This is a genomic window from Pseudomonas sp. Pse35 (genome assembly GCF_024519715.1).
In the GTDB taxonomy this organism is placed as follows: Bacteria; Pseudomonadota; Gammaproteobacteria; order Pseudomonadales; family Pseudomonadaceae; genus Aquipseudomonas; species Aquipseudomonas paracarnis.
In genome coordinates, this window is sequence record NZ_JALJRP010000032.1 from 1 (window position 1) to 56034 (window position 56034).

Here is a 56034-nt window from a genome sequence, read left to right on the forward strand (position 1 = left end):
TTTTGCTTACTTTTGTCTGGGCCGGCATTCCGGCTTTTCAAAAGTGAGCCGCTGTCAGAGCGGAACCATCGGTGGCCGTTACCTAAATAATGGATATGTACTCGGTCAAATCCAATATCCCGGTCGGCTGGCAGGCCGCCTTCGCAGGCAAGCCAGCTCCCACATTTGGATCACCGTGCCTCAGTTAGATCAGCGTCGGCTGTCAAGCCGTCACGGGAGCAAGCTCCCTCGCCACAGGTCCAGCGTCACTCCAAAATTGTGTAGATACCCATGGCCATCGCAGACAAGCCAGCTCCCATAGTTCTAGCCTTTCAGGGCCTTGAGCTTGGCCAACACCCCTTCCGCTGTCTGCTCACCCATCAACTGCTCACGCACCTTGCCCTTGTCGTCGATGATGTAGGTCACCGGCAAGGCCTCACTGCGCGGAATCTCGAAGATCCCGTCCGGGTTCTGGGCCAGTACCGTGAACTTGATCCCCAGCTTGTCGCTGGCGGCCTTCAGTTCCTCACCCTGCACATTGTCGAAGTTGACGCCGAACACCCCGACATTCTGGCCTTTCAACTGTTCTGCCAGGGCATTGAGCTCGGGGATTTCCGTGCGGCACGGGCCACACCATTCGGCCCAGTAGTTGACCACCAGCCACTGTTTGTCCAGGCGTTCGGCCGCCACTTTCTGGCCGTATTGGTCAACGCCGTAATCGTTACCGCAGCCGCTGAGCAGCAGGGTTGTGATGATCGCCAATGCACCGATCAGTCGCCTTGTCATGGGGTATTCCTTCGCAAAAATGAACGTTGGCTGCGGCCTATCGCCTCTTACGGTTTAAGGACAGGCGCCAGCGCAGGTAGAATACCCGCCACCTTACGCAAGATGCGACCCGCACATGACCGATCTGACGCTTTATCACAACCCGCGCTGCTCGAAATCCCGCGGTGCGCTGGAACTGCTGGAAGCCCACGGCCTCACCCCGACCGTCGTGCGCTACCTGGAAACCCCGCTGGATGCCGCGCAAATCGAGGCCCTGCTGAAAAAACTGGGGATCAGCGCACGCCAACTGCTGCGCACCGGCGAAGACGAATACAAAACCCTGAACCTGGCCGACGCCAGCCTCAGCGACACCCAACTGATCGCCGCCATCGCAGCCCATCCCAAGCTGATGGAACGCCCGATCCTGGAAACCGCCGACAAAGCCATCATTGGCCGCCCGCCCGAGAACGTGCTGGAGATCCTGCCGTGACTACGCCCTATGTGCTGGTGTTGTATTACAGCCGCAGCGGCTCGGTGAGCGAGATGGCCCGACAGATTGCCCGCGGTATCGAGCAAGGCGGCATGGAAGCGCGGTTGCGCACCGTGCCGGCGATTTCCACCGAGTGCGAAGCGGTGGCGCCGAGCATTCCCGACGAGGGCGCGCTGTATGCCAGCCTGGACGACCTGAAGCACTGCTCGGGCCTGGCTCTGGGAAGCCCGACCCGGTTCGGCAACATGGCCGCGCCGCTCAAGTACTTCCTCGATGGCACCAGCAACCTGTGGCTCACCGGCGCTCTGGTCGGCAAGCCGGCCGGCGTGTTCACCTCCACCGCCAGCCTGCATGGCGGCCAGGAAACCACGCTGATGTCGATGCTGCTGCCGCTGCTGCACCACGGCATGCTGATCACCGGCCTGCCCTACAGCGAGCAGGCGCTGCTCGACACCCAGGGCGGCGGCACGCCGTATGGCGCCAGCCACCATTCCGGGCCAGACGGCAAGCGTATGCTCGATCAACATGAAATCACCTTGTGCCGGGCCTTGGGCCTGCGCCTGGCCAAGACCGCCACGCTGTTGGAGAACGGCCGTGGCCAGGAAGCCTAAGGTCCTGCCGCCACGGGAGTGGCTGGAGCCACGGGTCAAGGTGGCACGCGCGCTAAGCCTGCTGGCGTTCTTGGGCCTGGTGGGCTTGTTGTGCGTGTACTACCTGTTGGTCGCCGACCTGCATGGGGCGCGCCCGTGGGTCATCCTGCTGATCGAGCTGGTGCCGCTGCTGATACTTGCGCCAGGCATGCTGATGGGCAGCGCACGCGGGCATTCGTGGATGTGCTTTGCGGTGAACCTGTATTTCATCAAGGGCGCACTGGCGGCGTATGACCCGAACCGCCAGTGGTTTGGTGCGCTGGAGATGCTGGCGAGCCTGGCGGTGTTTTGCACGGCGTTGCTGTATGTGCGTTGGCGGCATCAATTGAACCGGCGGCTGGCCGATTGACTGATCGTTCCCACGCTCCGCGTGGGAATGCTGCCCAGGACGCTCTGCGTCCCGGGCCTAGTGCAAGGGTGACGCGGAGCGTCACAGGATGCATTCCCACGCGGAGCGTGGGAACGATCAGTATCAATGGTTGACGGTATAGGCCAACATCATCGACAGCTGACACATCGGCCGCCCACTCTCGGCATGCCACTGGTTGAAGGCACCCTGTACTGTCGCCAAATCGCGCAGGCTGGTCGGCGCCTTGTCGACGATCTTCTGCGCATTCAACGCTGCCACCACGTCATCGCTCGGTACAAAGGTGTCCTTGCCGACCATGCGCAGGAAGCGAGGCGCCGACAGGCCGCCCAACTGGTGGCCGTGCTTGCTCAGGTACTTCCAGAGCCCGACGATATCGGTCACCGGCCAATCAGCGATAAACGCGCCGAAGCTGCCTTTCTCCTGCTCGATATCCAGGATCATCTGCGCGTTGCGCGGCACACTCTTGAGCTTGCCCAGGTGGCGGATGATGCGGGTGTCCTGCATCAGCCGTTCCAGGTGTTCGGCACCCATCAGCACGACTTTTTCCGGGTCGAAGCCAAAGAACACCTGCTCGAACGCCGGCCATTTGGCATCGACCACGCTGTGCTTCAAACCGGCGCGGAACACTCGCAGCGCCAAGGTCGACAGGTAACGGTCATCCGTTATCTTGCGCAATTGCGCCGGGGTCTTGGGCACCGGCAGATGGGCTTCCAGCTTGGCCGCCGAACCGAAGCGGTTCAGACAATATTCGTGCAGCCACTTGTAATCGCGCATGCCCTCTCCTGTCAGTCGAATTGAAAACGGCGCCCGCAAGCGCCGTGTACTAGAGCCTCGGGAAGACTCAGAGGTTCACTACATTGACGAAACGCGATGCGGCGGTCTCATCGATTTTCAAGCTGGTGAAGTCGAACAGGTTGCGGTCGGCCAATTGCGACGGGATCACGTTTTGCAGGCTGCGGAAGATACTTTCGGTACGCCCAGGGGTCTTGCGCTCCCAGTCCACCAGCATCTCCTTGACCACCTGGCGCTGCAGGTTTTCCTGGGAGCCGCACAGGTTGCACGGGATGATCGGGAATTGCTTGAAATCGGAGTAAGCCTGGATGTCCTTCTCGTTGCAATACGCCAGCGGGCGGATCACTACGTTGCGCCCATCATCGGCACGCAGCTTGGGCGGCATGGCCTTGAGCGAGCCGTTGAAGAACATATTGAGGAAGAAGGTTTCGACGATGTCATCGCGGTGATGACCCAGGGCCATCTTGGTCGCGCCGATCTCATCGGCAAAGGTATAGAGCGTGCCACGGCGCAGGCGCGAACACAGCGAGCAGGTGGTCTTGCCTTCCGGGATCAATTCCTTGACCACCGAGTAGGTGTCTTTCTCGACGATGTGGTACTCGACGCCCAGTTCTTTCAGATAGGCCGGCAGCACATGCTCAGGGAAACCGGGTTGCTTCTGGTCCATGTTGACCGCCACGATCTCGAACTTTATTGGCGCGACCTTTTGCAGGTGCAGCAACACGTCGAGCATGGTGTAGCTGTCTTTGCCGCCGGAGAGGCAGACCATGACCTTGTCGCCTTCCTCGATCATGTTGAAATCGGCGACCGCTTCACCGGCCAGGCGACGCAGGCGTTTTTGCAGTTTGTTCTGGTTGACTGTAAGAGTGCCCATGGCGCTTGGATCCGCAAAGGTGTGTGACGAAAAGCGCAGCATTTTACCGGTAAGACTGGCGCAGATCCAATGTGGAAGCTGGCTTGCCTGCGATAGCGGTGTGCCAGTCAACATCTCTGTTCCTGACAGGCCGCCATCGCAGGCAAGCCAGCTCCCACACTGGATCCCATGAATCCTGACAGACCACACCGCGATTAGCCCCCCTGTTTACAGCGCAATTTGCTCTAAAGGCCCTACGGTTATTCCGGTCATCCCTTTCTATACTGCGACTTGAGGTCGCACATCTATCCAGACCTTTCAGGCCATTTGGCCCGTGGGCGCTCCGATGGGGGGCGATGGTAATAACGACAGGAGTGACTGGCATGATCCATCACGTCGTGGGGCTGTTTACCCATCCCGACCAGGAATGGCGGGAAATCCGTGGCGATAAAGAAGAAAGCATCAGCCACATGTACCTCACTCATACCCTGATTCTCGCGGCGATCCCCGCCATTTCCGCCTTTATTGGCACCACTCAGGTCGGCTGGGTCATCGGCAACCGCGCCCCGGTGATGCTGACCCAGGAAAGCGCGCTGTGGATGACCCTCATGTCCTACGCGGCCATGCTGTGCGGCGTGGCGGTGATGGGCGCGTTCATTCACTGGATGGCCCGCACCTACGACGCCAGCCCAAGCATGGCCCGCTGCGTGGCGTTTGCCACTTATACCGCCACACCCTTGTTTATCGGCGGGCTGGCGGCGCTCTACCCGCATATGTGGCTGGGCATGGTCGTGGGCACGGCGGCGATCTGCTACACGGTGTATCTGCTGTATGTGGGGCTGCCAACCTTCATGAGTATCGACCCGGATGAAGGCTTCCTGTTTTCCAGCTCGGTATTGGCCGTCGGCCTGGTGGTGCTGGTAGCGATCATGGCCTTTACCGTGATCGTCTGGGGCCTGGGCGTCGGGCCGATCTACACCAGTTGAACGAAAAACCCCGCAGGCAAGGCCACCGCAAGGTGGCTTTGTGCGTTATGCATGACCATTCGGCGCCTGACAGATTCGGAAACACCCAGCTTTGCGGCATACTGGGCGTCTCTGGAGATATGTACAGCATGCCCGAGCAACTCAATACCCGCGTCGAAGATTGTTTCCTGCAAGCCGAATCCTTTTTCAAACGAAGCTTCAAACGCCCCCAGGTCAGCCTCAAGCTGCGGGGCCAGAAAGCCGGTGTCGCGCATTTGCACGAGAACCTGCTGCGCTTCAACCCTCAGTTGTACCGTGAAAACAGCCAACACTTTCTCAAGCAAACCGTGGCCCACGAAGTGGCGCACCTGATTGCCCACCAGTTGTTTGGCGAGCGTATCCAGCCCCATGGCGAGGAATGGCAGTTGATCATGCGCGGGGTTTACGAACTGCCGCCCGACCGTTGCCACACCTACGAGGTCAAGCGCCGACAGGTGACTCGCTATATTTACCGCTGCCCGTGTGCGGACAGTGATTTTCCGTTTTCACCGCAGCGCCATGGGCTGGTGAACCAGGGGCGGCGGTATTTGTGTCGGCGGTGTCGGCAGACGCTGGTGTTCACCGGGGAAACTCGGGTGGAATGAGGGCCTCTTCGCAGGCAAGCCAGCTCCCACATTTGGATCTGTGAACACAATCCCAAATGTGGGAGCTGGCTTGCCTGCGAAAGCGTCGGCTCAGTCAACCTACAACCTTGGCCTGCCGCAATTGCTCTATCCGCTCAATACCGAACCCCAACTCCGCCAGCACCTCATCACTGTGCGCCCCCACCGCCACTCCAATATGCCTGGGCGCCGGCAACCCCTCGGAGAATTTCAGCGGGCAGGCCAATTGCGCTTGTGTCGAGCCATCACCCCGGGGCACCTGGCTGACCAGCTCCCGCGCCTTCAACTGGGGATGCTCCAGCGCTTCGCTCAAACTCAATACCGGCTCAACACAGGCATCCACTCCGGCAAACAACTCACACAACTGGTCAAAACTGCGCTTCTCGAACTCCACCTGCAACGCCTGTTTGAGCACGCCCTGCCGTTCGGGCGTCACGCTGTGTGCCGCCAGTTCCGGGCGCCCCAAGGCCGCGCACAACTGCTGCATAAACCCCGGCTCCAGACTGCCCACCGACATCCAGCGCCCATCGCGTGTGCGGTAGTAGTCATAGAAACTCCCGCCATTGAGCACATGGTTCTCCCACCCAGGCTCGACCCCGCAAGCCAGGTAACCGGCCCCAGCCATGGCGTTCAGGCTGAACGAGCAATCGGTCATGCTCACATCCAGGTATTGCCCCACCCCGCTTTGCTGCCTGGCAATTACCGCCGCCAGCAAGCCCACCACGGCATGCAGCGAACCGCCTGCCACATCAGCCAGTTGTACGCCTAGGGGCAACGGGCCGGTGTCCTGGCGCCCGGTATGGCTGGCGACGCCGGCCAACGCCAGGTAGTTGATATCGTGCCCGGCGCGGTCCTTATAGGGGCCGGTCTGGCCGTAGCCGGTGATCGACACATAGATCAGCCGCGGGTTGATCGCCTTCAGCGCCTCATAGCCCAGGCCCAGGCGCGCCATGACACCGGGGCGGAACTGCTCGAGCAGGATGTCATGGCCCTTGACCAGCTCACGCACAATCTCCAGCGCCTCGGCCTGCTTGAGGTCCAGGGCCAGGCTGCGCTTGTTGCGGTTCAGATACGCATGGCTGGCCGAAGTACCCCGGTCATGGGGCGGCAATACCCGCAACAGGTCCATACGCGTGGGCGATTCGATACGCAGCACCTCGGCGCCCATGTCCGCCAGCATCAGGGAGGCAAACGGGCCGGGCAGCAAGGTGGAAAAATCCAACACTTTAAGGGACGCCAAGGGACCTGACATGGGGACTCCAGTTGGGTTGCGAATACCCACAGACTAGGCAGCCTGGCGCCTGCCGGCAATCGTCAGAACGATCAACCACAGTGACCGTTTTGATCACGGCGGGCTTTTTCGCGGCGGCGGCTTTATCATTGGCCGACGTTTGTTGGCAGAGTCTTCCATGAAGTTCGCGATTGCACTGTATAGCGCCGCCCACGCGCCCTCCTCGCGCCGCGCCCTGTTGTTCGCACAGGCGGCGCTGGCTGGCGGGCATGAGATCGTGCGGCTGTTTTTCTACCAGGACGGCGTGTACAGCGCGTCCAATAACATCGTCGCCCCCCAGGATGAGCAAGACCTTGCGCGCCAATGGCGCGAATTTGTCAGCCAGCACCGGCTCGACGGCGTGGTGTGCATCGCCGCCGCGCTGCGCCGCGGGGTGCTTAATGCCGAAGAAGCTGCGCGTTACCAACGCAGCGCGATCAACCTGGAAGCACCCTGGGCGTTGTCGGGCCTGGGCCAATTGCATGACGCGATCCAGGACGCCGACCGCCTGATCTGTTTTGGAGGGCCGTGACATGTCCAGATCCTTGTTGGTGATCAGCCGCCAGGCCCCGTGGTCCGGGCCGAGTGCGCGGGAAGCACTGGATATCGTGCTAGCCGGTGGCGCGTTCGATCTGCCCATTGGCCTGTTGTTCCTGGATGACGGTGTGTTCCAACTGGCGCCGAACCAAGCGGCCAAGGCCGTGCAACAGAAAGACCTGAGTGCCAACCTGCAGGCCCTGGGCCTGTTCGGCATTGATGACGTGTTCGCGTGCAGCCATAGTCTTTCCGCACGCGGGTTGCCGCCACCCGCCAACGCACAGGTGCTCGACAGCCAAGCCATTTCCCAACTGATTGACCGTTACGACCAGGTGATTACCCTCTGATGTCGACTCTACATGTGGTGTCTCATTCCCCGTTTACCGACAGCCGCCTCGATAGCTGCCTGCGCATCTGTGGCGCCGAGGACGCAATCCTGCTGTGCGGCGACGGAGCCTACGGCCTGCACACGCCCGCCCTGCAAACCAAAGGCGTAAAGGTGTTTGTGCTGGCCGAAGACATGCAGGCGCGCAACCTGCCGCTGCCCGACTGGGCTGACAGCGTCGATTACCCAGGCTTCGTGCAACTGTCGATCGACTACGACAAGGTCAACACCTGGCTATGAACACCTTGACCGTCGGCGCACACACCCTGGAACTGGATAAGGACGGCTATCTCGTCGACCTCAACGACTGGTCCGATGAAGTGGCGAATGCCCTGGCCGCTGCCGAAGCCTTGGAGCTGACCCCGGCACACTGGGAAATCCTCACCCTGCTGCGCCAGTTCTACACCGAGTTCCAGCTGTCCCCCGCCACGCGCCCGCTGATCAAGTACACCGCCTTGAAGCTGGGCCCGGAAAAGGGCAACAGCCTGCACCTCAACAAACTGTTCAACGGCACTCCCGCCAAACTCGCCGCCAAGCTGGCGGGCCTGCCCAGGCCGACGAATTGCTTATGACCGACTTTGCCCCCCTGACTCTCGTAACACCCCAAGAGCACCCCTTTGCGCAGTTCGTGCGCATCCTCGGCAAAGGCAAGCGTGGCGCGCGCAACCTCACCCGCGAGGAAGCGCGGGAAGCCATGGGCATGCTGCTCGAGGAAAAGGTCGAGGACACCCAGCTCGGCGCCTTCCTGATGCTGCTGCGCCACAAGGAAGAAAGCCCGGAAGAACTCGCCGGTTTCACCGAAGCCGTACGTGAGCGCCTGCACGCGCCAGCGCTGAACGTCGATATCGACTGGCCGACCTACGCCGGTAAAAAGCGCCACCTGCCGTGGTTCCTGCTGGCAGCTAAATGCCTGGCACAGAACGGCGTGCGCATCCTGATGCACGGCGGCGGCGCCCACACTGCGGGGCGCTTGTACACCGAGCAATTGCTGGACGGCTTGCAGATCCCGCTGTGCCGCGATTGGCAACAGGTCGAGAGCGCCTTTGCCCACGGCAACCTGGCATTTATCCCGTTGGGTGATTGGGCGCCACAGCTGCAACGCATGATCGATCTGCGCAACACCTTGGGCCTGCGTTCGCCTATCCATTCGCTGGCGCGCCTGCTCAACCCGCTGAATGCGCGCTGTGGCCTGCAAAGCATTTTCCACCCCGGTTACCAGGGCGTGCATCGTGATGCCAGTGGCTTGCTGGGTGACAACGTGATTGTGGTCAAGGGCGACGGCGGCGAGATCGAGATCAACCCCGACACCCTCAGTCACCTGTATGGCACCACCGACGGCCAGAGCTGGGACGAAGAGTGGCCCGCCCTTTCCGTCCAGCGCCACGTCAAGCCAGCAACGCTTGAGCCCGAGCACCTAAAAGCACTGTGGCGCGGCGACGTTGAGGACAGCTACCCGCAACTGGCGTTGATCGCCACCATGGCGTTGGCCCTGCGCGGCCTTGGTCACCCGCGGCAGCAGGCGTTCGAGTTGGCCCAGCAGTACTGGGACGCACGGGATAAATCGATTTAATCGATCATTCACGCCGGTTCTTTGCGCTTTTAGTTCGAACTCATCCCTTTAGACTGGGCTCCAACGCTTATCAGCCAAGGAGCCAGTCATGGGTTTATTGATCGAAGGACAGTGGAAAGACCAGTGGTACGAAAGTAGCGCCGATGGCGCTTTCCAACGGGAACAGGCACAACGCCGCAACTGGGTGACCGCCGATGGCGCGCCAGGCCCGAGTGGTGAAGGCGGCTTCAAGGCCGAGGCCGGTCGCTATCACCTCTATGTATCCCTCGCCTGCCCGTGGGCGCACCGCACCTTGATCCTGCGCAAGCTCAAGGGCCTGGAAAGCCTGATCGACGTCTCGGTGGTCAGTTGGCTGATGCTGGAAAACGGCTGGACCTTCGACAAGGCCCACGGCTCCAGCGGCGACAAACTGGACGGTTTCAACTTCATGCACCAACGCTACACCGCCGATACCGCCGACTATACCGGGCGCGTAACCGTGCCGGTGCTGTGGGACAAAAAGCTCAAGCGCATCGTCAGCAATGAATCGGCGGAGATCATCCGCATGTTCAACAGTGCGTTCAATGCGCTGACCGGCAATACCCTGGATTTCTACCCCCAAGCCCTGCATTCGACCATCGACAGCCTCAACGAACGCATCTACCCCGCCGTGAACAACGGCGTGTACCGCGCAGGTTTCGCCACCTCACAACAGGCGTATGAAAGTGCGTTTGATGATGTGTTTGCCGAGCTGGATCATTTGGAACAGCACCTGGGCAGCCATCGCTATCTGGCCGGCGAGTACCTGACCGAAGCCGATGTGCGGCTGTTCACTACGCTGATTCGTTTTGATGCGGTGTACTACAGCCACTTCAAATGCAACCTGCGGCGAATTGCCGACTATGCAAATTTGTCGAACTGGCTGCGGGAGATGTATCAGTGGCCAGGCGTGGCCGAGACGGTGGATTTCGAGCATATCAAGGGGCATTACTATGCCAGCCATCGCACGATCAACCCGACGGGGATTGTGCCGAAGGGGCCGTTGCAGGGGTTTGACAGCAGCCATGATCGGGCGCGGTTGCCGGGTAAAGGTGTCTTTGGCTGATAACTCCTGTGGCGAGGGAGCTTGCTCCCGCTGGGCTGCGTAGCGGCCCCAAAATTATGGGAGCGCTTCGCACTCCAACGGGAGCAAGCTCCCTCGCCACAAGAGCCGGTTCAGACTTGGGATTGAGCGCCCTCGAACCACTTGAGCTTCTCACGCAGTACCACCACCTCACCCACGATCACCAATGTCGGCGCATGCACTTCATGCTCCGCCACCATGCGCGGCAGGTCGGCCAGGGTGCCGGTGAACACGCGCTGGTTGGACGTGGTGCCCTGCTGGATCAGCGCCGCTGGAGTGTCCGACGCGCGTCCGTGCTTGATCAACTGCTCGCAAATGATCGGCAAGCCAATCAAGCCCATGTAGAACACCAGGGTCTGTGAGGGGCCGACCAGGTCTTGCCAAGGCAAGTCCGAGGTACCGTTCTTCAAGTGCCCGGTAATAAAACGTACAGATTGGGCATAGTCGCGATGAGTCAGCGGAATCCCGGCATAGGCCGCGCAACCACTGGCTGCCGTAATACCCGGCACTACCTGGAACGGGATGCCGTGGGCCGCCAACTCTTCGATCTCTTCGCCACCACGACCAAAGATGAACGGGTCCCCCCCCTTGAGGCGCAGCACGCGCTTGCCTTGCTTGGCCAGGTCTACCAGTTGCTGGTTGATCTGGTCCTGGGGCACCGCGTGATCGGCGCGACGCTTGCCGACGTACACGCGCTCGGCATCACGACGGCACAGTTCCAAAATCGCCGGTGCAACCAAACGGTCGTACAGCACCACGTCGGCTTGCTGCATCAGGCGCAATGCGCGGAAGGTCAGCAAATCCGGGTCGCCTGGGCCCGCCCCCACCAGGTACACCTCACCGGGCGCGTAAGGCGGCGCGCCATTGACCTTTTCGATCAACAGGCGCTCGGCCTCCTCGCCCTGCCCGGCCAACTGGCGGTCGGCAATCGGGCCCTGGAACACTTCTTCCCAGAACGCCCGGCGTTGCTGCACATCCGGGTACAAACCTTTGACCTGAGCCCGAAAACGCGCGGCCAGCCCAGCCAATTGACCGTAGGTCGAGGGAATCCAGGTTTCCAGCTTGGCGCGGATCAGCCGTGCCAGTACCGGCGCATCACCGCCGCTGGAGACGGCAATCACCAAGGGTGAACGGTCGACAATCGCCGGGAAGATCACGCTGCACAACGCTGGCGCGTCCACCACATTGACCGGCACGCAGCGACGCTTGGCATCACTGGATACTTGCGCATTCAGTGGCTCATCGTCGGTGGCCGCGATAATCAGGGTGCAACCGTCCAGGTCGGCCTCCTGATAACCGCGCAACATCAGTTCCCCGCCACTGCCCAGCACCAGCTCACGCAGCTGGCTTTCGATCTGGGGAGCAACCACCCGCAACACCGCGCCGGCGTCGGCCAGCAGCCGGGATTTGCGCAAGGCAATCTCCCCACCACCGACGACCAACACACGGCTGCCGCGCAGGTTATGAAACAGCGGCAGAAATTCCATTTAGCGGATGACCTCAACGCCCGCCATGTAAGGCTTGAGCACCTCAGGTACACGGATCGAACCGTCCGCCTGCTGGTAGTTTTCCAGCACGGCCACCAGGGTACGGCCTACGGCCAGGCCCGAACCGTTGAGGGTGTGCACCAGCTCCGGCTTGCCGGTTTCCGGGTTGCGGAAACGCGCCTGCATGCGACGGGCCTGGAAGTCACCGCAGTTGGAGCACGACGAAATCTCGCGGTATTTGTCCTGGCTCGGCACCCACACTTCCAGGTCGTAGGTTTTCACGGCGCTGAAGCCCATGTCGCCCGTGCACAGGGCCAGTACGCGGTAAGGCAGCTCCAGCAACTGCAGCACACGCTCGGCGTTGGCAGTCAGGCCTTCCAGGGCTTCCATGGAGGTCGACGGCTCTACTACCTGGACCATTTCAACCTTGTCGAACTGATGCTGGCGGATCATGCCACGGGTGTCGCGACCCGACGCGCCGGCTTCGCTACGGAAGCACGGGCTGTGAGCAACCAGCTTCAACGGCAGTTGCTTGGCGTCGAGGATTTCGCCGGCGACGATATTGGTCAGCGACACTTCGGCGGTCGGGATCAGGTACAGGTCGGCTTCGCCGTCGCGGCTGATCTTGAACAGGTCTTCTTCGAATTTCGGCAGTTGGCTGGTGCCCATCAACGCCGGCGCCTGAACCAGGTACGGGGTGTAGGCCTCTTCATAACCGTGTTCGCCGGTGTGCAGGTTGATCATGAACTGCGCCAGTGCACGGTGCATGCGCGCAATCGGGCCGCGCAGCAAGGCAAAGCGTGCGCCGGACATTTTTGCCGCGGTTTCAAAATCCAGGCCACCGGTCAATTCGCCCAGGGCGACGTGGTCCTTGATCTCGAAATCGAAGGCTTTCGGCGTGCCCCAGCGGCGCACTTCGACGTTGCCGTCTTCATCTTCGCCGACCGGCACAGATTCGTGGGGCAGGTTCGGAATGCCCAGCAGGATCGAATCCAATTGGGTCTGAATGCCTTCCAGCTCGATTTTGCCATCGGACAGCTCAGTGCCCATGCGCTCGACATCCGCCATCAACGGCGCGATGTCTTCACCGCGCTGCTTGGCCTGGCCGATGGACTTGGAGCGCGCATTACGTTCAGCCTGCAGTGCTTCGGTGCGGGTCTGGACGGTCTTGCGCTGTTCTTCCAGCGCTTCGATGCGCGCAACATCCAAGGCAAAGCCACGGGATGCCAGGCGGTCCGCTACGTCCTGAAGGTTGCTACGTAACAGTTTGGAATCGAGCATGTCGGTCTCTCGTTATCAAAGTTTGGTCAAGGACAGGCCAGCCCAGGTGGCGAGCAGCCCGCCGAATACGCTGATGGCCGCATAGCCAATCGCCAGCGGCACTTGCCCGCTTTCCAGCAGGCGCACGGTATCCAGTGAAAAGGATGAAAAAGTCGTCAGGCCGCCAAGAAAGCCAACCATCAGGCCGGCACGTACCTCGACAGGCACTTCCGGGCGTAACAAAAACAGGCCGTATAACACGCCGATCAACAGGCAGCCCACGATATTAACGGCGAGCGTCGCCGTATAGAAGTGTTTCGGCCAATTGGCGTTGATCCAATTGCCGGTGGCGAAGCGCAGCAGTGTACCGGCGATACCTCCCGCCGAGACGGCGATCACCAAAGGAATCATGTTTTTCTCCGCTGCCTGGGGCTCAGACGGTCGAGGGTGGCCAGGTGGTTGAGCTTCTCACCGATCTTCAGCTCCAGGCCACGGGGCACTGGCTGGTAGAACGGCTGCGGCTCCAGCTCATCGGGGAAGTAGTCTTCGCCGGCCGCGTAGGCGTCCGGCTCATCGTGGGCATAACGGTATTCGTCGCCATACCCCAGCTGCTTCATCAGCTTGGTCGGCGCGTTGCGCAGGTGCAGCGGCACTTCGAGGGAACCATGCTCGGCGGCCGCACGCAGGGCCGACTTGAAGCCCATGTACACCGCGTTGCTTTTGGGCGCGCAGGCCAGGTAAGTGATGGCCTGGGCGACCGCCAACTCGCCTTCCGGACTGCCGAGGCGCTCCTGCACCTCCCAGGCGGCCAGGCACAGGCTCAGGGCGCGCGGGTCGGCATTGCCGATGTCTTCGCTGGCCATGCGCACCACACGACGCGCCAGGTACAGCGGGTCGCAACCGCCATCGATCATGCGCGCAAACCAATACAGCGCGCCATCAGGGTTGGAACCGCGTACGGATTTGTGCAGCGCGGAAATCTGGTCGTAGAAGGCTTCGCCGCCCTTGTCGAAACGCCGGCGTGTGTCACCGAGCAAGCTTTGCAACAGGTCAACGCCAATCTCGCCGCCGTCTTCGGCCAGGTCGGAAGCATTCTCCAGCAGGTTGAGAAAGCGGCGCCCGTCGCCATCGGCGGCGGTCAGCAAAATCTTGAAACCTTCATCGCTGAGGCTCAGCTGGCGCTTGCCCAGCCCCTTGTCTTCGCTCAAGGCACGGTGCAGCAGCTTTCGCATCGCCGCTTCATCCAGGCTCTTGAGCACATAGACCCGCGCCCGTGACAACAAGGCGTTGTTCAATTCAAAGGAAGGGTTTTCGGTGGTGGCGCCGATAAAGATCAGCGTACCGTCCTCGACATAAGGCAGGAACGCATCCTGCTGCGACTTGTTGAAGCGATGCACTTCGTCGACGAACAGGATAGTGCGTTTACCGTATTGCCCGGCCTGCTGCTTGGCGACTTCCACCGCCTGGCGGATCTCCTTGACCCCGGCGAGCACCGCCGAGACCGTTTCAAAGTGCGCATCCGAGACTTTCGCCAGCAACCGCGCCAGGGTGGTCTTGCCCACGCCCGGCGGCCCCCAGAAAATCATCGAATGCAGCGCACCCTGCTCCAGGGCTTCGCGCAAGGGCTTGCCCCGAGCGAGCAGGTGTTCCTGACCGACGTACTCATCCAGGTTGGTCGAACGCAAGCGCGCGGCCAACGGCTGGGCAATCGGGTCACTTCGAAACAGATCCATGGGCAGCGTTTGAAACCTCTGGGCAGTTTATTCCTGGATCACATCGGCACCCTTGGGGATGTCGAACTTGAACTTGGACGCGGGCACCGGCTGGTTGGCCTTGACCCCGGAGAACAGGATATCGGTGCGCTGGCCGACGCTGTCGACCAGGCGCATGTTGTTGATCACGCCGTTGCCGAACGACAGGGACAGCGTGTCAAACAACGTGTCCTTGGATTTTGGCTTGAGGGTGAACTCGATGACGTTGCTGGTCTGCTTGGAGGTGATGTCGAAGCTGTCGTTGATTTTCGACACATCACCCGACAGCAGCAGTGCCGGGGTCTGGTTCAGGCGCGGATCGAGCTTCTTGATGGTCGCCTGTTCCAGGTCCGGGTCCCACAGCGTGACTTTCTGGCCGTCGGAAACAATGGTCTGCTCCGCCTTGCCTTCGGTATGCCAATAGAACAGCCCTGGGCGCTGCACGGCCATTTCACCGGCGGTTTCCTGCAACTGGGTGCCGCCGGCATCCAGGGTCAGCTGGGAGAAGCGCGCGGTGAGGGTCTGGGATTTGTCCAACAGGTTCTTCAGGCTGGCGACGGAAGCCGGGTCAGCGTGAGCTGAAACAGCGGTCAGGGCCAAGGCTGGCAACAACAGCATGCGGATAAAGCGCATGGGAGTCCTCATTGAGTAGTCAGGGCACGCCGCGTGTTGCCACGCGGCGCGGAATCAGTCGCGCATCTGCCCGGGGGCGATGACTTCACGCGAGCCATTGGTGTTCATTGCGGTCACGACGCCGGCCATTTCCATGGCTTCGATCATGCGGGCGGCGCGGTTGTAGCCGATTTTAAGCTTGCGCTGCACCGCCGAAATCGAGGCACGGCGGCTTTCCAGTACGAAGGCCACGGCTTCGTCATACAAAGCGTCGGTCTCGGCATCGTCATCACCGCCACCGCCGCCATTTTCAAAGCCGCTGCCGGCTTCTTCGACGCCGTTGAGGATGTCGTCGTTGTACTCGGGCGCGCCGCGCAGTTTCCAGGCTTCGACCACACGGTGGACTTCGTCATCGGAAACAAAGGCGCCGTGAACGCGAATCGGCAGGCTGGTGCCCGGCGGCATGTAGAGCATGTCACCGTGGCCCAGCAGTTGCTCGGCGCCACCCTGGTCGATGATGGTGCGCGAGTCGATCTTGCTGGAGACCTGGAACGCCATGCGCGTCGGAATGTTGGCCTTGATGAGGCCGGTGATCACGTCCACCGACGGCCGCTGTGTCGCGAGGATCAAGTGGATACCCGCCGCCCGTGCCTTCTGGGCGATACGGGCGATCAGCTCTTCAACCTTCTTGCCGACGATCATCATCATGTCGGCAAATTCATCGACCACCACCACGATGGTCGGCAGCTTGGTCAGCAGTGGTGCTTCATCGTGAATGCTTTCGCGCTTGTACAGCGGGTCGGTCAGCGGTGTGCCGGCGTCCTGGGCTTCCTTGACCTTGGCATTGAAGCCCGACAGGTTCCGCACGCCCATCTTCGCCATCAGCTTGTAGCGGCGCTCCATCTCGGCAACGCTCCAGCGCAGGGCGTTGGCGGCGTCCTTCATGTCGGTGACCACCGGGCACAGCAGGTGCGGGATGCCTTCGTAGATCGACAGTTCCAGCATCTTCGGGTCGATCATGATCAGCTTGGCGTCATCCGGCCCGGACTTGAACAGGATCGACAGGATCATGGCGTTCACACCCACCGACTTACCGGAACCAGTGGTACCGGCTACCAGCAAGTGCGGCATTTTCGCCAGGTCGGTAATCACCGGCTTGCCGCCGATGTCATGGCCGAGCGCCAGGGTGACCGGCGATTTGAAGTTGTCGTATTCCGGCGTCGACAGCACTTCGGAGAAGCGCACGATCTGGCGGTCTTCGTTGGGAATCTCGATACCCACGGTGGTCTTGCCCGGGATCACTTCCACCACGCGCACGCTGGTCACGGCCAGGGAACGTGCCAAGTCTTTGGCCAGGTTGGAAATGCGGCTGACTTTTACCCCGGCGGCCGGTTGGATTTCGTAACGGGTGATCACCGGGCCCGGATGGATCGAGTCCACCGACACTTCGACGCCGAATTCCTTGAGCTTGATTTCCAGCAGGTGGCCGACGGCCGCCAGGGATTCGGGGGAATAGTTGAGTTGTTTCTTTTCGGCCGGGTCCAGAATCGAGATCGGCGGCAAGGTGCCTTCGACGGCGCTGTCGATGAACAGCGGTGCCTGCTTCTCTTTTTGCACGCGATGGCTGGGCTCCGGCGCCTTGGGCGGTGCCGGGGCGATCACGGGCGGCACCTGCTTTTCACGGTCCGACATGTGCTTGCTCAGGGCCTGCTCGCGCTCGATCAAGCGCTCCTTGACCTTGGCTTGCTCGCGCCGATCCGGCGTGCTTGGGGCCACCACCTCGTTGACACGGGTGTCCACCTCACGCAGCTGCGCAACCATTTGCTTGCGCTCGACACGGGCGGCCCACCAGCGGTTGGCGGCGCCCTGGAACAATTCGAACAGGTCGAGGGTGATCTTGCCGGTCACATCCATCACCTTGAACCATGACAGGTCGGTGAATACCGTGAGGCCGAACAGGAACAGCGCGATGAACATCAGGGTGCTGCCCTGGATATTCAGGGTCCTGCGCGCCAGGTCGCCAAGGCTTTCACCCAGGGCCCCGCCCGCGCCCGCCGGCAGACCGGTCGGGGCATGGAAGTGGATATGCGCCAGCGCAGCGCCCGACAGCACCAGGAACACCAGGCCGATCAGGCGCCAGGAGAACAGCCAGCCGCTCCACTGCCACGGCTCGTGACGCTGGCGGAAGATCTGCCAGGTCTTGATCGCCAGCAACAGCGGGAAAATGTAGGCAAAGTAACCCAGGATCATGAAGAGGATATCGGCGCTGTAGGAACCTACAGGGCCGCCGAAATTCTGCACGTCATCGATCTTGCTGTTATGGCTCCAGCCCGGATCGTCCTTGCCATAGGTCAGCAAGGCCATCATCAGGAACAGGCACAGCGCACCGATGGCAATCAGTGCGCCTTCCTTGAGTCGGTAATGCAGGTGCTGGCGCCAGGCCGGTACGACTGCTGCTTTAGGTGCTGCGGCGGATTTCTTCAAAACGGGTCTATTCCTGCGCCTTTAGCGCGTCCATCTGTTGAATGACTACACACGACTGCTCTATCCGGAGCAGTTGAAAAATGAACGAATGTTGCTGAATCTACTTTTAACACCCGGTGACGGATAGGTGAAATGGCGATAACGCCACAATGGCCGCATTGTACGGGTTTGCGTGCGCGATGCCACACACTTGCCCTTCACCTGACTGCACGGACAATTTGAGCATGCATTGCCTTTGCTGACAAAGGCTTATGAGCTATATTTAGCAATCCAGGCAAGCTTGGCAAATGGCCGGCATGCGCCAGACCCGATTACGACCACACCCTGTGTACAGAGTTGCAGAAACACCCGTTCATGCTAATCCTCGTCAATCGCCTATTCGGGCTGGCCCCATGGCGCAGGGTCGTCAATAATCAACGCTTGCGGTGCAGGTGCATGACCTGCCACTCCCCTCCCCTTCCCTAAGCCTGGATGCCATGCTGACCTGGTTACAACGCGACACCCTGACGTTCCCTCCCTTGGCCAAGGCCATGCGCGAACCCAACGGCCTGCTCGCCGCCGGTGGCGACCTGTCGGCCGAACGACTGATCCAGGCCTACCGCCATGGCTGCTTCCCCTGGTTCTCCGAAGGCCAGCCTATCCTCTGGTGGTCGCCAGACCCGCGTACGGTGATTTTCCCCGACGAGCTGCATGTTTCCCGCAGCCTGGGCAAATTATTGCGCCAGCAGCGCTATACCGTGACCTTCGACCAGGATTTCGCCGCCGTCATCCATGCCTGCGCCGCGCCCCGTGCCTACGCCGATGGCACCTGGATCACCGAAGGTATCCAGAAGGCTTATCTGGAGCTGCACCAACGCGGCTATGCGCATTCCGTCGAGGTCTGGGACCAGGGCGAACTGGTAGGTGGCCTTTATGGCCTGGCGATGGGCCAGTTGTTTTTTGGCGAGTCTATGTTCAGCCGCGCCGACAACGCCTCCAAATTCGGCTTCGCCACGTTGACCCGGCAACTGCAAGCCTGGGGATTTGTGCTGATCGATTGCCAGATGCCCAACGATCACCTGCACAGCCTGGGCGCCCGCGGCATACCCCGCAGCGTCTTCGCTGACTTCCTGCATAAACATCTGGACCAACCCAACGCTGGGCCGTGGGTTTCCTAGGCGACTTTCGCGCACGTGGCTTACACTTATTTCAAAGCTTATCCCGAGGGTTGATCATGACCGAGCTGGCGCGCTTGAAGTTCTATGCCACTCAAGCCCACTCATGCAGCTATCTGCCCGACGAGCAGGCCACCACGCTGTTCCTCGATCCCAGCCAGCCCATGGACGTGCATGTGTATGCCGACCTGTCCGAGATGGGCTTCCGGCGCAGCGGCGATCACCTGTATCGCCCCCATTGCCAGAACTGCAACGCGTGCGTGCCTGCGCGTATCCCGGTTGCGCAGTTTTCGCCCGACCGTAATCAGAAACGCATTCTCAAGCGCAACGCTGACCTGACAGTACACGCCACCAAACCCCAATACAGCGAAGAATATTTCGATCTCTACCAACGCTATATCGAGCAGCGTCATGCCGACGGCGATATGTATCCGCCCAGCCGCGACCAGTTTTCCACATTCCTGGTGCGTGACTTGCCTTTTTCGCGTTTCTACGAGTTCCGCCTCGACGGCCGCCTGCTGGCCGTAGCGGTGACCGACCTACTGCCCAACGGCCTCTCGGCGGTGTACACCTTCTATGAACCGACCGAAGAACGCCGCAGCCTCGGGCGCTTCGCCATCCTCTGGCAAATAGGCGAAGCGCTGCACCTGGAGCTGGAAGCGGTGTACCTCGGATACTGGATCAAGAACTGCAAAAAGATGAACTACAAGACCCAATATCGACCCATTGAGCTGCTGATTAATCAAAGATGGGTCACGCTTAACTAGAACCCCTTGGCTTGAACACCCTTTTTCGGGCACAATGCACGCCGCTTTTGCCTGGCGCAGTTGCACCGGGCCATTCACTGGATACCGAGGGCTTTACTGCATGTCGAAAGAAGACAGCTTCGAAATGGAAGGCACTGTCGTCGACACCCTGCCCAACACCATGTTTCGTGTGGAGTTGGAAAATGGGCACGTCGTAACCGCGCATATCTCCGGCAAGATGCGCAAGAACTACATTCGTATTCTTACCGGTGACAAAGTGCGCGTCGAGCTGACGCCCTATGACTTGAGCAAAGGGCGCATCACTTACCGCGCTCGCTAAGCAAGTCAATACAAAACGCCCGGTTATGCCGGGCGTTTTTGTGTGCGCAGGATTTAACAGTCGCCACTTGACCCTGTGGGAGCTGGCTTGCCTGCGATAGCGGTGGGCCAGTTAACGATGTGCGACTGAAGGACCGCCATCGCAGGCAAGCCAGCTCCCACAGTTGACGGTCACTGTCTCGTAAATCGTATTTCAGACAGCAAAAAGGCGCCTTTCGGCGCCTCTTGCAATGTTGCAGCTAACGATCAGGCCATTTCAGCCGTGGTCTCGAACTCGAAGGTCAGCTCGCCGTCCTTCAGGTCGATGTGTACCACGCCACCATGGTCGGAGAGTTCGCCGAACAGGATCTCTTCGGCCAGCGGCCGCTTGATCTTGTCCTGGATCAGACGCGCCATTGGGCGTGCGCCCATTGCCGCATCGTATCCGCCCTCTGCGATCCAACTGCGGGCCGCTTCCGTCACATCCAGCTGCACGCGCTTGTCTTCCAACTGCGCTTGAAGCTCGGTGAGGAACTTGTCCACCACGCTTTTGATGACCTCATGGCTGAGGCGACCAAACTGGATAATGGTGTCCAGGCGGTTGCGGAACTCCGGCGTGAAGCTCTTCTTGATCACTTCCATGGCATCGGAGGAGTGATCCTGATGCGTAAAGCCGATCGAAGCTCGCGCCGCGGTTTCGGCACCGGCGTTGGTGGTCATGATCACGATCACGTTGCGGAAGTCTGCCTTGCGCCCGTTGTTGTCGGTCAGGGTCCCGTGGTCCATGACCTGCAACAGCAGGTTGAAGACTTCCGGGTGAGCCTTTTCGATTTCATCGAGCAGCAATACGCAATGTGGCTGCTTGGTGATCGCCTCGGTCAACAGGCCGCCCTGGTCGAAACCGACATAGCCCGGAGGCGCACCGATCAAGCGCGATACAGTGTGGCGCTCCATGTACTCGGACATGTCGAAACGGACCAGTTCGATGCCCATGGCCTTGGCCAACTGGCGAGCCGCCTCGGTCTTGCCGACGCCGGTCGGGCCTGCGAACAGGAACGAACCGACTGGCTTGTCCGGCGACTTGAGGCCCGCACGCGACAACTTGATCGCCGTGGACAGCGAGTCGATGGCCGCATCCTGGCCAAACACAGTGAGCTTGAGGTCGCGCTCCAGGTTACGCAGCAACTCCTTGTCGGAACTGGTGACGTGTTTTGGTGGAATCCGCGCGATCTTGGCCACGATGTCCTCGACCTGAGGCACGTCGATGCGCTTCACGCGCTTCTCGACCGGCTGCAGGCGCTGGTAGGCACCCGCTTCGTCGATCACATCGATTGCCTTGTCAGGCATATGCCGGTCATTGATGTAGCGCGACGCCAGCTCAGCCGCCGCACGCAAGGCCTCATCGGTGTATTCGATGCCATGGTGCGCTTCAAAACGCCCCTTGAGCCCGCGCAGGATACCGATGGTGTCTTCAACCGACGGCTCGGACACGTCGACTTTCTGGAAGCGACGCGCCAGGGCACGGTCTTTTTCGAAGATGCCGCGGAATTCCTGGAACGTGGTCGAACCAATACAACGGATATCACCCGAGGACAGCAGTGGCTTGAGCAGGTTGGAAGCGTCCATCACCCCACCGGAAGCTGCACCGGCGCCAATGATGGTATGGATCTCGTCGATGAACAGGATGGCCTGCGGACGCTTTTTCAACTCACCGAGCAACGCCTTGAAGCGTTTCTCGAAATCGCCACGGTACTTGGTCCCGGCGAGCAACGCGCCCAGGTCAAGGGAATAGACGACACTGCTGGCCAGCAGGTCTGGCACCTGGTTGTCGACAATGCGCTTGGCCAGGCCTTCGGCAATCGCGGTCTTACCCACGCCCGCCTCGCCCACCAGCAACGGGTTGTTCTTGCGACGACGCGCAAGGATCTGCGCTACACGCTCAACCTCATGCTCACGCCCCACCAGCGGATCGATCCGCCCCTGGCGCGCCATTTCATTGAGGTTGCTGGCATAGGCATCCAGCGGATTGCTCGAAGAAGAAGACTCACCGCCCTCCTCGTCCTGCATATCCTGCTCACCCTCGGAATGATCGCCGTGCCCAGGCACTTTAGAGATACCGTGGGCGATGTAATTGACTACATCAATACGGGCAACGCTCTGCTGCTTGAGCAGGAACACGGCCTGGCTTTCCTGTTCGCTGAAAATTGCCACAAGCACGTTCGCGCCCGTGACTTCACGCTTACCGGAGCTCTGTACGTGGAACACAGCACGCTGCAATACCCGCTGGAACCCCAGGGTTGGCTGGGTTTCGCGGTCCTCGTCATGCACGGGGATCAGTGGCGTGGTGGAGTCGATAAACTCCTGCAGGTCGTGCTTGAGCTTGTCGAGGTTGGCGCCGCACGCACGTAGAACGGTGGCGGCAGCTTCGTTATCCAAAAGTGCCAGCAGCAGGTGTTCGACGGTCATGAATTCATGACGCTTCGAACGAGCCTCCTTGAAGGCAAGATTGAGGGTGACTTCGAGCTCGCGGTTTAACATAGCTTCACCTCATACCCAAGTGGTCGGCGTTAACCGTCCTTCTCGATTTCACAGAGTAGCGGATGCTGGCTTTCCCTGGCGTACTGGTTGACCTGCATGGCCTTTGTCTCGGCGATGTCGCGGGTAAACACTCCACATACTGCCCGTCCTTCTGTGTGAACGGCCAGCATTACCTTGGTCGCCAACTCGCGGTTCAGGTTAAAAAACACCTCGAGCACTTCGACGACGAAATCCATCGGTGTGTAGTCATCATTGAACAAAACCACCTTGTACATCGGCGGCGCCTGTAAAGCAGGCTTGGCCTCCTGGACAGCAATGCCTGCAGAACCGTCGTCGTCATGTTCCTGATCCGGGCGATCCTGATTGAATGTTAGTCGAATCTGGCTGTTTGCATGCATGGGAAAGAAAGGTTCGTCAGTGGTTCAATTACAGTGGTGGGGGCGACCTGTCAGAATTTCAACTCTGACTCTTGGGTCACCTTGACTATCGGCGAAACGGTGTTACAACAAATAGAGCCCACAGTGGGTAAAAAAGGTCCGCGCAGTCAACCTTATTTATTCGGGTTAGGACGGATAGACAGGATGATACTCCAGTGATGGAGTCTGGTGCAGAGGGATAAGGGAATGGCTAGTGGTAAGGTCAAGTGGTTCAACAATGCCAAGGGTTACGGCTTCATTAATGAAGACGGCAAGCAAGAAGACCTTTTTGCGCATTTCTCAGCGATCCAGGCGGATGGGTACAAAACGCTGAAGGCGGGTCAACCGGTATCCTTTGACATTACCCAGGGCCCAAAGGGCTTGCACGCGGTGAATATCAAAGGCATCACCACCACGCCTGCTGTAGAAAACGGCGCGGCGCACGGTCACAAATCAAGACAAGAAAAGCAAGCAGGCCTGACCAGCTTCTGAACAAAGCACTGAAAGCAAACCGGCCGCCCCGAATCATCAGGGCGGCCGGTTTTATCTACCTGTTTACATATGCTTGATCAACGCGTCACCAAAGCCCGACGACGACACCAACGTAGCGCCATCCATCAGACGCTCGAAGTCATAGGTCACGGTCTTGGCCGAAATCGCGCCATTGGTGCCCTTGATGATCAGATCCGCCGCCTCGACCCAACCCATATGCCGCAGCATCATTTCTGCCGACAGGATCAATGAACCAGGGTTGACCTGATCCTTGCCCGCATATTTAGGCGCAGTGCCGTGGGTGGCTTCAAACATTGCCACGGTGTCCGACAGGTTGGCTCCCGGCGCAATACCAATACCGCCCACTTCCGCCGCCAGGGCGTCGGACAGGTAATCGCCATTGAGATTGAGGGTCGCGATCACGTCATATTCGGCCGGGCGCAGCAGGATCTGCTGGAGCATGGCGTCGGCAATAGCATCTTTGACCACCACATTCTTGCCGGTCTTGGGGTTCTTGAACTGCATCCACGGCCCGCCATCGAGCAAGGTCGCACCGAACTCTTCCGCCGCCACCTCATAGGCCCACTCCTTGAAGGCACCCTCGGTGAACTTCATGATGTTGCCTTTGTGCACGATGGTCAGCGAGTCGCGGTCGTTATCCACCACATATTGCAGGGCCTTGCGCGCCAGGCGCTTGGTACCCTCTTTGGAGACCGGCTTGACGCCAATCCCGCAATCCTGGTCGAAACGGATCTTGGTAACGCCCATTTCTTCCTTGAGGAACTTGATCACCTTGATCGCTTCCGGCGAACCGGCCTTCCACTCGATGCCCGCGTAAATATCCTCGGAGTTCTCACGGAAGATGGTCATGTCCACGTCGCCTGGCTTTTTCACCGGGCTGGGCACGCCTTCGAACCAGCGCACCGGGCGCAGGCACACATACAGGTCGAGCTGCTGGCGCAGCGCCACGTTCAGCGAACGGATACCGCCACCGACCGGCGTTGTCAGCGGGCCCTTGATGGACACCACGTAATCCTTGACCGCATCCAGGGTTTCCTGGGGCAGCCAGGTGTCCTGGTCGTAGACTTGAGTGGCCTTTTCACCAGCGTACACCTCCATCCAGGAGATTTTGCGCTTGCCGCCGTAAGCCTTTTCAACAGCGGCATCGACCACCTTGATCATCACCGGGCTGATGTCGACGCCAATACCGTCTCCTTCGATGTAGGGGATGATCGGTTGGTCAGGAACATTGAGAGAATGGTCTGCATTGACGGTGATTTTGTCGCCGACTGCCGGAACCTGAATCTTCTTGTATCCCATGCTGAACTCCATCTATGGATTGAACATCTGGCTGCGTTCGAGCCTACTCCAGATAAATGGCGACTGAAACCTCACGCCATGCTCATTTGCATCGAAAACAGCACATTTGGTGGCCTACAAGCCTGAAAGCAAAGGGAAAAGCGCCAATCTTGAGCACATCTCACCACCCCACGCACCTGCGACCTTTAGACCAATGGACGAGCCCCCTTTTGTATGAAGGCTCAGCGTAAGCATAGCGACCTATGTATAATGCCGCCGCTGACCAAAGAGTCACGACGGCGGACCGCTCTAGAACGTAGCCTTTCGCCAGAAAGCCGGACTATTACCATAGCCCACCCGCTTGACGCTCGACTGATGCAAACCAACATCACCGCGAAGAAACTTCGACATTTCGCTCATGGATGACTTTGAACGAACGCGCTCTACCCGGCGCATCTCGAGTTTCTGCGCACGCTTTCAGCAAAGAAGAGAGTTAATCCGAATATGCCCACCCGCTCGAAGATCATCTACACCTTCACCGACGAAGCCCCAGCCCTCGCCACCTATTCACTGCTGCCTATCGTAGAGGCCTTCACCGCTTCCGCTGATATTGCCGTGGAAACCCGCGACATTTCCCTCGCCGGGCGCATCCTCGCAAGCTTCCCCGAGCAACTGGGCACCAAGGCCATCCCGGACCACCTCGCCGAACTGGGCGACCTGGCCGTTACGCCTGAAGCCAATATCATCAAGCTTCCCAACATCAGCGCCTCGACCCCGCAGCTGCAAGCCGCGATCAAGGAACTGCAGGCCCAGGGCTACGCCCTGCCGGACTACCCTGAAACCGTAACCACCGACGCGGAAAAAGAAACCCGTGCACGTTACGACAAGGTCAAGGGCAGCGCCGTGAACCCGGTACTGCGCGAAGGCAACTCCGACCGTCGCGCACCGCTGTCGGTCAAGAACTATGCACGCAAGCACCCGCACAAGATGGGCGCCTGGGCTGCCGACTCCAAGTCGCACATTGCCCACATGAACAACGGCGACTTCTACGGCAGCGAAAAAGCCGTGCAGATCGAAACCGCTGACGCGGTCAAAATTGCGCTGGTCGCAAAGGACGGCACCACCACCGTCCTGAAGGAAAAGACCAGCGTTCAGGCCGGCGAAATCATCGACACCGCCGTGCTGAGCAAGAAAGCCCTGCGCAGCTTCATCGCCGCTGAAATCGAAGACGCCAAGAAGCAAGGCGTGCTGTTGTCGGTTCACTTGAAAGCCACCATGATGAAGGTCTCCGACCCGATCATGTTCGGCCAGATCGCTGCCGAGTTCTATAAAGACGCCCTGGCCAAGCACGCGACCGTGCTGGAACAGATCGGCTTCAACCTGAACAACGGCATCGGCGACTTGTACGCTCGCATCAAGGCCCTGCCGGCCGACCAGCAAGCGCAGATCGAAGCCGACATCCAGGCGGTCTACGCCGTTCGCCCTGCCCTGGCGATGGTCAACTCCGACAAAGGCATCACCAACCTGCACGTGCCAAGCGACGTCATCGTCGACGCCTCGATGCCAGCGATGATCCGTGACTCCGGCAAGATGTGGGGCACCGACGGCCAGTTGCACGACACCAAGGCTGTGATCCCGGATCGCTGCTACGCCACCATCTACCAGGCGGTCATCGAAGACTGCAAGGCCAATGGCGCCTTCGACCCAACCACCATGGGCAGCGTGCCAAACGTTGGCCTGATGGCTAAGAAAGCCGAAGAGTACGGCTCCCACGACAAGACCTTCCAGATCAAGGCTGACGGCGTTGTCCGCGTCACCGACAGCCAGGGCAACCTGCTGATGGAACAGAACGTCGAAGCTGGCGACATCTTCCGCATGTGCCAGACCAAAGACGCTCCGATCCAGGACTGGGTCAAGCTCGCCGTCAACCGTGCCCGCGCCAGCAACACCCCGGCCATCTTCTGGCTGGACCCCCAGCGCGCCCACGATGGCGTAGTCGTCGAGAAAGTTCAGGCTTACCTGAAAGACCACAACACCGAAGGCCTGGACATCCGCATCATGGCCCCGGTCGATGCGATGAAGTTCACCCTGGAGCGCACCCGCAAGGGCCTGGACACCATCTCGGTGACCGGCAACGTACTGCGCGACTACCTGACCGACCTGTTCCCGATCATGGAACTGGGCACCAGCGCCAAGATGCTGTCGATCGTGCCGCTGATGAATGGCGGTGGCCTGTTCGAAACCGGCGCTGGCGGTTCGGCTCCAAAGCACGTGCAGCAACTGCTGGAAGAAAACTTCCTGCGCTGGGATTCCCTGGGCGAGTTCCTGGCCCTGGCCGCGTCCCTTGAGCATTTGGGTGTGACGTACAACAACCCGAAAGCCCTGGTACTGTCCAAGACCCTGGACCAGGCCACCGGCCAGTTCCTGGACAACAACAAGTCGCCATCGCGCAAGGTCGGCAACATCGACAACCGCGGCAGCCACTTCTACCTGGCGCTGTACTGGGCACAAGCCCTGGCCGCCCAGACCGAAGACACGGCACTGCAAGCGCAGTTTGGCGAACTGGCCAAAACCCTGGCCGAGAACGAAGCAACCATCGTTGCCGAACTCAACGCCGTACAGGGCAAGCCAGTGGACATCGGCGGCTACTACGCGCCGAACCCTGAGCTGACCAGCAAAGCCATGCGCCCGAGCAACACCCTCAATGCGGCGATTGCCAAGTTGAAGTAAGGTTGTAAGGATGCGAAGAAGCCCCGGCCCAGTGCCGGGGTTTCTGTTTCGGACTGCCACCGATTTAACTGAAGAAACCCAATAGAATGTGGGAGCTGGCTTGCCTGCGATAGCGGTGGGTCAGCTACTGAATAGCTTGCTGGTAGACCGTCATCGCAGGCAAGCCAGCTCCCACATTGCCCGCAATCCTGCCCGAAGACCGCGGGGCATCCCAAGAGACTTCCCATGACCTGGCAACCTCACATCACCGTCGCCACCATCGTCGAAGACAACGGCCGCTTCCTGATGGTCGAAGAACTCAAGGGCGGCCGCGCCGTGCTCAACCAGCCCGCCGGCCATCTGGACCCGAATGAAACCCTGACCGAAGCCGCCGTGCGCGAAACCCTGGAAGAAACCGGCTGGGACGTGGAAGCCACCGGCATCGTCGGCATCTACCTGTATACCGCCCCGAGCAATGGCGTGACCTACCAACGGGTCTGTTTTATCGCCAAGGCACTGAAACACCACCCGGATTATCAACTTGACGAAGGCATCCTGCGCGCCCGCTGGTTGACCCGTGACGAGCTGATGGCCGTGCGCGACGACTGGCGCAGCGAGCTGATCATCCGCTGCATCGATGATTATCTGGCCGGCCACAGGCACAGTCTCGAATTGATCCGCCCTTCTCTTTAGCCTTAGCGGCTCGGGCCTGATAGAATCGCGTCCTTTTTCAAGACACCCGTTGAAACCCTATGCGTGATCCAGCCCCTTCTGACACACAAAAGAAGCGCGTCATCGTCGGCATGTCCGGCGGCGTGGATTCTTCCGTTTCCGCCGTTCTGCTCATGGAGCAGGGTTATGAGGTGGAAGGCCTGTTCATGAAGAACTGGGAAGAAGACGATGGAACCGAATACTGCACCGCCATGGACGACCTGGCGGACGCGCAGGCCGTGTGCGACAAGATCGGCATCAAGCTGCACACCGCCAACTTCGCCGCCGAGTACTGGGACAACGTGTTCGAGCACTTCCTGGCCGAATACAAGGCCGGCCGCACGCCGAACCCGGACATCCTGTGTAACCGCGAAATCAAGTTCAAGGCCTTCCTCGACTACGCTATGATGCTCGGCGCCGACCTGATAGCTACCGGCCACTACGTGCGCCGTCGCGATATCGATGGCCGCACCGAACTGCTCAAGGGCCTGGACCCGAACAAGGACCAGAGCTACTTCCTGCACGCCGTGGGCGGTGAACAGATCGCCAAGACTCTGTTCCCGGTCGGCGAGCTGGAAAAACCCGAAGTGCGCAAGATTGCCGAGAAGCACGGCCTGGCCACCGCCAAGAAGAAAGACTCCACCGGCATTTGCTTTATCGGCGAGCGGCGCTTCAGCGATTTCCTCAAGCAATACCTGCCGGCGCAACCGGGCGAGATCAAGACCACCGAGGGTGAAGTGATCGGCCGCCACCATGGCTTGATGTACCACACCATCGGTCAACGCCAGGGCTTGGGCATCGGCGGTTTGAAGGACGCCGGTGAAGAGCCGTGGTACGTACTGGTCAAAGACCTGGAGAACAACGTGCTGGTGGTCGGCCAGGGCAACGAGCATCCGCTACTGTTCTCCGGCGCCCTGCTCGCTTCCGAGATTTATTGGGTCAACCCTATCGACCTGAGCACCCAGCGCCGCCTGACCGCCAAAGTGCGTTATCGCCAGAGCGACCAGCCCTGCACCCTGGAAAAGACCGCCACCGGCTACCGTGCCACCTTCGATGACCCGCAACGCGCGGTCACCCCTGGCCAGTCCGTGGTGTTCTATGACGGCGAAATCTGCCTGGGCGGCGGCGTGATTGAAGTCGCGCAAGCCTGGAGCGACCCGGCATGAGCCCGACCCAGGAGCAATTGACGGCCCTTGGCGGTGTCTTTCTCGCTGCGGTACTGGTGGACAAGATCGCCAAGACCGGCCAGGTCACTGAAGCCGGCCTGACCTGCATGCTCGGCAGCCTGCTGATCCGCGACCCCAAGGACACCCTTGAGGTTTACGGCGGCGACGACCTGGCCCTGCGTGAAGGCTATCGCGCCCTGATCGGCGCCCTGGAGCGCGACCCCAGTACTTTGCAGCGCGAGCCGTTGCGCTATGCCCTGTCGATGCTCGGCCTTGAGCGCCAGTTGGCCAAGCGCGACGACCTGCTGGACACCATCGGCAAGCGCCTGCCGCAGATCCAGTCCCAGGTAGAACACTTCGGCCCGGCCCACGAAAACGTGATCGCCGCCTGTGGTGCGCTGTACCAGGACACCTTGAGCACCCTGCGCCAGCGCATCCAGGTGCATGGCGACATGCGTAACCTGCAGCAACCCAACAACGCGTCGAAAATCCGCGCCCTGCTCCTGGCCGGTATTCGTTCGGCACGCTTGTGGCGCCAACTGGGCGGTCATCGCTGGCAGTTGGTGATCAGCCGACGCAAATTGCTCAAAGAGCTTTACCCGTTGATGCGCAACGAATAAGTCGCACCAGCAGGCTGTTTTCAAGCCATTACGCGTAATACGCCGGTCAGTTGGCGACGGACCGGCGGATTTTTTCATGTATGATACGCGCCCCATTTCGTTGCCCGACTGTCCGAGAACACCCCATGCAGCTCTCTTCGCTCACTGCGGTTTCCCCTGTTGACGGCCGCTACGCCGGCAAAACCCAGGCCCTGCGCCCTATTTTCAGCGAGTACGGCCTGATCCGTGCCCGTGTCCTGGTTGAAGTGCGCTGGCTCCAGCGCCTGGCCGCTCACCCCGCCATCAGCGAAGTGCCGGCGTTTTCCGCCGAGGCCAACGCTGTATTGAACACCCTGGCGGAAAACTTCTCCCTGGAGCACGCCGAGCGTGTGAAAGAGATCGAGCGCACCACCAACCACGACGTCAAAGCCATCGAATACCTGCTCAAAGAGCAAGCGGCCCAACTGCCGGAACTGGCCCAGGTCAGCGAGTTCATCCACTTTGCCTGCACCAGCGAGGACATCAACAACCTGTCCCACGCCCTGATGCTGCGCGAAGGCCGTGATGACGTGATGCTGCCGCTGATGCGCCAGACCGCCGAAGCCATCCGCGAGCTGGCGATCCGTTTCGCTGCCGTGCCAATGCTGTCGCGCACCCACGGCCAGCCGGCCTCGCCGACCACCCTGGGCAAAGAACTGGCCAACGTGGTGTACCGCCTGGAGCGCCAGATCGCCCAAGTCGCCGCCGTGCCATTGCTGGGCAAGATCAACGGCGCTGTAGGCAACTACAACGCCCACCTGTCGGCCTACCCTGAGATCGACTGGGAAGCCAACGCCCGCGCCTTCATCGAAGACGAATTGGGCCTGGGCTTCAACCCCTACACCACGCAGATCGAACCCCACGACTACATCGCCGAGCTGTTCGACGCGATTGCACGCTTCAACACCATCCTGATCGATTTCGATCGCGATATCTGGGGCTACATCTCCCTGGGCTACTTCAAGCAGCGCACTATTGCAGGCGAAATCGGTTCGTCGACCATGCCGCACAAGGTCAACCCGATCGACTTCGAAAACTCCGAAGGCAACCTGGGTATCGCCAACGCCCTGTTCCAGCACCTGGCCAGCAAGTTGCCGATCTCCCGCTGGCAGCGCGACCTGACCGACTCCACCGTACTGCGCAACCTCGGTGTCGGATTTGCCCACAGCGTGATCGCGTACGAAGCCAGCCTCAAAGGCATCAGCAAGCTGGAGCTCAACGAGCAGAAAATTGCCGCTGACCTGGACGCGTGCTGGGAAGTATTGGCCGAGCCGATCCAGACCGTAATGCGCCGCTACAACATCGAAAACCCCTACGAGAAGCTGAAAGAATTGACGCGCGGCAAGGGCATCAGCCCCGAAGCGCTGCAAACTTTCATCGACGGCCTGGACATGCCAGCCGCAGCCAAGGCCGAGCTGAAACTGCTCACCCCGGCCAACTACATCGGCAACGCTGTAGAACAAGCCAAGCGCATCTGATCCAAGCAAGCTCCTTTGAGACGCCCGGCCGCGCCGGGCGTTTTTATTCCTGTCTTAAAAGTGCTTTTTTTCAATAGGTTACACATGAATCCTGATATCCCTCTTCAACTTCTGGGCGGCATCACGGCACGGGAATTCCTGCGCGACTACTGGCAGAAAAAACCGCTGCTGATCCGCCAGGCCATCCCTGACTTCGAAAGCCCGATCGACGCCGACGAACTGGCAGGCCTGGCCCTGGAAGAAGAAGTCGAGTCGCGCCTGGTGATCGAACACGGCGAGCGCCCGTGGGAACTGCGTCGCGGCCCGTTCGCCGAAGACGCTTTCAGCACCCTGCCCGAGCGCGAGTGGACCCTGCTGGTGCAGGCAGTCGACCAGTTCGTGCCGGAGGTGGCTGAGCTGCTGGAGCACTTCCGCTTCCTGCCGAGCTGGCGTATCGATGATGTGATGATCAGCTTCGCCGCGCCGGGTGGCAGCGTCGGTCCGCATTTCGATAACTACGATGTGTTCCTGCTGCAAGCCCAGGGCAAGCGCAACTGGAAGATCGGCCAGATGTGCAATTCCGAAAGCCCGTTGCTGCAACACGCCGACCTGCGCATCCTCGCCGAATTCGAAGAAAGCGCCGAATGGGTGCTCGAACCGGGCGACATGCTCTACCTGCCCCCGCGCCTGGCCCATTTCGGTATTGCCGAAGACGACTGCATGACCTATTCCGTAGGTTTCCGTGCACCGAGCGCCGCTGAAGTGCTGACCCACTTCACCGACTTCCTCAGCCAGTACCTGACCGACGAAGAGCGCTACACCGACGCCGACGCCCAGCCGGTCAGCGACCCACACCAGATCCAGGGCGACGCACTGGACCGCCTCAAGGGCCTGCTCGCCGAGCACATGAGCGATGAGCGCATGCTGCTGACCTGGTTCGGCCAGTTCATGACCGAGCCACGCTACCCGGAACTGGTGGCCGGTGAAGAGTTGGGCGAAGAAGACTTCATCAACAGCCTGCAAGACGGCGCGATCTTGGTGCGCAACCCGAGCGCACGCCTGGCCTGGTCCGAAGTGGATGACGACGTACTGCTGTTCGCCAGCGGCCAGAGCCGTTACCTGCCGGGCAAACTGCGTGAACTGTTGAAGCTGGTGTGCTCGGCCGATGCACTGCACAGCGAAAACCTGGGCGAGTGGCTGGCCGACGAAGACGGTCGCGACCTACTGTGCGAACTGGTCAAGCAAGGCAGCCTGGGGTTCGCGGATGAATAAAATTCACGTAAGTGTCGCGGACTGGCGAAAGGATATCGACGAGATTCGGCGCATTCGTGAAGCGGTATTCATCGCTGAACAATCGGTCCCGCCTGAATTGGAGTGGGACGCGGACGATGCCGGCGCCATGCATTTTCTTGCATACGAAGGCGACTTCCCGATTGGCACCGCTCGATTGCTGCCCAGCGGCGAGATCGGTCGGGTATCGGTGCTCAAGGACTGGCGCGGACTGAAAGTCGGCGACAAGCTGATGGAAGCAGTAATTGGCGAGGCCGTGAAACGCGGCCAGACCAGGCAATTCCTGAGTGCGCAGGTGTATGCGGCACCGTTCTATGAGCGACTGGGTTTCAAGATCGTCAGCGATGAGTTTCTTGAGGTCGGGATTCCGCATGTGGATATGGTGCGCGAGGGCTGATTCAAGCCCGCATCGCCTTTATCGCAGGCAAGCCAGCCCCCACAGCTGACCGAGCACATCCCTGGAATACGCTCAAGTGTGGGAGCTGGCTTGCCTGCGATAGCTATTTCAACAACACCACAAAATGCCCTGCCTGCCAGGGCATTTTGCCGTCTACGATTCAACTTGCGACCCACCAGGCCGACAAACTGGCACTATCAAGCAAATGACTCGCAGAGATAACGGACATGTCCCTACGCACCCTGCTCACCGCCCTCGTGATGACCGTCAGCGCTTGCGCCATGGCCGCCACTGAAGTCGTCAACCTGAACAACCGCACCAGCGCCGACCTGCTGCCCGTGGCGCAGAACTTCATTGGCAAGGACGGCACCGTCAGCGCCTACGGCAACCAGCTTATCGTTAACGCTGAGCCCGCCAGGATCGAGGGCTTGCGCGCACTGCTCGGCCAATTGGATACACCGGCCAAACGCCTGCTAATCACCGTCGATACCAACGAGAACAACCAACAGAACAGCGGTGACAGCCAGACCCGCATCATCAGCTACGGCACTGCCAGCCGCGACGGTGGCGTGCAGCAGATCCAGGCCAGCGAAGGCGTGCCCGCGCTGATCCAGGTCGGCCAGAGTGTACCGCTGACCACCACGCAACAGGATAGCTATGGCCGCCTGCAAAACCAGACCCAGTATCGCAACGTCACCCAGGGTTTTTACGTGACCGCCAGCGTCACCGGCGAGACCGTCCACTTGGCCATCAGTACCAACCGTGACCGCATGAGCCAGGAACGTCCCGATGTAGTGAACGTGCAAAGCACCGACACAACCGTCAGCGGCCGCCTGGGCGAATGGATCCCCCTGGCCGGCATCAATCGTGAAACCCAGGCGGACAAATCCTCTACAACCCGCAGCTACTCTACTCAGGGCCGCGATGACCTGACTTTGCGGGTCAAGGTCGACACCCTGAACTGAGGCACCAAAAACTGACTGGCAAGTCGCATTAGACCAAAGATGTAGTGCCTGAAAAAAAGCACTACAAACCATTTGACGAGCCAAAAAAGCATGGGCATGATGGCCTCGCTCCCGCTAATCAGGGGCCCTGGCAAGGGCCTTCGGATCGCCGCTCTAAGCTACCCACCTGAGCCGATTCGTGTCTGTACCGCCCACAAGGTGTGTTTGACGTTGGTTGCGACTGGAACGAAGTTGTCCCGAGGGACGGAAGCCAACCAGGTAACCCGGCTACACACTGATGGATCGTACAAAGGCCCACGACGCCCGAAGACCGTTCGCAGTTTGCCCTTACCTGCTCAACTCCCCCTTGAGCCCCATCGTTCATACCGTCGCCTACCTCCGTCAGATTTGACTTGAACACCAAAGCTTCTGGTCAGCGAGCAACCCTACCCAGGCAACGAATGCCGGGCTGGCAAACGGATACTTCAAACAAGACGCGACGAGGTTTTTCCCCATGGCACTGACACGCGAACAGCAAATTGCAGCCCTTGAAAAAGACTGGGCTGAAAACCCACGCTGGAAAGGCGTGACCCGCGCTTATTCCGCTGCTGACGTCGTCCGCCTGCGTGGCTCGGTCCAACCTGAGCACACCTTTGCAAAACTCGGCGCCGAGAAGCTGTGGAACCTGGTCACCCAAGGTGCCAAGCCTTCTTTCCGTCCCGACAAAGATTTCGTCAACTGCATGGGCGCCCTCACTGGCGGCCAGGCAGTCCAGCAGGTAAAAGCCGGTATCCAGGCGATCTACCTGTCCGGCTGGCAAGTGGCAGCGGACAACAACTCCGCTGAATCCATGTACCCCGACCAATCGCTGTACCCGGTGGACTCGGTGCCAACCGTGGTCAAGCGCATCAACAACTCGTTCCGTCGTGCCGACCAGATCCAGTGGAAAGCCGGCAAGAACCCAGGCGATGAAGGCTACATCGACTACTTCGCGCCAATCGTGGCTGATGCCGAGGCCGGTTTCGGCGGCGTACTCAACGCCTACGAGCTGATGAAGAGCATGATCGAAGCAGGCGCTGCCGGCGTGCACTTCGAAGACCAGCTTGCGTCAGTGAAGAAATGCGGCCACATGGGCGGCAAGGTACTGGTACCGACCCAGGAAGCCGTGCAGAAGCTGACCGCTGCCCGCCTGGCCGCTGACGTTGCCGGCACACCGACCATCATCCTGGCCCGTACCGACGCCAACGCGGCAGACTTGCTGACCTCGGACTGCGACCCGTACGACCAACCATTCGTTACCGGCGAGCGTACCCAGGAAGGCTTCTATAAAGTGCGCGCCGGCCTCGACCAGGCAATCGCCCGCGGCCTGGCCTACGCGCCGTACGCCGACCTGATCTGGTGCGAAACCGCCAAGCCGGACCTGGACGAAGCCCGTCGCTTCGCCGAAGCGATCAAGAAGGAATACCCGGACCAACTGCTGTCCTACAACTGCTCGCCTTCCTTCAACTGGAAGAAGAACCTGGACGACGCGACCATCGCCAAGTTCCAGCGCGAACTGTCGGCAATGGGCTACAAGCACCAGTTCATCACCCTGGCCGGCATTCACAACATGTGGCACAGCATGTTCAACCTGGCGCACGACTACGCCCGCAACGACATGACGGCCTACGTGAAGCTGCAGGAGCAGGAATTCGCTGACGCCGCCAAAGGCTACACCTTCGTGGCGCACCAGCAGGAAGTGGGCACCGGTTACTTCGACGACATGACCACCGTGATCCAGGGCGGCACCTCGTCCGTGACCGCGCTGACCGGTTCGACCGAAGAAGAGCAGTTCCACTAAGTACCGCGTACACGGCCACTGCGGCCCCACGGAAGACCTAACAGCAGTGCCGCGCAACAATCACGCCCCGACTGGTTCGGGGCGTTTTTTTGCCTAGGAATCACCGAAAATCAATGGTGGGGGCTGGCTTGCCTGCGATGGCGGTGGGTCAGAGGCAGGTGTTTCAGCTGATCCGCCGCCATCGCAGGCAAGCCAGCTCCCACATTGACCGCGCCCTATCCATAGTTTTTTGCTAAAAACATTGATCCAGAGCGGTATCCGCGCACATCCGATCGGTTAAAAGAACCGTTGCGACAACTAAGCGACACTCAAGCAAGTAACGGTAACTTCCCGCGCCACATGAGAAACACTCGCTTACACCCCTCGCAAACAATATTCATTATCATTTGGCATCCGAAAACTTCGTTACCGCTTAAACAAAACATAATTGATGAAAAGCCCGCTAATGCCCACACCACAAGGGCTACAGCCCCAAGAAGGTGCACTATGTGCTTATTCCACCGAATAATTTCGCCCTGGGAATTTTACTTGCCCGGTGTTTAGCCATAAAATCACCGCGATTGATTGCAGTGCGACATATCGTCACTGCATCGTTACTTTTTCGAGCTCAGAGACCTTTGCTCTCTGTTAAGGATTTCCAGCATGACCGACGCGACAGGACTCATGGCCCACAACTGGGGCTTTGCCATTTTCCTTCTCGGTGTTGTAGGCCTCTGCGCCTTCATGCTCGGCGTGTCCAGCCTCCTCGGGTCAAAAGCCTGGGGCCGCAGCAAAAACGAACCGTTCGAATCCGGCATGCTGCCTACAGGTGGCGCCCGCTTGCGGCTCTCAGCCAAATTCTATCTGGTCGCGATGTTGTTCGTGATCTTCGATATCGAAGCCCTCTTTCTCTTTGCATGGTCTGTGTCCGTCCGCGAAAGCGGCTGGACCGGATTCGTCGAAGCTCTCGTTTTCATAGCAATTCTGTTGGCAGGTCTTGTCTACCTGTTCCGAGTGGGCGCCCTTGACTGGGCTCCGGAAGCTCGTCGCAAGCGGCAAGCGAAGCTGAAACAATGAGGCTTTGGCAATGCAATACAATCTCACCAGGATCGACCCGGATGCTCCTAACGAGCAGTACCCCATCGGCGAACGAGAAACCGTTTCCGACCCGTTAGAAGACCAAGTCCACAAAAACATCTACATGGGCAAGCTGGAAGACGTGCTGAGTGGCGCGGTCAACTGGGGGCGTAAAAACTCCCTGTGGCCGTACAACTTCGGCCTTTCGTGCTGCTACGTGGAAATGACCACCGCCTTCACGGCGCCCCACGACATCGCGCGCTTTGGCGCCGAAGTTATCCGGGCCTCGCCGCGCCAGGCGGATTTCATGGTTATCGCCGGTACCTGCTTTATCAAGATGGCGCCGATCATCCAGCGTCTCTATGAGCAAATGCTCGAGCCGAAATGGGTTATCTCCATGGGTTCGTGCGCCAACTCCGGTGGCATGTACGACATCTACTCGGTCGTTCAAGGGGTGGACAAGTTCCTGCCCGTGGACGTCTACGTGCCTGGCTGCCCGCCCCGTCCCGAAGCGTTCCTGCAAGGCTTGATGTTGTTGCAGGAATCGATTGGCAAGGAGCGTCGCCCACTGTCCTGGGTGGTCGGTGATCAAGGCGTTTATCGCGCCGAGATGCCGTCTCAAAAGGAACAGCGCCGCGAACAGCGAATCGCAGTCACCAACCTGCGCAGCCCCGACGAAGTCTGATCCAGCACCGCTTCTTTTATAGAACGAAAACCTGGCTTCATTCTTTACGTTGACCGAAAGCGATAAAAAACCATGACTACAGGCAGTGCTCTGTACATCCCGCCTTACAAGGCAGACGACCAGGATGTGGTTGTCGAACTCAATAACCGTTTTGGCCCTGACGCCTTCACCGCCCAGGCCACACGCACCGGTATGCCGGTGCTGTGGGTGGCGCGTGCCAGGCTCGTCGAAGTCCTGACCTTCCTGCGCAACCTGCCCAAGCCGTACGTCATGCTCTATGACCTGCATGGCGTGGACGAGCGTCTGCGCACCAAGCGCCAGGGCCTGCCGAGCGGCGCCGATTTCACCGTGTTCTACCACCTGATGTCGCTGGAACGTAACAGCGACGTGATGATCAAGGTCGCGCTGAGCGAGAGCGACCTGAGCATCCCGACAGTCACCGGTATCTGGCCGAACGCCAGCTGGTACGAGCGTGAAGTCTGGGACATGTTCGGTATCGACTTCCCGGGCCACCCGCACCTGACGCGCATCATGATGCCGCCGACCTGGGAAGGTCACCCGCTGCGCAAGGACTTCCCTGCCCGCGCCACCGAATTCGACCCGTTCAGCCTCAACCTGGCCAAGCAGCAGCTAGAAGAAGAGGCGGCGCGCTTCCGCCCCGAAGACTGGGGCATGAAGCGTTCCGGCACCAACGAGGACTACATGTTCCTCAACCTGGGCCCGAACCACCCTTCGGCTCACGGTGCCTTCCGTATCATCCTGCAACTGGACGGCGAAGAGATCGTCGACTGCGTCCCGGACATCGGTTACCACCACCGTGGCGCCGAGAAGATGGCCGAGCGCCAGTCCTGGCACAGCTTCATCCCGTACACCGACCGTATCGACTACCTCGGCGGCGTGATGAACAACCTGCCGTACGTGCTCTCGGTCGAGAAGCTGGCCGGCATCAAGGTGCCGGACCGCGTCGACACCATCCGCATCATGATGGCCGAGTTCTTCCGCATCACCAGCCACCTGCTGTTCCTGGGTACCTATATCCAGGACGTCGGCGCCATGACCCCGGTGTTCTTCACCTTCACCGACCGTCAGCGCGCCTACAAGGTCATCGAAGCCATCACCGGTTTCCGCCTGCACCCGGCCTGGTACCGCATCGGCGGCGTGGCCCACGACCTGCCGAACGGCTGGGAACGCCTGGTCAAGGAATTCATCGACTGGATGCCCAAGCGCCTGGACGAGTACCAGAAAGCCGCCCTGGACAACAGCATCCTCAAAGGCCGCACCATCGGCGTCGCGCAGTACAACACCAAAGAGGCCCTGGAATGGGGCGTCACCGGTGCTGGCCTGCGTTCCACCGGTTGCGACTTCGACCTGCGTAAAGCGCGCCCGTACTCCGGCTACGAGAACTTCGAGTTCGAAGTACCGCTGGCGGCCAATGGCGATGCCTACGACCGTTGCATCGTGCGCGTCGAAGAAATGCGCCAGAGCCTGAAGATCATCGAGCAGTGCATGCGCAACATGCCGGCCGGCCCGTACAAGGCGGATCACCCGCTGACCACGCCGCCGCCCAAAGAGCGCACGCTGCAACACATCGAAACCCTCATCACGCACTTCCTGCAGGTTTCGTGGGGCCCGGTGATGCCGGCCAACGAATCCTTCCAGATGATCGAAGCGACCAAGGGTATCAACAGTTATTACCTGACGAGCGATGGCGGCACCATGAGCTACCGCACCCGGATTCGTACCCCAAGTTTTGCCCACTTGCAGCAGATCCCTTCGGTGATCAAAGGCGAGATGGTCGCGGACTTGATTGCGTACCTGGGTAGTATCGATTTCGTTATGGCCGACGTGGACCGCTAAGCATGAACAGCACGCTTATCCAGACAGACCGTTTCACCTTGAGTGAAACCGAGCGCTCGGCCATCGAGCACGAGCTGCATCACTACGAAGACCCGCGCGCGGCGTCTATCGAAGCCCTGAAGATCGTCCAGAAGGAACGTGGCTGGGTGCCAGACGGCGCCCTCTACGCCATCGGCGAGATCCTCGGCATCCCCGCCAGTGACGTTGAAGGCGTGGCGACGTTCTACAGCCAGATCTTCCGCCAGCCGGTTGGCCGCCACATCATTCGCGTGTGCGACAGCATGGTCTGCTACATCGGTGGCCATGAGTCGGTGGTCAGCGAGATCCAGAACAAGCTGGGCATCGGCCTCGGCCAGACCACCCCGGACGGCCGCTTCACGCTGCTGCCGGTGTGCTGCCTGGGCAACTGCGACAAGGCGCCGGCGTTGATGATCGACGACGACACATTCGGTGACGTGCAGCCCGCTGGCGTCACCCAATTGCTCGAGGGCTACCCATGACCCTGACTTCCTTCGGCCCGGCCAACCTGATCAAGCGTTCGGCCGAGACTCACCCGCTGACTTGGCGCCTGCGTGACGACGGCGAGCCGGTATGGCTTGACGAATACCAGGCCAAGAACGGTTACGCCGCAGCGCGCAAAGCCTTCGCCGACATGGCCCAGGACGATATCGTCCAGACCGTGAAAGACGCCGGCCTCAAGGGTCGCGGCGGTGCAGGCTTCCCCACCGGCGTGAAGTGGGGCCTGATGCCCAAAGACGAATCCATCAATATCCGCTACCTGCTGTGCAACGCGGATGAAATGGAGCCGAACACCTGGAAAGACCGCATGCTGATGGAGCAACTGCCCCATCTGCTGATCGAAGGCATGCTGATCAGCGCCCGTGCGTTGAAAACCTACCGTGGCTACATCTTCCTGCGTGGCGAGTACACCACCGCCGCCAAGCACCTCAACCGTGCCGTGGAAGAAGCCAAGGCCGCAGGCCTGCTGGGCAAGAACATCCTCGGTTCCGGTTTCGACTTCGAACTGTTCGTGCACACCGGGGCCGGGCGTTATATCTGCGGCGAAGAAACCGCACTGATCAACTCCCTCGAAGGCCGCCGCGCCAACCCACGCTCCAAGCCGCCCTTCCCCGCCGCCGTGGGCGTGTGGGGCAAGCCGACCTGCGTGAACAACGTCGAGACCCTGTGCAACGTGCCGGCGATCATCGCCGACGGCGTGGACTGGTACAAATCCCTGGCCCGCGAAGGCAGCGAAGACATGGGCACCAAGCTCATGGGTTTCTCCGGCAAGGTCAAGAACCCTGGCCTGTGGGAACTGCCGTTTGGCGTGACCGCGCGCGAGCTGTTCGAGGACTACGCCGGCGGCATGCGCGACGGCTACACCTTGAAAGCCTGGCAGCCAGGTGGCGCCGGCACCGGTTTCCTGCTCCCTGAGCATCTGGATGCACAAATGTATGCCGGCGGCATCGGCAAGGTGGGCACCCGCATGGGTACCGGCCTGGCGATGGCGGTGGACAACACGGTGAACATGGTCTCGTTGCTGCGCAACATGGAGCAGTTCTTCGCCCGCGAGTCCTGCGGTTTCTGCACCCCCTGCCGCGACGGTTTGCCGTGGAGCGTCAAGCTGCTGATGGCCCTGGAAAATGGCGAAGGCCGCGAGGGTGATATCGAAACCCTGCTGGGCCTGGTCGGTTTCCTCGGCCCAGGCAAGACTTTCTGTGCTCACGCACCGGGCGCCGTGGAGCCATTGGGCAGCGCAATCAAATACTTCCGCTCGGAGTTCGAAGCCGGCATCGCGCCCACCAGCGCCGCCGTCCCGCCTCTGGCAAAGCCGATCGTAGTCGGCGCGTAACGCTTAAACAGGCGAAGGGTCCGTGCCCTTCGCCTGCTCATGTGCTGACGCCTTCAAGGCTGTGTAGATGCACATGAATAACAAGATTCCATTAGCCACGCCCGCTGACAACGGGCCAACGAAGAACTTTGAACCATGGCCACTATCCACGTAGACGGCAAAGCGCTCGAAGTCGATGGGGCGGACAACCTGTTACAGGCATGTCTGTCACTCGGCCTCGACATCCCGTATTTCTGCTGGCACCCCGCTCTCGGTAGCGTCGGTGCCTGTCGCCAGTGTGCGGTCAAGCAATACACAGACGAAAACGACACCCGTGGTCGTATCGTCATGTCCTGCATGACCCCAGCCACCGACAACACCTGGATCTCCATCGACGATGAAGAATCCAAGGCGTTCCGCGCCAGCGTTGTCGAATGGCTGATGACCAACCACCCCCACGACTGCCCGGTCTGTGAGGAAGGCGGTCACTGCCACCTGCAAGACATGACGGTGATGACTGGCCACAACGAGCGCCGTTATCGCTTCACCAAGCGTACCCACCAGAACCAGGACCTCGGCCCGTTCATTTCCCACGAAATGAACCGCTGCATCGCCTGCTACCGCTGCGTGCGCTTCTACAAGGACTACGCCGGCGGCACCGACCTGGGCGTATTCGGCGCCCACGACAACGTGTACTTCGGTCGCGTTGAAGACGGCGTGCTCGAAAGCGAATTCTCCGGCAACCTCACCGAGGTCTGCCCCACCGGTGTGTTCACCGACAAGACCCACTCCGAGCGCTACAACCGCAAGTGGGACATGCAGTTCGCACCGAGCATCTGCCATGGCTGCTCCAGCGGTTGCAACATCTCGCCGGGCGAGCGCTACGGTGAATTGCGCCGTATCGAAAACCGCTTCAACGGTTCGGTCAACCAGTACTTCCTGTGCGACCGTGGCCGCTTCGGCTATGGCTACGTAAACCGCGAAGACCGTCCGCGCCAGCCGCTGCTGGCCGATGGCGCCAAGCTGAGCCTGGACGCCGCGCTGGATAAAGCCGCCGACCTGTTGCGCGGGCGCACTATCGTCGGTATCGGTTCGCCACGTGCCAGCCTCGAAAGCAACTTCGCCTTGCGTGAACTGGTGGGTGCCGAGCACTTCTACTGCGGTATCGAAGCGGGCGAGCTGGAGCGCATCCGCCTGGTCCTGCAAGTGCTGAACGACAGCCCGCTGCCAGTGCCGAACATGCGCGACATCGAAGACCACGATGCGATCTTCGTACTCGGTGAAGACCTGACCCAGACCGCTGCACGCATCGCGCTGTCGCTGCGTCAGTCGGTCAAAGGCAAGGCCGAAGAAATGGCCGACGCCATGCGCGTACAGCCTTGGCTTGACGCCGCCGTGAAGAACATCGGCCAGCACGCGCTGAACCCGCTGTTTATCGCTTCCCTGGCTGAAACCAAGCTCGACGACATCGCTGAAGAATGCGTACACGCCGCGCCGGACGACCTGGCGCGCCTCGGTTTCGCCGTGGCCCACGCCCTCGACGCCAGCGCACCCGCCGTTGAAGGCCTGGACGCTGAAGCTGTCGAGTTGGCTCAGCGCATTGCCGACGCCCTGCTGGCGGCCAAGCGCCCGCTGATCATTGCCGGTACCTCGTTGGGTTCCAAGGCGCTGATCGAAGCCGCCGCCAACATCGCCAAGGCCCTTAAGCTGCGCGACAAAAATGGCTCCATCAGCCTGGTGGTGCCGGAAGCCAACAGCCTGGGCCTGGCAATGCTCGGTGGCGAGTCCGTGGACGCGGCGCTGCAAGCGGTGATCGACGGCAACGCCGACGCCATCGTGGTGCTGGAAAACGACCTGTACACCCGCACCGCTGCCGCCAAGGTTGACGCGGCACTGGATGCTGCCAAGGTGCTGATCGTCGCCGACCACCAGAAGACCGCCACCAGCGACCGCGCCGACCTGGTACTGCCAGCCGCCACCTTCGCCGAAGGCGACGGCACACTGGTCAGCCAGGAAGGCCGCGCCCAGCGCTTCTTCCAGGTGTTCGATCCGAAGTACATGGACGCCAGCATCCTGGTGCACGAAGGCTGGCGCTGGCTGCATGCCCTGCGCGCCACCCTGCTGAACCAGCCGATCGACTGGACCCAACTCGACCACGTGACCGCTGCCACCGCCGCCAGCGCGCCGCAGCTTGCTCGTATCGTGGATGCCGCGCCTTCTGCCGCGTTCCGCATCAAGGGCCTGAAACTGGCACGTGAGCCGCTGCGTTACTCCGGTCGTACCGCCATGCGTGCTGACATCAGCGTGCACGAGCCACGTACCCCGCAAGACAACGACACCGCGTTTGCCTTCTCCATGGAAGGTTATTCGGGTTCGGCCGAACCCCGTCAGCAGGTGCCGTTTGCCTGGTCGCCGGGCTGGAACTCGCCGCAAGCCTGGAACAAGTTCCAGGACGAAGTCGGTGGTCACATCCGCGCTGGCGACCCGGGCACTCGCCTGATCGAAACCAGCGGTGACTCGCTGAACTGGTTCGCTGCGGTACCGCGTCCGTTCAACCCGGCGCCGGGCACCTGGCAAGTCGTGCCGTTCTTCCACCTGTTCGGCAGCGAAGAAACTTCTTCCAAGGCCGCGCCGGTTCAAGAGCGCATTCCTGCCGCCTATGTGTCCGTGGCCAAGTCCGAAGCCGACCGCCTGGGCGTCAACGACGGTGCCCTGCTCAGCCTCAACGTGGCCGGCCAGACCTTGCGTCTGCCGCTGCGTATCAACGATGAGTTGGGTGCCGGCCTGGTTGCACTGCCTAAAGGCATCGCCGGTATTCCGCCTGCCATTTTCGGCAAAACCGTTGACGGTCTGCAGGAGGCAGCGCAATGACTTGGTTCACGCCGGAAGTAATTGACGTGATCATCTCGGTGGTCAAGGCCATCGTGATCCTGTTGGCCGTGGTCGTCGCGGGCGCCCTGCTCAGCTTCGTCGAACGTCGCCTGCTGGGCTGGTGGCAGGACCGTTACGGTCCGAACCGCGTTGGCCCGTTCGGCATGTTCCAGATCGCTGCCGACATGCTGAAAATGTTCTTCAAGGAAGACTGGACCCCGCCGTTTGCCGACAAGGTGATCTTCACCCTGGCACCGGTGGTAGCCATGAGCGCCTTGCTGATTGCGTTTGCGATCATCCCGATCACCCCGACCTGGGGCGTGGCGGACCTGAACATCGGTTTGCTGTTCTTCTTCGCCATGGCCGGTTTGTCGGTATACGCGGTGCTGTTCGCCGGTTGGTCGAGCAACAACAAGTTCGCCCTGCTGGGCAGCTTGCGTGCCTCGGCCCAAACCGTATCCTATGAAGTGTTCATGGGGTTGGCACTGATGGGCATCGTGGTGCAGGTTGGCTCGTTCAACATGCGCGACATCGTCGAGTACCAGGCGCAGAACCTGTGGTTCATCATTCCGCAGTTCTTTGGCTTCTGCACCTTCTTCATCGCTGGCGTGGCCGTGACTCACCGTCACCCGTTCGACCAGCCGGAAGCGGAACAGGAACTGGCCGACGGTTACCACATTGAATATGCCGGCATGAAGTGGGGCATGTTCTTCGTCGGTGAGTACATCGGCATCATCTTGATCTCGGCCCTGCTGGTCACGCTGTTCTTCGGCGGCTGGCACGGTCCGTTTGGCATCCTGCCGCAGTTGGCCTTCTTCTGGTTCTTCCTGAAGACCGCGTTCTTCATCATGCTGTTCATCCTGCTGCGCGCCTCGATTCCGCGCCCGCGCTATGACCAGGTGATGGATTTCAGCTGGAGATTCTGCCTGCCGCTGACCCTGATCAATTTGCTGGTGACGGCTGCCGTCGTGTTGTTGAACACGCCAGCTGCCGCGGTTCAGTGAGGATTTGACCCATGTTCAAATATATTGGCGACATCGTTAAGGGTACCGGTACCCAGTTGCGAAGCCTGGTGATGGTGTTCGGTCACGGCTTTCGCAAACGCGACACCCTGCAATACCCCGAAGAAGCGGTGTACCTGCCGCCGCGCTATCGCGGCCGCATCGTACTGACCCGCGACCCCGACGGCGAAGAGCGTTGCGTAGCCTGCAACCTGTGCGCCGTGGCGTGCCCGGTGGGTTGCATTTCCCTGCAGAAAGCTGAAACCGAAGATGGTCGCTGGTACCCGGACTTCTTCCGCATCAACTTCTCGCGCTGCATTTTCTGCGGCCTCTGCGAGGAAGCTTGCCCGACCACCGCGATCCAGCTGACGCCGGATTTCGAGATGGCCGAGTTCAAACGTCAGGACCTGGTGTACGAGAAAGAAGATCTTTTGATCTCTGGTCCCGGTAAAAACCCTGATTACAACTTCTATCGTGTTGCAGGTATGGCCGTTGCCGGTAAGCCAAAAGGCGCCGCACAAAACGAAGCCGAGCCGATCAACGTGAAGAGCTTGCTGCCTTAAGGAAGAAAGATGGAATTCGCTTTCTATTTCGCATCGGGTATTGCAGTGGTGTCCACGCTTCGCGTGATCACCAACACTAACCCCGTGCACGCCCTGCTCTACCTGATCATTTCGCTGATCGCCGTGGCCATGACCTTTTTCAGCCTCGGCGCACCGTTCGCCGGTGTGCTGGAAGTGATCGCCTACGCCGGCGCCATCATGGTGCTGTTCGTGTTTGTGGTGATGATGCTCAACCTGGGGCCGGCTTCGGTCGCCCAGGAGCGCGTCTGGCTCAAGCCCGGCATCTGGCTCGGCCCGGTTGTCCTCGCAGCCCTGCTGCTGGGTGAACTGCTGTATGTGCTGTTCGCTCACCAGAGCGGCCAGGCCATCGGCCACACCACCGTAGACGCGAAAGCCGTGGGCATCAGCCTGTTCGGCCCGTACCTGCTGGTGGTCGAACTGGCTTCGATGCTGCTGCTCGCCGCAGCCATCACTGCCTTCCACTTGGGCCGCAACGAAGCCAAGGAGCAATGACGATGCCTGCTATCCCTTTGGAGCATGGTCTGGCGGTCGCCGGCATCCTGTTCTGCCTTGGCCTGGTCGGCCTGATGGTTCGCCGTAACATTCTGTTCGTGTTGATGAGCCTGGAAATCATGATGAACGCTGCGGCACTGGCGTTCATCGTGGCAGGCGCACGTTGGGGCCAGCCGGATGGACAAGTGATGTTCATCCTGGTGATCAGCCTGGCAGCCGCCGAAGCCAGTATTGGCCTGGCGATCCTGCTGCAGCTGTATCGTCGCTTCCACACGCTTGATATCGACGCTGCCAGTGAGATGCGCGGATGAACATGATCTTTCTGACTTTCGTATTCCCCCTGATCGGTTTCCTGCTGCTGTCGTTCTCTCGCGGACGCTGGTCGGAAAACCTCTCGGCCCTGATCGGCGTGGGCTCCATCGGCCTGTCGGCCATCGTGGCCGCCTATGTCATCTGGCAATTCAACGTGACGCCGCCAGAAGGCGGTCACTACACCCTGGTGCTGTGGCAGTGGATGGCGGTCGAGGGCTTCAAGCCCAACTTCGCCCTCTACATCGACGGCCTGTCGATCACCATGCTCGGCGTAGTGGTGGGTGTGGGTTTCCTGATCCACCTGTTCGCGTCCTGGTACATGCGCGGTGAAGCGGGCTACTCGCGTTTCTTCTCGTACACCAACCTGTTTATCGCCAGCATGTTGTTCCTGGTGCTGGGCGATAACCTGTTGTTCCTGTACTTCGGCTGGGAAGGCGTGGGCCTGTGCTCGTACCTGTTGATCGGTTTCTACTACAGCAACCGCAACAACGGTAACGCAGCACTCAAGGCGTTTATCGTCACCCGCATCGGCGACGTGTTCATGGCCATCGGCCTGTTCATCCTGTTCCAACAGGTGGGCACGCTGAACATCCAGGAACTGCTGGTGCTGGCACCGCAGAAATTCCAGGTCGGCGACTTCTGGATCACCCTGGCTACCCTGATGCTGCTGGGTGGCGCCGTGGGTAAATCTGCGCAACTGCCGCTGCAAACCTGGCTGGCGGATGCAATGGCCGGTCCTACCCCGGTATCGGCACTGATCCACGCCGCCACCATGGTAACCGCCGGTGTCTACCTGATCGCCCGTACCCACGGCCTGTTCACCCTGGCGCCGGACATCCTGCACCTGGTGGGTATCGTCGGCGGCGTGACCCTGGTACTGGCCGGCTTCGCCGCGCTGGTGCAGACCGACATCAAGCGTATCCTCGCCTACTCGACCATGAGCCAGATCGGCTACATGTTCCTGGCCCTGGGCGTCGGCGCCTGGGACGCGGCGATCTTCCACCTGATGACCCACGCGTTCTTCAAGGCCCTGCTGTTCCTCGCCTCCGGCGCCGTGATCGTGGCCTGCCACCACGAGCAGAACATCTTCAAGATGGGCGGCCTGTGGAAGAAACTGCCACTGGCGTACGCCAGCTTCATCGTCGGTGGTGCCGCCCTGGCGGCCCTGCCGCTGGTAACCGCAGGCTTCTACTCCAAGGACGAAATCCTCTGGGAAGCTTTCGCCAGCGGTAACCAGAACCTGCTGTACGCAGGCCTGGTAGGTGCGTTCATGACCTCGCTGTACACCTTCCGCCTGATCTTCATCACCTTCCATGGTGAAGCCAAGACCGAAGCGCACGCAGGCCACGGCATCTCCCATTGGTTGCCACTGTCGGTGCTGATCATCCTGTCGACCTTCGTCGGTGCGATGATCACCCCGCCACTGCACGGTGTATTGCCACAAAGCGTCGGCCATGCCGGCGGCGAAGCCCAGCACAGCCTGGAAATCGCCTCGGGCGCCATCGCCATCGCCGGTATCCTGCTGGCGGCCCTGCTGTTCCTCGGCAAGCGTCGCTTCGTGACTGCCGTGGCCAACAGTGGCATTGGTCGCTTCCTGTCGGCCTGGTGGTTCGCTGCCTGGGGCTTCGACTGGATCTACGACAAACTGTTCGTCAAACCTTACCTTGCGATCAGCCACGTGCTGCGCAAAGACCCGCTCGACCAGACCATCGGTTTGATCCCGCGTGCCGCCAAGGCCGGTCACACCGCCCTGAGCCGCAGCGAGACCGGCCAATTGCGTTGGTATGCAGCGTCCATGGCGGCGGGTGCCGTTCTGGTGATCGGCGCCATCGTCGTGGTAGCGGTCTGACTATGTTTAAGTGCACTGCGTACTTTGCGAACTTGCGAAAGGAAACGAGCCCGTCATGATTCTGCCCTGGCTAATCCTGATCCCCTTTATCGGCGGCCTGCTCTGCTGGATGGGTGAACGCTTCGGCGCCACCCTCCCCCGCTGGATTGCGTTGCTGACCATGTCCCTGGAACTCGCGCTCGGCCTCTGGCTGTGGGCCCACGGTGACTATTCATTCGCTCCGGCACCGGGCGTCGATCCCACCTTCGCGCTTGAATTCAAGCACGTGTGGATCCAGCGCTTCGGCATCAACGTGCACCTGGCCCTCGACGGCCTGTCGCTGTTGATGATCCTGCTGACCGGCCTGCTGGGTATCCTCTCGGTACTTTGCTCCTGGAAAGAGATCCAGCGTCACGTGGGCTTCTTCCACCTGAACCTGATGTGGATCCTGGGCGGCGTTGTCGGCGTGTTCCTGGCGCTGGACCTGTTCATGTTCTTCTTCTTCTGGGAAATGATGCTGGTGCCGATGTACTTCCTCATCGCGCTCTGGGGTCACAGTTCTTCGGACGGCAAGAAAACCCGGATCTACGCAGCGACCAAGTTCTTCATCTTCACTCAGGCTTCCGGCCTGATCATGTTGGTGGCGATCCTGGGATTGGTACTGGTGAACTTCAACAACACCGGCGTGATTACCTTCAACTACGCCGATCTGTTGAAGACAAAGATGTCGTTGACCACCGAGTACGTGCTGATGCTGGGCTTCTTCATCGCCTTCGCGGTGAAGCTGCCGGTGGTGCCGTTCCACTCCTGGTTGCCTGACGCCCACGCCCAGGCGCCGACTGCCGGTTCCGTGGACCTGGCCGGTATCCTGTTGAAGACCGCTGCCTACGGCCTGCTGCGCTTCGCCCTGCCGCTGTTCCCGAATGCTTCGGCCGAATTCGCGCCGATTGCCATGTCCCTGGGTCTGATCGGGATCTTCTACGGTGCGTTCCTGGCTTTCGCGCAAACCGACATCAAGCGTCTGATTGCCTTCTCGTCCGTTTCCCACATGGGTTTCGTACTGATCGGTATCTACTCCGGCAGCCAACTGGCGCTGCAGGGTGCGGTGATCCAGATGTTGGCCCACGGTGTTTCGGCCGCTGCCCTCTTTATCCTCAGTGGTCAGCTGTACGAGCGCCTGCACACCCGTGACATGCGTGAAATGGGTGGCGTGTGGTCGCGCATCGCTTACCTGCCGGCGATCAGCCTGTTCTTTGCCGCCGCGTCGCTGGGCTTGCCGGGTACCGGTAACTTCATCGGCGAGTTCCTGATCCTGATGGGTGCCTTTGTGCAGACGCCGTGGATCAGCGCCATCGCCACCTCCGGCCTGGTGTTCGGTTCGGTCTACTCGCTGATCATGATCCACCGCGCCTATTTCGGCCCGGCCAAGTCCGACACCGTCCTGCAAGGGATGGATGCGCGCGAACTGATCATGGTGCTCGGCCTTGCGGTGTTGCTGATCTTCATCGGCGTGTACCCGCAACCGTTCCTGGACACTTCTGCCGCAACGATGCATGGCGTGCAGCAGTGGTTCGGCACCGCCTTCTCTCAACTCGCTTCGGCCCGGTAAGAGCGCTATGGAATTCACGATCCAACACTTTATCGCGCTTGCGCCGCTGCTGATTACCAGCCTCACCATCGTGGTGGTGATGCTGGCAATCGCCTGGCGCCGCAATCACTCGCAAACGTTCCTGCTGTCCTGCGCCGGGTTGAACCTGGCCCTGCTGTCGATCATCCCGGCCCTCAAGGTCGCGCCACTGGCAGTCACGCCATTGATGATGGTCGATGACTTCGCGCTGCTGTACATCGCCCTGATCCTGGTGGCGACCCTGGCCTGCGTCACCCTCGCCCACGCCTACCTCGGCGAAGGCGGCACCGGCTACCCGGGCAACCGCGAAGAGCTGTACCTGCTGATCCTGCTGGCTGCGGCCGGCGGTATCGTGCTGGTCAGCGCGCAGCACCTGGCGGGCCTGTTCATCGGCCTGGAACTGCTGTCGATCCCGACCTACGGCCTGGTGGCCTACGCCTTCTTCAACAAGCGCTCCCTGGAAGCCGGCATCAAGTACATGGTGCTGTCGGCCGCCGGTTCCGCGTTCCTGTTGTTCGGTATGGCCCTGCTCTACGCCGAAGCCGGCAGCCTGAGCTTCACCGGTATCGGCCACGCGCTGGCCGCCACCAACAGCCCGGCGCCGATTGCCCAGTTGGGCCTGGCGATGATGCTGATCGGCCTGGCATTCAAGCTGTCGCTGGTGCCGTTCCATCTGTGGACCCCCGACGTGTACGAAGGCGCCCCGGCGCCGGTGGCCGCGTTCCTGGCGACCGCGTCGAAAGTGGCCGTGTTTGCAGTGATGGTGCGTCTGTTCCAGATCTCCCCTGCCGCCAACACCGGCGTGCTGAGCAACGTGCTGACCGTGATCGCCATTGCGTCGATCCTGTTCGGTAACCTGCTGGCGCTGACCCAGAACAACCTCAAGCGTCTACTGGGTTATTCGTCCATCGCCCACTTCGGCTACCTGCTGATCGCCCTGGTGGCGAGCAAAGGCCTGGCCGTGGAAGCCATTGGCGTGTACCTCGTCACCTACGTGATCACCAGCTTGGGTGCGTTCGGCGTCATCACCTTGATGTCGTCGCCGTATAAAGGCCGTGACGCCGACGCCCTGTACGAATACCGCGGCCTGTTCTGGCGCCGTCCGTACCTGACCGCCGTGCTCACCGTGATGATGCTGTCGTTGGCCGGCATTCCGCTGACGGCGGGCTTTATCGGCAAGTTCTACATTGTCGCGACCGGTGTCGAAGCCCACGAATGGTGGCTGGTTGCCTCGCTGGTACTGGGCAGCGCCATCGGCGTGTTCTACTACCTGCGCGTGATGGTCACCCTGTACCTGATCGAGCCAAACCTGCGCCGTGTGGATGCCGAGCTGCATTGGGAACAGAAGGCAGGCGGCGTCATGCTGCTGGCCATCGCCCTGCTCGCGTTCTTCCTGGGCGTGTACCCACAACCGTTGCTCACCCTGGTGCAGCACGCGGTGCTGGGCGTTTGATCGCTTAGGTTGATGCACTAAACAGAACGGCGCCTTTGGGCGCCGTTTTGCGTTTCAGGGGCGAGGTATTAGAGAGGCGGTGCATTCATCATCGCCTTCGCGGGCAAGCCCGCTCCCACATTTGGAATGCATTCCCCTGTAGGAGCGAGCTTGCTCGCGAAAAACGTCGACGATAATGCGTGCTTCCTGAATAAACGCGGCGCCTGTGAGTTTTTCGCGAGCAAGCTCGCTCCTACATGCCCTCAATATACTGGCCCTCTTTGCCCATATTGTGGCTACAGATATAAAAACGCCTCGATTCACATCGAGGCGTTTGTGTTCAAACTTGCGGTTTGCCCGGGCGATAACCTTAGAACGCGATACCCACCTTGAAACCATACTCATCACGCTTGAGCTTGGTGTTGTCGGCCACATAGGAGTCGTTATCGAGCTTGTACTCGGTGCGGGTGTAGTACAGGCCCGCCATCACTGGCAGGTCGCCCTTCTGGTTCATCAGCAGGCTGACTTCGGCGTAAGGGTTGGTGCGGTCCTTGAGGTCCACGCTGTCGCTGCCAACGCCGTCCACCTTGAGCTTGGCGCGGCCGTCGATGGTGTGACGGGCGCCGGCTTCAACGCGCAGGGTCATGTCATCGAACTGGTGGTTGTAGCCCAGAGCGGCCTTGGCAAACGGCGACTTGTTGGTGAGTTTCATGTCGTAGCCATTGGTGTCCGGCTCGTAGCGGGTCCAGGTGTAGCCACCGCCCACGATCACATCGACGAAGTTGCGCGCATCCAGCGCGGCACGCCAGCCGAGGTCGAGGTCGGCCTGGCCTTCCTTGAGTTTGTTATCGCTTTTTTCGCCGTACTTGGCTTCGATACCGGCCTGGTAGATAAAACCCGACTCGGCGGTGAGCTTGTTGCCGAAGTTGTAGAACAGGCCGGCTTCGGGCATGTGGTCCTTGTCGCTTTCGCTGCCGCCTTCAAGTTTGAAGTCGTTGTAGCTGCCCATGATCCCGAACGTGGAAATCGGGTCGGTGGACGGTGCTGCGAACACCACGCCAGGCGCAGCCACCAGGGCCAGCAACGAGGTGTTCTTGAGGAATTTTCCGAATAGTTTGGACATCGTTTTACATCTCCATTTTAAGGTGGGCAAAGTATTCAGGAATCGGTTCGAACCTTGGCGTTTGCAAAAAGTTCGAACTGATTTGCACCAAAATGGAGAAAAAACGGTTCAGCGAAGGCTCTATCTCAATACTCTTCGAGATCGGCCCTGATCAGGTGCTCAACCGCTTCGCGAAGTTGCGGCTGAGCCGGCAAACAAATGCCGAAGGTGTCGCGCAATAACGTCAGCAACTCATCAGCACTCTCCAGCTTGCGCTTCTCGCTGGGCCGATCCAGGTAATGAACCGCATAGCGGGCGTTGGCCAACGTATGGCGCCTGCCAGGCGCAAGCAACGCGGCTTTCAACTGCCCTACAAACGGGGAGCCTGGGTGCGTGGAGACGTACCAGTTGCCGATTTCATAGTCGATGTCGGCCTGGGTTTGCAGATCGAACACGTACAGGCCACGCCACTCCTCGCCCACCTGCGCCCACAGCGTGTAGCTGGCGTTTTTGAGCGTCAGGCGATAAGGCTCATGAGCGGTGGCCTGGGGTGCGTCGTTGTCCAGTTGCAACGGGCTGCTGGGCACCATGCCGCCAAAACCGACATCGGTGATATAGCGCACGCCGTCGAGGGTCACCAGGCTCAAGCGATGGGTGCGCCCAGTGTGGGCGTCTGGTGGGCCGCCGATCACCACACGCCCGGTGATGCCACGGGCTTCGAAGCCCAACTCCTGCAAGAGTGCCAGGAACAGCTGGTTCAACTCGTAGCAATAGCCGCCGCGCCCCTCGTGCAGCACCTTGCGCTCAACGCTGGGCAGGTCGATCGGTACCGGTGCATGCATCAACGTCGACAGACTTTCAAAGGCAAAGCTGCACACATGGCGCAGTTGCAAGTCCCGCAGGGTTTGCAGGGTGGGCGGCGGTGGCGAGGCATAGCCCAGGCGTTGCAGGTACAGGCGGCTATCGGTGAGTGTGTGCATGGCACGGTCCTTGGGCGCGGGGCAAGAGCGTCACTATGCCGCGCCTCTGCGTGCGTTGTCATTTTGAATGAACCTTTTGGAGCGCCGGCCTATCCATCTATAACAAGATTGGGAGGCAGCATGAGTACCGCAAAAATCTACACCGTCCACTATCAGCTACACGGTAAACCCAAGTCTTTCGTGGTGCGCGCCGAAGTGATGAACAACGCCGAGGCCTGGCATTGGGCGGCCGTCGATGCCGACATTGCCCATGTCAGCCGCATCGGCCGCGTAGGTCACGAACAGGTGAAAAAGACCACCCGGCCCTGGGCGGAAAAATACGGTATCAGCGACGTCAGCTGGTCGCCGCCCAGGTAAACAAAGCCCCGCATAACGGCGGGGCTCGGTTCATTGCTTCAAGTCGCCCAACGGATCGTAGGGCGGCTTTTTTTTCGCTGTCTCGTCGTCCTTTTTGTCCAACGGCGCAATAGCCGGGCCGATGGGATCGACCTGTGGGTCGGCTACATCCGGCGAATCCGGGTCGAAGCCCAGTTCATCCTTGCCACTGGCGTGTTCGTTGGAAGAGGGACCATCGGTAGGTTTGTTCATCATATTCTCCTGCTAAAGCGGGCGGGCTCTGTCGTGGAGGTTTTCCAGGTCTTCTTCGACGCGCTCGACATCGTTGTCCGGACTGCGCTCTTTGGGATCGTTGGGGCGCAACGCATCGTTATCACGCTCCTCCTCACCCGGCGTACGGTTCGGATCCGGTGTACCTGGGGGTGGCTGCTTGTGTTCAGACATGATGACTGACCTCATGAGGGGTTCACCATTTTAGAGAAACCGCCCCGCGCCATCGTTCAACTTCATTGCGCCAGGCGTGAGAAGATGACCGCCCTTTTTGGAGACCTGCCCCGGATGTTCGAACTCAAACCCTGCGACCCCACTGCCTATCGCCAACAGACCCGCCGTAGCACGTTGATCGTCGCGGCGCTGTTCCTGGCCTTGGCCATGCTGCTGTCGAGCCTGGCGGTGATGCTGTTCGGTGAGCCTGGCGGTGACAATTTTCGCTTCAATGTCGGTGGCGTCTTCGCCGGGGTGTTGATCACGGTCGCGCTGGTGCGTGGCCCGTTCTGGAGCCAGGCCTGGTTGGCGCCGGCGGTGTATGGCTGGCAACTCAAGCGCAGCCTGATGAGCGTGACCAATGTGATGCACAAGGTCACCGAGCGGGTGCAAGCCAACGACCCCACTGCCATCAAGCTGTTGCGTTTCTATCACTTGGGGCTGACGCAGATGCACGAGCTGGACGCCAACTCCAGCGCCCAGGCGCAACTGGTCGGCGAAATCGAAGCACACAAGGCGAGGATGCACGCAGCGGGGATCGACACCGAACAAACCCGGCTCGATCCCGCGTGGCTGGAAGCGCTCAAAAGCGCTTGAAGCGTACCTCAGGAAGCAGGCATTAAGGCGGTTAAAAAACCAGACTCAGGTCCAGGCGCCCTTCCCTCACCGGCGGGCACCAGTAATAGCCTCCGGTCAGCGGCTTGCTGATGCGATACAGGCCATCGACAATCCCATCTTCCAACCCACTCATGCGTCGTAACTGCGCTTCAAACGCATCGAATGAATGACCAAACGCGAGGAACATCAACCCCGCCTGACCATTCTCGGCCCAGGGCATCGAACGACGTACCACGAAGGCTTCCGGGGTAAAGCTTTCCTGGGCAGTGCGCTTGGTATGGGCCGATTCCGGGGCGTCGTCGAGTTCTTCGTTGTCGCCATGGCGGCGGCCAATGATGTGGTCACGCTCCTGGGCAGGCAATGCGGCGAAACCGTCGAGGTCGTGCTGCCATTGCTGGATCGCGGCGAAGCTGGCGCCGGTGTCGGTCAGCGCGGCTTGCACGGCGGCATCGTCGTGGGGGTTTTCGGTGCCGTCTTCGTAGTCGGTCAGGTCAAAGCCGGTCTTGTAGCGGAAACCTTCAGTCGATTGCACCAGTCGAAACGCCGGAGCCAGCGCTTTTTCCACGGCACGGCTGCGCAGCAACAACTCACCGCGATCCACCCCATGCAACCATACCCACAGCGCCTGCTGAGTCGACGGGTTGTGCGCGCCAGGGCCGCTAACGGCCGGGAATGAGCGCAGCCCTGGGATCGGGGCACCCAGCGCTTTTACCAGCGGCTCACCGAACCCCACCACGGCCGCCGCATCCGTCAACTGCACCATCGCGTCCAGCGCAGCGGGCACGGCTTGCAACGAATCCAGGGCAAAAAACAGATGGCGGGCCTGCAAAGGCACCGGTG

57 protein-coding genes (1 of these 57 only partly in view) are annotated in these 56034 nt (G+C 60.4%); 39 read left to right on the forward strand and 18 right to left on the reverse strand.

All coding sequences use genetic code 11. From position 1 onward, the window contains the following. Positions 1-303 precede the first annotated feature (303 nt). Positions 304-765: a TlpA disulfide reductase family protein gene (locus tag OC445_RS21805; protein WP_003192057.1), complete on the reverse strand. Its 462-nt coding sequence runs from the start codon at positions 763-765 to the stop codon at positions 304-306. Between the two features lie 115 nt (positions 766-880). Here OC445_RS21805 and arsC point away from each other — a divergent pair, with 115 nt between their 5' ends. From arsC to OC445_RS21820, 3 genes are read left to right on the forward strand one after another with little or no spacing between them, the layout of a single operon-like run. Next, the gene (gene arsC / locus OC445_RS21810; protein ID WP_072446030.1) at positions 881-1234 is read left to right on the forward strand and encodes an arsenate reductase (glutaredoxin); all 354 of its coding nucleotides are present in this window, start codon (positions 881-883) and stop codon (positions 1232-1234) included. Next, a complete protein-coding gene (gene wrbA / locus OC445_RS21815) occupies positions 1231-1845 on the forward strand; it encodes an NAD(P)H:quinone oxidoreductase (protein ID WP_072446032.1) in 615 nt (204 codons plus the stop codon). Before arsC ends, wrbA begins: the two co-directional genes overlap by 4 nt. Beyond that, positions 1829-2233 carry a DUF2069 domain-containing protein gene (locus tag OC445_RS21820; protein ID WP_054898288.1) on the forward strand — a complete coding sequence of 135 codons (405 nt, stop codon included), beginning with the start codon at positions 1829-1831 and terminating at the stop codon, positions 2231-2233. The genes wrbA and OC445_RS21820 overlap by 17 nt, the downstream gene beginning before the upstream one ends. A gap of 123 nt (positions 2234-2356) precedes the next feature. Here the strand turns inward: OC445_RS21820 and OC445_RS21825 are convergent, their stop codons facing one another. Then, positions 2357-3028 carry a DNA-3-methyladenine glycosylase I gene (locus OC445_RS21825; RefSeq protein WP_034127867.1) on the reverse strand — a complete coding sequence of 224 codons (672 nt, stop codon included), beginning with the start codon at positions 3026-3028 and terminating at the stop codon, positions 2357-2359. Positions 3029-3095: 67 nt separating this feature from the next. Beyond that, complete coding sequence (gene ttcA, locus OC445_RS21830) at positions 3096-3920, reverse strand: tRNA 2-thiocytidine(32) synthetase TtcA (protein ID WP_054917314.1); 825 nt, start codon at positions 3918-3920, stop codon at positions 3096-3098. 362 nt (positions 3921-4282) lie between these two features. On the opposite strand from ttcA, the gene OC445_RS21835 reads away from it, so the two are divergent. Further along, entirely contained in the window at positions 4283-4885 is a 603-nt protein-coding gene (locus OC445_RS21835; RefSeq protein ID WP_014718889.1) for a Yip1 family protein, read from the forward strand. Positions 4886-5013: 128 nt separating this feature from the next. Next, positions 5014-5508 (forward strand): SprT family zinc-dependent metalloprotease, encoded by a 495-nt coding sequence (locus OC445_RS21840; protein WP_003192067.1) that lies wholly within the window; start codon positions 5014-5016, stop codon positions 5506-5508. Between the two features lie 94 nt (positions 5509-5602). On the opposite strand, the gene OC445_RS21845 is transcribed toward OC445_RS21840, so the two are convergent. Beyond that, positions 5603-6778, reverse strand: coding sequence for a CaiB/BaiF CoA transferase family protein (locus OC445_RS21845; protein ID WP_198790526.1), 1176 nt, complete (start codon positions 6776-6778; stop codon positions 5603-5605). A gap of 157 nt (positions 6779-6935) precedes the next feature. Between OC445_RS21845 and tusD the strand changes: the two genes are divergently transcribed. The 6 genes from tusD (at position 6936) to OC445_RS21875 (ending at position 10372) form a co-directional block, all read left to right on the forward strand. Continuing rightward, positions 6936-7328 carry a sulfurtransferase complex subunit TusD gene (gene tusD / locus OC445_RS21850; RefSeq protein ID WP_034127869.1) on the forward strand — a complete coding sequence of 131 codons (393 nt, stop codon included), beginning with the start codon at positions 6936-6938 and terminating at the stop codon, positions 7326-7328. Position 7329: 1 nt separating this feature from the next. Further along, positions 7330-7680: a sulfurtransferase complex subunit TusC gene (gene tusC / locus OC445_RS21855; RefSeq protein WP_034127870.1), complete on the forward strand. Its 351-nt coding sequence runs from the start codon at positions 7330-7332 to the stop codon at positions 7678-7680. Beyond that, entirely contained in the window at positions 7680-7958 is a 279-nt protein-coding gene (tusB, locus tag OC445_RS21860; protein ID WP_054898293.1) for a sulfurtransferase complex subunit TusB, read from the forward strand. Before tusC ends, tusB begins: the two co-directional genes overlap by 1 nt. After that, complete coding sequence (locus OC445_RS21865; protein WP_034127872.1) at positions 7955-8290, forward strand: TusE/DsrC/DsvC family sulfur relay protein; 336 nt, start codon at positions 7955-7957, stop codon at positions 8288-8290. The genes tusB and OC445_RS21865 overlap by 4 nt, the downstream gene beginning before the upstream one ends. Beyond that, positions 8287-9288 (forward strand): glycosyl transferase family protein, encoded by a 1002-nt coding sequence (locus OC445_RS21870; protein ID WP_089042252.1) that lies wholly within the window; start codon positions 8287-8289, stop codon positions 9286-9288. The genes OC445_RS21865 and OC445_RS21870 overlap by 4 nt, the downstream gene beginning before the upstream one ends. Positions 9289-9376: 88 nt before the next feature. Further along, positions 9377-10372: a glutathione S-transferase family protein gene (locus OC445_RS21875; RefSeq protein WP_181124820.1), complete on the forward strand. Its 996-nt coding sequence runs from the start codon at positions 9377-9379 to the stop codon at positions 10370-10372. Between the two features lie 110 nt (positions 10373-10482). On the opposite strand, the gene cysG is transcribed toward OC445_RS21875, so the two are convergent. From cysG to ftsK, 6 genes are read right to left on the reverse strand one after another with little or no spacing between them, the layout of a single operon-like run. Then, positions 10483-11877, reverse strand: a complete 1395-nt coding sequence (cysG, locus tag OC445_RS21880; RefSeq protein ID WP_054898296.1) for a siroheme synthase CysG — start codon at positions 11875-11877, stop codon at positions 10483-10485. Further along, a complete protein-coding gene (serS, locus tag OC445_RS21885; RefSeq protein ID WP_032896683.1) occupies positions 11878-13158 on the reverse strand; it encodes a serine--tRNA ligase in 1281 nt (426 codons plus the stop codon). It abuts the gene before it with no gap. A 15-nt stretch (positions 13159-13173) separates the two neighbouring features. After that, positions 13174-13548, reverse strand: coding sequence for a fluoride efflux transporter CrcB (gene crcB / locus OC445_RS21890; protein ID WP_054898297.1), 375 nt, complete (start codon positions 13546-13548; stop codon positions 13174-13176). Continuing rightward, positions 13545-14870, reverse strand: a complete 1326-nt coding sequence (locus OC445_RS21895; RefSeq protein ID WP_034127878.1) for a replication-associated recombination protein A — start codon at positions 14868-14870, stop codon at positions 13545-13547. Before OC445_RS21895 ends, crcB begins: the two co-directional genes overlap by 4 nt. 27 nt (positions 14871-14897) lie before the next feature. Continuing rightward, complete coding sequence (gene lolA / locus OC445_RS21900; protein WP_003174700.1) at positions 14898-15521, reverse strand: outer membrane lipoprotein chaperone LolA; 624 nt, start codon at positions 15519-15521, stop codon at positions 14898-14900. Between the two features lie 54 nt (positions 15522-15575). After that, positions 15576-17984: a DNA translocase FtsK gene (gene ftsK, locus OC445_RS21905; protein WP_032896677.1), complete on the reverse strand. Its 2409-nt coding sequence runs from the start codon at positions 17982-17984 to the stop codon at positions 15576-15578. A 476-nt stretch (positions 17985-18460) separates the two neighbouring features. Between ftsK and aat the strand changes: the two genes are divergently transcribed. The 3 genes from aat (at position 18461) to infA (ending at position 20224) form a co-directional block, all read left to right on the forward strand. After that, on the forward strand, positions 18461-19141 hold the full coding sequence (gene aat, locus OC445_RS21910) for a leucyl/phenylalanyl-tRNA--protein transferase (RefSeq protein WP_054899047.1): 681 nt from the start codon (positions 18461-18463) through the stop codon (positions 19139-19141). A gap of 56 nt (positions 19142-19197) precedes the next feature. Further along, positions 19198-19905 (forward strand): arginyltransferase, encoded by a 708-nt coding sequence (locus tag OC445_RS21915; protein ID WP_054899046.1) that lies wholly within the window; start codon positions 19198-19200, stop codon positions 19903-19905. Positions 19906-20005: 100 nt separating this feature from the next. Continuing rightward, on the forward strand, positions 20006-20224 hold the full coding sequence (infA, locus tag OC445_RS21920; protein WP_002553999.1) for a translation initiation factor IF-1: 219 nt from the start codon (positions 20006-20008) through the stop codon (positions 20222-20224). 245 nt (positions 20225-20469) lie between these two features. Here infA and clpA read toward each other — a convergent pair whose 3' ends face one another. Both clpA and clpS read right to left on the reverse strand, forming a co-directional pair. Then, positions 20470-22740 carry an ATP-dependent Clp protease ATP-binding subunit ClpA gene (clpA, locus tag OC445_RS21925; protein WP_003192090.1) on the reverse strand — a complete coding sequence of 757 codons (2271 nt, stop codon included), beginning with the start codon at positions 22738-22740 and terminating at the stop codon, positions 20470-20472. Positions 22741-22769: 29 nt separating this feature from the next. Continuing rightward, the gene (clpS, locus tag OC445_RS21930; RefSeq protein WP_005789091.1) at positions 22770-23138 is read right to left on the reverse strand and encodes an ATP-dependent Clp protease adapter ClpS; all 369 of its coding nucleotides are present in this window, start codon (positions 23136-23138) and stop codon (positions 22770-22772) included. A gap of 225 nt (positions 23139-23363) precedes the next feature. Between clpS and cspD the strand changes: the two genes are divergently transcribed. Next, complete coding sequence (gene cspD, locus OC445_RS21935; RefSeq protein WP_054899045.1) at positions 23364-23648, forward strand: cold shock domain-containing protein CspD; 285 nt, start codon at positions 23364-23366, stop codon at positions 23646-23648. 63 nt (positions 23649-23711) lie between these two features. Here cspD and icd read toward each other — a convergent pair whose 3' ends face one another. Continuing rightward, positions 23712-24968, reverse strand: coding sequence for an NADP-dependent isocitrate dehydrogenase (gene icd, locus OC445_RS21940; protein ID WP_005789095.1), 1257 nt, complete (start codon positions 24966-24968; stop codon positions 23712-23714). 483 nt (positions 24969-25451) lie between these two features. Here icd and OC445_RS21945 point away from each other — a divergent pair, with 483 nt between their 5' ends. From OC445_RS21945 to nuoN, 22 genes are all read left to right on the forward strand, one after another. Continuing rightward, positions 25452-27677 (forward strand): NADP-dependent isocitrate dehydrogenase, encoded by a 2226-nt coding sequence (locus tag OC445_RS21945; protein ID WP_198790528.1) that lies wholly within the window; start codon positions 25452-25454, stop codon positions 27675-27677. A gap of 225 nt (positions 27678-27902) precedes the next feature. Beyond that, a complete protein-coding gene (locus tag OC445_RS21950; RefSeq protein ID WP_198790529.1) occupies positions 27903-28349 on the forward strand; it encodes an NUDIX hydrolase in 447 nt (148 codons plus the stop codon). Positions 28350-28408: 59 nt separating this feature from the next. Continuing rightward, positions 28409-29533 (forward strand): tRNA 2-thiouridine(34) synthase MnmA, encoded by a 1125-nt coding sequence (gene mnmA / locus OC445_RS21955; RefSeq protein WP_054899042.1) that lies wholly within the window; start codon positions 28409-28411, stop codon positions 29531-29533. Beyond that, on the forward strand, positions 29530-30153 hold the full coding sequence (hflD, locus tag OC445_RS21960) for a high frequency lysogenization protein HflD (RefSeq protein ID WP_003192101.1): 624 nt from the start codon (positions 29530-29532) through the stop codon (positions 30151-30153). Before mnmA ends, hflD begins: the two co-directional genes overlap by 4 nt. A 125-nt stretch (positions 30154-30278) precedes the next feature. Beyond that, the gene (purB, locus tag OC445_RS21965) at positions 30279-31649 is read left to right on the forward strand and encodes an adenylosuccinate lyase (protein ID WP_014718906.1); all 1371 of its coding nucleotides are present in this window, start codon (positions 30279-30281) and stop codon (positions 31647-31649) included. Between the two features lie 84 nt (positions 31650-31733). Further along, positions 31734-32900: a cupin domain-containing protein gene (locus OC445_RS21970; protein WP_014718907.1), complete on the forward strand. Its 1167-nt coding sequence runs from the start codon at positions 31734-31736 to the stop codon at positions 32898-32900. Next, positions 32893-33315 carry a GNAT family N-acetyltransferase gene (locus OC445_RS21975; RefSeq protein ID WP_003192105.1) on the forward strand — a complete coding sequence of 141 codons (423 nt, stop codon included), beginning with the start codon at positions 32893-32895 and terminating at the stop codon, positions 33313-33315. Before OC445_RS21970 ends, OC445_RS21975 begins: the two co-directional genes overlap by 8 nt. A gap of 227 nt (positions 33316-33542) precedes the next feature. Continuing rightward, positions 33543-34280 (forward strand): secretin N-terminal domain-containing protein, encoded by a 738-nt coding sequence (locus OC445_RS21980; protein WP_014718909.1) that lies wholly within the window; start codon positions 33543-33545, stop codon positions 34278-34280. A 493-nt stretch (positions 34281-34773) separates the two neighbouring features. Next, positions 34774-36099, forward strand: coding sequence for an isocitrate lyase (aceA, locus tag OC445_RS21985; RefSeq protein WP_003174717.1), 1326 nt, complete (start codon positions 34774-34776; stop codon positions 36097-36099). Between the two features lie 642 nt (positions 36100-36741). Further along, complete coding sequence (locus tag OC445_RS21990; protein WP_003192109.1) at positions 36742-37155, forward strand: NADH-quinone oxidoreductase subunit A; 414 nt, start codon at positions 36742-36744, stop codon at positions 37153-37155. 10 nt (positions 37156-37165) lie between these two features. Beyond that, entirely contained in the window at positions 37166-37840 is a 675-nt protein-coding gene (locus tag OC445_RS21995; RefSeq protein WP_003174719.1) for a NuoB/complex I 20 kDa subunit family protein, read from the forward strand. Between the two features lie 72 nt (positions 37841-37912). Next, complete coding sequence (gene nuoC, locus OC445_RS22000) at positions 37913-39697, forward strand: NADH-quinone oxidoreductase subunit C/D (protein WP_003192111.1); 1785 nt, start codon at positions 37913-37915, stop codon at positions 39695-39697. Between the two features lie 2 nt (positions 39698-39699). Then, positions 39700-40197: an NADH-quinone oxidoreductase subunit NuoE gene (nuoE, locus tag OC445_RS22005; RefSeq protein ID WP_003174721.1), complete on the forward strand. Its 498-nt coding sequence runs from the start codon at positions 39700-39702 to the stop codon at positions 40195-40197. Next, entirely contained in the window at positions 40194-41549 is a 1356-nt protein-coding gene (gene nuoF, locus OC445_RS22010) for an NADH-quinone oxidoreductase subunit NuoF (protein ID WP_032896666.1), read from the forward strand. The genes nuoE and nuoF overlap by 4 nt, the downstream gene beginning before the upstream one ends. Before the next feature lie 135 nt (positions 41550-41684). Then, positions 41685-44399 (forward strand): NADH-quinone oxidoreductase subunit NuoG, encoded by a 2715-nt coding sequence (gene nuoG, locus OC445_RS22015; RefSeq protein ID WP_054917271.1) that lies wholly within the window; start codon positions 41685-41687, stop codon positions 44397-44399. Next, on the forward strand, positions 44396-45403 hold the full coding sequence (gene nuoH / locus OC445_RS22020) for an NADH-quinone oxidoreductase subunit NuoH (protein ID WP_003174724.1): 1008 nt from the start codon (positions 44396-44398) through the stop codon (positions 45401-45403). Before nuoG ends, nuoH begins: the two co-directional genes overlap by 4 nt. 11 nt (positions 45404-45414) lie before the next feature. Further along, the gene (gene nuoI, locus OC445_RS22025; RefSeq protein ID WP_003174725.1) at positions 45415-45963 is read left to right on the forward strand and encodes an NADH-quinone oxidoreductase subunit NuoI; all 549 of its coding nucleotides are present in this window, start codon (positions 45415-45417) and stop codon (positions 45961-45963) included. A 9-nt stretch (positions 45964-45972) separates the two neighbouring features. Next, entirely contained in the window at positions 45973-46476 is a 504-nt protein-coding gene (nuoJ, locus tag OC445_RS22030; RefSeq protein ID WP_003174726.1) for an NADH-quinone oxidoreductase subunit J, read from the forward strand. Between the two features lie 2 nt (positions 46477-46478). After that, a complete protein-coding gene (nuoK, locus tag OC445_RS22035; RefSeq protein WP_003174727.1) occupies positions 46479-46787 on the forward strand; it encodes an NADH-quinone oxidoreductase subunit NuoK in 309 nt (102 codons plus the stop codon). Then, positions 46784-48637, forward strand: coding sequence for an NADH-quinone oxidoreductase subunit L (nuoL, locus tag OC445_RS22040; protein WP_198790530.1), 1854 nt, complete (start codon positions 46784-46786; stop codon positions 48635-48637). Before nuoK ends, nuoL begins: the two co-directional genes overlap by 4 nt. Positions 48638-48692: 55 nt before the next feature. After that, positions 48693-50225, forward strand: a complete 1533-nt coding sequence (gene nuoM / locus OC445_RS22045) for an NADH-quinone oxidoreductase subunit M (protein ID WP_198790531.1) — start codon at positions 48693-48695, stop codon at positions 50223-50225. Positions 50226-50232: 7 nt separating this feature from the next. Further along, the gene (gene nuoN, locus OC445_RS22050) at positions 50233-51696 is read left to right on the forward strand and encodes an NADH-quinone oxidoreductase subunit NuoN (RefSeq protein ID WP_003174731.1); all 1464 of its coding nucleotides are present in this window, start codon (positions 50233-50235) and stop codon (positions 51694-51696) included. A 349-nt stretch (positions 51697-52045) separates the two neighbouring features. Here the strand turns inward: nuoN and OC445_RS22055 are convergent, their stop codons facing one another. Together OC445_RS22055 and OC445_RS22060 are read right to left on the reverse strand one after the other, a co-directional pair. Continuing rightward, positions 52046-52798, reverse strand: a complete 753-nt coding sequence (locus OC445_RS22055) for an outer membrane beta-barrel protein (protein WP_034127889.1) — start codon at positions 52796-52798, stop codon at positions 52046-52048. A gap of 125 nt (positions 52799-52923) precedes the next feature. Further along, a complete protein-coding gene (locus OC445_RS22060) occupies positions 52924-53757 on the reverse strand; it encodes an arylamine N-acetyltransferase family protein (protein WP_060773016.1) in 834 nt (277 codons plus the stop codon). A 120-nt stretch (positions 53758-53877) separates the two neighbouring features. Between OC445_RS22060 and OC445_RS22065 the strand changes: the two genes are divergently transcribed. Further along, the gene (locus OC445_RS22065) at positions 53878-54114 is read left to right on the forward strand and encodes a DUF6555 family protein (protein ID WP_003192128.1); all 237 of its coding nucleotides are present in this window, start codon (positions 53878-53880) and stop codon (positions 54112-54114) included. A gap of 30 nt (positions 54115-54144) precedes the next feature. Here OC445_RS22065 and OC445_RS22070 read toward each other — a convergent pair whose 3' ends face one another. Both OC445_RS22070 and OC445_RS22075 read right to left on the reverse strand, forming a co-directional pair. Then, positions 54145-54345, reverse strand: coding sequence for a DUF6021 family protein (locus OC445_RS22070; protein ID WP_032902837.1), 201 nt, complete (start codon positions 54343-54345; stop codon positions 54145-54147). 12 nt (positions 54346-54357) lie between these two features. Beyond that, positions 54358-54537 carry a hypothetical protein gene (locus OC445_RS22075; protein ID WP_057974912.1) on the reverse strand — a complete coding sequence of 60 codons (180 nt, stop codon included), beginning with the start codon at positions 54535-54537 and terminating at the stop codon, positions 54358-54360. A 114-nt stretch (positions 54538-54651) separates the two neighbouring features. On the opposite strand from OC445_RS22075, the gene OC445_RS22080 reads away from it, so the two are divergent. After that, the gene (locus tag OC445_RS22080) at positions 54652-55173 is read left to right on the forward strand and encodes a DUF3087 family protein (RefSeq protein WP_057974913.1); all 522 of its coding nucleotides are present in this window, start codon (positions 54652-54654) and stop codon (positions 55171-55173) included. Between the two features lie 31 nt (positions 55174-55204). On the opposite strand, the gene OC445_RS22085 is transcribed toward OC445_RS22080, so the two are convergent. Further along, positions 55205-56034: the 3' portion of a Dyp-type peroxidase gene (locus OC445_RS22085; RefSeq protein ID WP_262020357.1), read on the reverse strand. The gene runs 31 nt beyond the window's last position; the window shows 830 of its 861 coding nt (coding positions 32-861); its start codon lies beyond the right edge, outside the window — the gene reads right to left on this strand; it ends in the stop codon at positions 55205-55207.

What these genes read in the sequence shown, in the direction of transcription:
- OC445_RS21805 (WP_003192057.1), bottom strand. Translation starts at nt 765, where the DNA reads ATGACAAGGCGACTGATCGGTGCATTGGCGATCATCACAACCCTGCTG.
- arsC (WP_072446030.1), top strand. Translation starts at nt 881, where the DNA reads ATGACCGATCTGACGCTTTATCACAACCCGCGCTGCTCGAAATCCCGC.
- OC445_RS21825 (WP_034127867.1), bottom strand. Translation starts at nt 3,028, where the DNA reads ATGCGCGATTACAAGTGGCTGCACGAATATTGTCTGAACCGCTTCGGT.
- ttcA (WP_054917314.1), bottom strand. Translation starts at nt 3,920, where the DNA reads ATGGGCACTCTTACAGTCAACCAGAACAAACTGCAAAAACGCCTGCGT.
- OC445_RS21835 (WP_014718889.1), top strand. Translation starts at nt 4,283, where the DNA reads ATGATCCATCACGTCGTGGGGCTGTTTACCCATCCCGACCAGGAATGG.
- OC445_RS21840 (WP_003192067.1), top strand. Translation starts at nt 5,014, where the DNA reads ATGCCCGAGCAACTCAATACCCGCGTCGAAGATTGTTTCCTGCAAGCC.
- OC445_RS21845 (WP_198790526.1), bottom strand. Translation starts at nt 6,778, where the DNA reads ATGTCAGGTCCCTTGGCGTCCCTTAAAGTGTTGGATTTTTCCACCTTG.
- tusD (WP_034127869.1), top strand. Translation starts at nt 6,936, where the DNA reads ATGAAGTTCGCGATTGCACTGTATAGCGCCGCCCACGCGCCCTCCTCG.
- tusC (WP_034127870.1), top strand. Translation starts at nt 7,330, where the DNA reads ATGTCCAGATCCTTGTTGGTGATCAGCCGCCAGGCCCCGTGGTCCGGG.
- tusB (WP_054898293.1), top strand. Translation starts at nt 7,680, where the DNA reads ATGTCGACTCTACATGTGGTGTCTCATTCCCCGTTTACCGACAGCCGC.
- OC445_RS21865 (WP_034127872.1), top strand. Translation starts at nt 7,955, where the DNA reads ATGAACACCTTGACCGTCGGCGCACACACCCTGGAACTGGATAAGGAC.
- OC445_RS21870 (WP_089042252.1), top strand. Translation starts at nt 8,287, where the DNA reads ATGACCGACTTTGCCCCCCTGACTCTCGTAACACCCCAAGAGCACCCC.
- OC445_RS21875 (WP_181124820.1), top strand. Translation starts at nt 9,377, where the DNA reads ATGGGTTTATTGATCGAAGGACAGTGGAAAGACCAGTGGTACGAAAGT.
- cysG (WP_054898296.1), bottom strand. Translation starts at nt 11,877, where the DNA reads ATGGAATTTCTGCCGCTGTTTCATAACCTGCGCGGCAGCCGTGTGTTG.
- serS (WP_032896683.1), bottom strand. Translation starts at nt 13,158, where the DNA reads ATGCTCGATTCCAAACTGTTACGTAGCAACCTTCAGGACGTAGCGGAC.
- crcB (WP_054898297.1), bottom strand. Translation starts at nt 13,548, where the DNA reads ATGATTCCTTTGGTGATCGCCGTCTCGGCGGGAGGTATCGCCGGTACA.
- OC445_RS21895 (WP_034127878.1), bottom strand. Translation starts at nt 14,870, where the DNA reads ATGGATCTGTTTCGAAGTGACCCGATTGCCCAGCCGTTGGCCGCGCGC.
- lolA (WP_003174700.1), bottom strand. Translation starts at nt 15,521, where the DNA reads ATGCGCTTTATCCGCATGCTGTTGTTGCCAGCCTTGGCCCTGACCGCT.
- aat (WP_054899047.1), top strand. Translation starts at nt 18,461, where the DNA reads ATGCTGACCTGGTTACAACGCGACACCCTGACGTTCCCTCCCTTGGCC.
- OC445_RS21915 (WP_054899046.1), top strand. Translation starts at nt 19,198, where the DNA reads ATGACCGAGCTGGCGCGCTTGAAGTTCTATGCCACTCAAGCCCACTCA.
- infA (WP_002553999.1), top strand. Translation starts at nt 20,006, where the DNA reads ATGTCGAAAGAAGACAGCTTCGAAATGGAAGGCACTGTCGTCGACACC.
- clpA (WP_003192090.1), bottom strand. Translation starts at nt 22,740, where the DNA reads ATGTTAAACCGCGAGCTCGAAGTCACCCTCAATCTTGCCTTCAAGGAG.
- clpS (WP_005789091.1), bottom strand. Translation starts at nt 23,138, where the DNA reads ATGCATGCAAACAGCCAGATTCGACTAACATTCAATCAGGATCGCCCG.
- cspD (WP_054899045.1), top strand. Translation starts at nt 23,364, where the DNA reads ATGGCTAGTGGTAAGGTCAAGTGGTTCAACAATGCCAAGGGTTACGGC.
- icd (WP_005789095.1), bottom strand. Translation starts at nt 24,968, where the DNA reads ATGGGATACAAGAAGATTCAGGTTCCGGCAGTCGGCGACAAAATCACC.
- OC445_RS21945 (WP_198790528.1), top strand. Translation starts at nt 25,452, where the DNA reads ATGCCCACCCGCTCGAAGATCATCTACACCTTCACCGACGAAGCCCCA.
- OC445_RS21950 (WP_198790529.1), top strand. Translation starts at nt 27,903, where the DNA reads ATGACCTGGCAACCTCACATCACCGTCGCCACCATCGTCGAAGACAAC.
- mnmA (WP_054899042.1), top strand. Translation starts at nt 28,409, where the DNA reads ATGCGTGATCCAGCCCCTTCTGACACACAAAAGAAGCGCGTCATCGTC.
- hflD (WP_003192101.1), top strand. Translation starts at nt 29,530, where the DNA reads ATGAGCCCGACCCAGGAGCAATTGACGGCCCTTGGCGGTGTCTTTCTC.
- purB (WP_014718906.1), top strand. Translation starts at nt 30,279, where the DNA reads ATGCAGCTCTCTTCGCTCACTGCGGTTTCCCCTGTTGACGGCCGCTAC.
- OC445_RS21970 (WP_014718907.1), top strand. Translation starts at nt 31,734, where the DNA reads ATGAATCCTGATATCCCTCTTCAACTTCTGGGCGGCATCACGGCACGG.
- OC445_RS21975 (WP_003192105.1), top strand. Translation starts at nt 32,893, where the DNA reads ATGAATAAAATTCACGTAAGTGTCGCGGACTGGCGAAAGGATATCGAC.
- OC445_RS21980 (WP_014718909.1), top strand. Translation starts at nt 33,543, where the DNA reads ATGTCCCTACGCACCCTGCTCACCGCCCTCGTGATGACCGTCAGCGCT.
- aceA (WP_003174717.1), top strand. Translation starts at nt 34,774, where the DNA reads ATGGCACTGACACGCGAACAGCAAATTGCAGCCCTTGAAAAAGACTGG.
- OC445_RS21990 (WP_003192109.1), top strand. Translation starts at nt 36,742, where the DNA reads ATGACCGACGCGACAGGACTCATGGCCCACAACTGGGGCTTTGCCATT.
- OC445_RS21995 (WP_003174719.1), top strand. Translation starts at nt 37,166, where the DNA reads ATGCAATACAATCTCACCAGGATCGACCCGGATGCTCCTAACGAGCAG.
- nuoC (WP_003192111.1), top strand. Translation starts at nt 37,913, where the DNA reads ATGACTACAGGCAGTGCTCTGTACATCCCGCCTTACAAGGCAGACGAC.
- nuoE (WP_003174721.1), top strand. Translation starts at nt 39,700, where the DNA reads ATGAACAGCACGCTTATCCAGACAGACCGTTTCACCTTGAGTGAAACC.
- nuoF (WP_032896666.1), top strand. Translation starts at nt 40,194, where the DNA reads ATGACCCTGACTTCCTTCGGCCCGGCCAACCTGATCAAGCGTTCGGCC.
- nuoG (WP_054917271.1), top strand. Translation starts at nt 41,685, where the DNA reads ATGGCCACTATCCACGTAGACGGCAAAGCGCTCGAAGTCGATGGGGCG.
- nuoH (WP_003174724.1), top strand. Translation starts at nt 44,396, where the DNA reads ATGACTTGGTTCACGCCGGAAGTAATTGACGTGATCATCTCGGTGGTC.
- nuoI (WP_003174725.1), top strand. Translation starts at nt 45,415, where the DNA reads ATGTTCAAATATATTGGCGACATCGTTAAGGGTACCGGTACCCAGTTG.
- nuoJ (WP_003174726.1), top strand. Translation starts at nt 45,973, where the DNA reads ATGGAATTCGCTTTCTATTTCGCATCGGGTATTGCAGTGGTGTCCACG.
- nuoK (WP_003174727.1), top strand. Translation starts at nt 46,479, where the DNA reads ATGCCTGCTATCCCTTTGGAGCATGGTCTGGCGGTCGCCGGCATCCTG.
- nuoL (WP_198790530.1), top strand. Translation starts at nt 46,784, where the DNA reads ATGAACATGATCTTTCTGACTTTCGTATTCCCCCTGATCGGTTTCCTG.
- nuoM (WP_198790531.1), top strand. Translation starts at nt 48,693, where the DNA reads ATGATTCTGCCCTGGCTAATCCTGATCCCCTTTATCGGCGGCCTGCTC.
- nuoN (WP_003174731.1), top strand. Translation starts at nt 50,233, where the DNA reads ATGGAATTCACGATCCAACACTTTATCGCGCTTGCGCCGCTGCTGATT.
- OC445_RS22055 (WP_034127889.1), bottom strand. Translation starts at nt 52,798, where the DNA reads ATGTCCAAACTATTCGGAAAATTCCTCAAGAACACCTCGTTGCTGGCC.
- OC445_RS22060 (WP_060773016.1), bottom strand. Translation starts at nt 53,757, where the DNA reads ATGCACACACTCACCGATAGCCGCCTGTACCTGCAACGCCTGGGCTAT.
- OC445_RS22065 (WP_003192128.1), top strand. Translation starts at nt 53,878, where the DNA reads ATGAGTACCGCAAAAATCTACACCGTCCACTATCAGCTACACGGTAAA.
- OC445_RS22070 (WP_032902837.1), bottom strand. Translation starts at nt 54,345, where the DNA reads ATGAACAAACCTACCGATGGTCCCTCTTCCAACGAACACGCCAGTGGC.
- OC445_RS22075 (WP_057974912.1), bottom strand. Translation starts at nt 54,537, where the DNA reads ATGTCTGAACACAAGCAGCCACCCCCAGGTACACCGGATCCGAACCGT.
- OC445_RS22080 (WP_057974913.1), top strand. Translation starts at nt 54,652, where the DNA reads ATGTTCGAACTCAAACCCTGCGACCCCACTGCCTATCGCCAACAGACC.